At 58.8% G+C, this 57,190-nt stretch carries 49 protein-coding genes and 2 pseudogenes; 29 read left to right on the top strand and 22 right to left on the bottom strand.

Annotated elements, in window-relative coordinates:
- Window positions 1-188 precede the first annotated feature (188 nt).
- A complete protein-coding gene (gene rloA3, locus BN1125_RS17460; RefSeq protein WP_084202337.1) occupies window positions 189-683 on the top strand; it encodes a retropepsin-like aspartic peptidase RloA3 in 495 nt (164 codons plus the stop codon).
- Window positions 684-721: 38 nt separating this feature from the next.
- On the opposite strand, the gene BN1125_RS17455 is transcribed toward rloA3, so the two are convergent.
- The 7 genes from BN1125_RS17455 to BN1125_RS17425 form a co-directional block, all read right to left on the bottom strand.
- Window positions 722-2,158, bottom strand: a complete 1,437-nt coding sequence (locus BN1125_RS17455) for an ATP-binding protein (protein ID WP_042013857.1) — start codon at window positions 2,156-2,158, stop codon at window positions 722-724.
- Window positions 2,155-2,841, bottom strand: coding sequence for a response regulator (locus tag BN1125_RS17450; protein WP_042013856.1), 687 nt, complete (start codon window positions 2,839-2,841; stop codon window positions 2,155-2,157). The genes BN1125_RS17455 and BN1125_RS17450 overlap by 4 nt, the downstream gene beginning before the upstream one ends.
- Window positions 2,842-2,971: 130 nt before the next feature.
- Window positions 2,972-3,604 carry a tetratricopeptide repeat protein gene (locus tag BN1125_RS17445; RefSeq protein WP_042013853.1) on the bottom strand — a complete coding sequence of 211 codons (633 nt, stop codon included), beginning with the start codon at window positions 3,602-3,604 and terminating at the stop codon, window positions 2,972-2,974.
- Between the two features lies 1 nt (window position 3,605).
- Window positions 3,606-4,475 (bottom strand): SDR family oxidoreductase, encoded by an 870-nt coding sequence (locus tag BN1125_RS17440; protein ID WP_042013851.1) that lies wholly within the window; start codon window positions 4,473-4,475, stop codon window positions 3,606-3,608.
- 42 nt (window positions 4,476-4,517) lie between these two features.
- Window positions 4,518-5,171 (bottom strand): iron-containing redox enzyme family protein, encoded by a 654-nt coding sequence (locus BN1125_RS17435; RefSeq protein WP_042013850.1) that lies wholly within the window; start codon window positions 5,169-5,171, stop codon window positions 4,518-4,520.
- On the bottom strand, window positions 5,168-6,661 hold the full coding sequence (locus BN1125_RS17430; RefSeq protein WP_042013848.1) for an AMP-dependent synthetase/ligase: 1,494 nt from the start codon (window positions 6,659-6,661) through the stop codon (window positions 5,168-5,170). Before BN1125_RS17430 ends, BN1125_RS17435 begins: the two co-directional genes overlap by 4 nt.
- The gene (locus tag BN1125_RS17425; protein ID WP_042013846.1) at window positions 6,658-7,332 is read right to left on the bottom strand and encodes a thermostable hemolysin; all 675 of its coding nucleotides are present in this window, start codon (window positions 7,330-7,332) and stop codon (window positions 6,658-6,660) included. The genes BN1125_RS17430 and BN1125_RS17425 overlap by 4 nt, the downstream gene beginning before the upstream one ends.
- Window positions 7,333-7,476: 144 nt before the next feature.
- Between BN1125_RS17425 and BN1125_RS17420 the strand changes: the two genes are divergently transcribed.
- Together BN1125_RS17420 and BN1125_RS17415 are read left to right on the top strand one after the other, a co-directional pair.
- Window positions 7,477-8,118: a class I SAM-dependent methyltransferase gene (locus BN1125_RS17420; protein ID WP_042013845.1), complete on the top strand. Its 642-nt coding sequence runs from the start codon at window positions 7,477-7,479 to the stop codon at window positions 8,116-8,118.
- Window positions 8,119-8,196: 78 nt separating this feature from the next.
- Window positions 8,197-9,408, top strand: a complete 1,212-nt coding sequence (locus BN1125_RS17415; RefSeq protein WP_042013844.1) for a winged helix-turn-helix domain-containing protein — start codon at window positions 8,197-8,199, stop codon at window positions 9,406-9,408.
- A gap of 291 nt (window positions 9,409-9,699) precedes the next feature.
- Here BN1125_RS17415 and frdD read toward each other — a convergent pair whose 3' ends face one another.
- The 7 genes from frdD to mscM all read right to left on the bottom strand — a co-directional run bounded on the left by frdD (window position 9,700) and on the right by mscM (window position 19,517).
- On the bottom strand, window positions 9,700-10,056 hold the full coding sequence (frdD, locus tag BN1125_RS17410; RefSeq protein WP_042013841.1) for a fumarate reductase subunit FrdD: 357 nt from the start codon (window positions 10,054-10,056) through the stop codon (window positions 9,700-9,702).
- Window positions 10,057-10,066: 10 nt separating this feature from the next.
- Window positions 10,067-10,465 carry a fumarate reductase subunit C gene (locus tag BN1125_RS17405; protein WP_042013840.1) on the bottom strand — a complete coding sequence of 133 codons (399 nt, stop codon included), beginning with the start codon at window positions 10,463-10,465 and terminating at the stop codon, window positions 10,067-10,069.
- Between the two features lie 16 nt (window positions 10,466-10,481).
- Window positions 10,482-11,216: a succinate dehydrogenase/fumarate reductase iron-sulfur subunit gene (locus BN1125_RS17400; RefSeq protein ID WP_005347973.1), complete on the bottom strand. Its 735-nt coding sequence runs from the start codon at window positions 11,214-11,216 to the stop codon at window positions 10,482-10,484.
- Window positions 11,209-12,993 carry a fumarate reductase (quinol) flavoprotein subunit gene (gene frdA / locus BN1125_RS17395; protein WP_042013837.1) on the bottom strand — a complete coding sequence of 595 codons (1,785 nt, stop codon included), beginning with the start codon at window positions 12,991-12,993 and terminating at the stop codon, window positions 11,209-11,211. The genes BN1125_RS17400 and frdA overlap by 8 nt, the downstream gene beginning before the upstream one ends.
- 506 nt (window positions 12,994-13,499) lie before the next feature.
- Window positions 13,500-15,377, bottom strand: a complete 1,878-nt coding sequence (locus BN1125_RS17390) for a methyl-accepting chemotaxis protein (RefSeq protein WP_042013836.1) — start codon at window positions 15,375-15,377, stop codon at window positions 13,500-13,502.
- Window positions 15,378-15,530: 153 nt separating this feature from the next.
- Complete coding sequence (locus BN1125_RS17385; protein ID WP_042013835.1) at window positions 15,531-16,214, bottom strand: glycerophosphodiester phosphodiesterase; 684 nt, start codon at window positions 16,212-16,214, stop codon at window positions 15,531-15,533.
- A 24-nt stretch (window positions 16,215-16,238) separates the two neighbouring features.
- Window positions 16,239-19,517, bottom strand: coding sequence for a miniconductance mechanosensitive channel MscM (mscM, locus tag BN1125_RS17380; protein ID WP_042013833.1), 3,279 nt, complete (start codon window positions 19,515-19,517; stop codon window positions 16,239-16,241).
- 155 nt (window positions 19,518-19,672) lie between these two features.
- Between mscM and BN1125_RS17375 the strand changes: the two genes are divergently transcribed.
- On the top strand, window positions 19,673-21,028 hold the full coding sequence (locus BN1125_RS17375) for an MATE family efflux transporter (protein ID WP_042013832.1): 1,356 nt from the start codon (window positions 19,673-19,675) through the stop codon (window positions 21,026-21,028).
- 40 nt (window positions 21,029-21,068) lie between these two features.
- On the opposite strand, the gene BN1125_RS19925 is transcribed toward BN1125_RS17375, so the two are convergent.
- Window positions 21,069-21,554 carry a M23 family metallopeptidase gene (locus BN1125_RS19925; RefSeq protein ID WP_244268517.1) on the bottom strand — a complete coding sequence of 162 codons (486 nt, stop codon included), beginning with the start codon at window positions 21,552-21,554 and terminating at the stop codon, window positions 21,069-21,071.
- Between the two features lie 35 nt (window positions 21,555-21,589).
- Window positions 21,590-21,889, bottom strand: coding sequence for a hypothetical protein (locus BN1125_RS19920; protein WP_244268516.1), 300 nt, complete (start codon window positions 21,887-21,889; stop codon window positions 21,590-21,592).
- Between the two features lie 274 nt (window positions 21,890-22,163).
- Between BN1125_RS19920 and BN1125_RS17365 the strand changes: the two genes are divergently transcribed.
- Window positions 22,164-22,943, top strand: coding sequence for a BPSS1780 family membrane protein (locus tag BN1125_RS17365; RefSeq protein ID WP_042013830.1), 780 nt, complete (start codon window positions 22,164-22,166; stop codon window positions 22,941-22,943).
- A 74-nt stretch (window positions 22,944-23,017) separates the two neighbouring features.
- On the opposite strand, the pseudogene BN1125_RS19800 reads toward BN1125_RS17365, so the two are convergent.
- Window positions 23,018-23,268, bottom strand: a pseudogene (locus BN1125_RS19800) (helix-turn-helix domain-containing protein); the annotation flags it as partial.
- A gap of 124 nt (window positions 23,269-23,392) precedes the next feature.
- Here BN1125_RS19800 and BN1125_RS17360 point away from each other — a divergent pair.
- Window positions 23,393-24,253, top strand: coding sequence for a Vmh family MBL fold metallo-hydrolase (locus BN1125_RS17360; RefSeq protein WP_042013827.1), 861 nt, complete (start codon window positions 23,393-23,395; stop codon window positions 24,251-24,253).
- A 363-nt stretch (window positions 24,254-24,616) separates the two neighbouring features.
- Window positions 24,617-25,516, top strand: coding sequence for a DNA-binding transcriptional regulator OxyR (gene oxyR, locus BN1125_RS17350; RefSeq protein ID WP_042013825.1), 900 nt, complete (start codon window positions 24,617-24,619; stop codon window positions 25,514-25,516).
- A gap of 49 nt (window positions 25,517-25,565) precedes the next feature.
- On the opposite strand, the gene BN1125_RS17345 is transcribed toward oxyR, so the two are convergent.
- Window positions 25,566-28,037 carry a penicillin-binding protein 1A gene (locus tag BN1125_RS17345; protein ID WP_042013823.1) on the bottom strand — a complete coding sequence of 824 codons (2,472 nt, stop codon included), beginning with the start codon at window positions 28,035-28,037 and terminating at the stop codon, window positions 25,566-25,568.
- Window positions 28,038-28,334: 297 nt separating this feature from the next.
- On the opposite strand from BN1125_RS17345, the gene tapM reads away from it, so the two are divergent.
- From tapM to BN1125_RS17255, 18 genes are all read left to right on the top strand, one after another.
- Entirely contained in the window at window positions 28,335-29,396 is a 1,062-nt protein-coding gene (gene tapM / locus BN1125_RS17340; protein WP_042013822.1) for a PilM family type IVa pilus assembly protein TapM, read from the top strand.
- Window positions 29,384-29,962, top strand: coding sequence for a PilN family type IV pilus biogenesis protein TapN (tapN, locus tag BN1125_RS17335; protein WP_042013821.1), 579 nt, complete (start codon window positions 29,384-29,386; stop codon window positions 29,960-29,962). The genes tapM and tapN overlap by 13 nt, the downstream gene beginning before the upstream one ends.
- The gene (gene tapO, locus BN1125_RS17330; RefSeq protein ID WP_042013819.1) at window positions 29,959-30,558 is read left to right on the top strand and encodes a PilO family type IV pilus biogenesis protein TapO; all 600 of its coding nucleotides are present in this window, start codon (window positions 29,959-29,961) and stop codon (window positions 30,556-30,558) included. The genes tapN and tapO overlap by 4 nt, the downstream gene beginning before the upstream one ends.
- The gene (locus tag BN1125_RS17325) at window positions 30,555-31,088 is read left to right on the top strand and encodes a pilus assembly protein PilP (protein WP_042013817.1); all 534 of its coding nucleotides are present in this window, start codon (window positions 30,555-30,557) and stop codon (window positions 31,086-31,088) included. Before tapO ends, BN1125_RS17325 begins: the two co-directional genes overlap by 4 nt.
- 16 nt (window positions 31,089-31,104) lie before the next feature.
- A complete protein-coding gene (locus tag BN1125_RS17320; protein WP_042013815.1) occupies window positions 31,105-33,315 on the top strand; it encodes a type IV pilus secretin PilQ in 2,211 nt (736 codons plus the stop codon).
- Window positions 33,316-33,506: 191 nt separating this feature from the next.
- The gene (gene aroK / locus BN1125_RS17315; protein ID WP_042013812.1) at window positions 33,507-34,025 is read left to right on the top strand and encodes a shikimate kinase AroK; all 519 of its coding nucleotides are present in this window, start codon (window positions 33,507-33,509) and stop codon (window positions 34,023-34,025) included.
- 14 nt (window positions 34,026-34,039) lie between these two features.
- Window positions 34,040-35,122 (top strand): 3-dehydroquinate synthase, encoded by a 1,083-nt coding sequence (gene aroB / locus BN1125_RS17310; RefSeq protein ID WP_042013811.1) that lies wholly within the window; start codon window positions 34,040-34,042, stop codon window positions 35,120-35,122.
- Window positions 35,112-36,689, top strand: a complete 1,578-nt coding sequence (locus BN1125_RS17305) for an SPOR domain-containing protein (protein ID WP_042013810.1) — start codon at window positions 35,112-35,114, stop codon at window positions 36,687-36,689. Before aroB ends, BN1125_RS17305 begins: the two co-directional genes overlap by 11 nt.
- A 70-nt stretch (window positions 36,690-36,759) precedes the next feature.
- Window positions 36,760-37,632, top strand: a complete 873-nt coding sequence (locus BN1125_RS17300; RefSeq protein WP_042013808.1) for a Dam family site-specific DNA-(adenine-N6)-methyltransferase — start codon at window positions 36,760-36,762, stop codon at window positions 37,630-37,632.
- 189 nt (window positions 37,633-37,821) lie between these two features.
- A complete protein-coding gene (gene rpe / locus BN1125_RS17295) occupies window positions 37,822-38,496 on the top strand; it encodes a ribulose-phosphate 3-epimerase (protein WP_042013807.1) in 675 nt (224 codons plus the stop codon).
- Complete coding sequence (locus BN1125_RS17290; RefSeq protein WP_042013805.1) at window positions 38,483-39,151, top strand: phosphoglycolate phosphatase; 669 nt, start codon at window positions 38,483-38,485, stop codon at window positions 39,149-39,151. The genes rpe and BN1125_RS17290 overlap by 14 nt, the downstream gene beginning before the upstream one ends.
- Window positions 39,152-39,193: 42 nt before the next feature.
- A complete protein-coding gene (trpS, locus tag BN1125_RS17285; protein ID WP_042013804.1) occupies window positions 39,194-40,198 on the top strand; it encodes a tryptophan--tRNA ligase in 1,005 nt (334 codons plus the stop codon).
- Window positions 40,199-40,316: 118 nt separating this feature from the next.
- Window positions 40,317-40,532, top strand: a complete 216-nt coding sequence (locus tag BN1125_RS17280; RefSeq protein WP_042013803.1) for a hypothetical protein — start codon at window positions 40,317-40,319, stop codon at window positions 40,530-40,532.
- Window positions 40,533-40,552: 20 nt separating this feature from the next.
- Window positions 40,553-41,134 carry an aminodeoxychorismate synthase component II gene (locus BN1125_RS17275; RefSeq protein WP_042013802.1) on the top strand — a complete coding sequence of 194 codons (582 nt, stop codon included), beginning with the start codon at window positions 40,553-40,555 and terminating at the stop codon, window positions 41,132-41,134.
- A 278-nt stretch (window positions 41,135-41,412) separates the two neighbouring features.
- Complete coding sequence (locus BN1125_RS17270; protein WP_042013801.1) at window positions 41,413-42,630, top strand: aspartate aminotransferase family protein; 1,218 nt, start codon at window positions 41,413-41,415, stop codon at window positions 42,628-42,630.
- A gap of 75 nt (window positions 42,631-42,705) precedes the next feature.
- Entirely contained in the window at window positions 42,706-43,725 is a 1,020-nt protein-coding gene (astA, locus tag BN1125_RS17265) for an arginine N-succinyltransferase (RefSeq protein WP_042013799.1), read from the top strand.
- A 70-nt stretch (window positions 43,726-43,795) separates the two neighbouring features.
- On the top strand, window positions 43,796-45,265 hold the full coding sequence (gene astD / locus BN1125_RS17260) for a succinylglutamate-semialdehyde dehydrogenase (RefSeq protein ID WP_042013798.1): 1,470 nt from the start codon (window positions 43,796-43,798) through the stop codon (window positions 45,263-45,265).
- 64 nt (window positions 45,266-45,329) lie between these two features.
- Window positions 45,330-46,127, top strand: a complete 798-nt coding sequence (locus tag BN1125_RS17255) for a DUF1338 domain-containing protein (protein ID WP_042013796.1) — start codon at window positions 45,330-45,332, stop codon at window positions 46,125-46,127.
- Window positions 46,128-46,228: 101 nt separating this feature from the next.
- Here the strand turns inward: BN1125_RS17255 and BN1125_RS17250 are convergent, their stop codons facing one another.
- On the bottom strand, window positions 46,229-47,341 hold the full coding sequence (locus tag BN1125_RS17250; protein WP_042013795.1) for an anhydro-N-acetylmuramic acid kinase: 1,113 nt from the start codon (window positions 47,339-47,341) through the stop codon (window positions 46,229-46,231).
- 105 nt (window positions 47,342-47,446) lie between these two features.
- Complete coding sequence (locus tag BN1125_RS17245) at window positions 47,447-48,781, bottom strand: peptidoglycan DD-metalloendopeptidase family protein (RefSeq protein WP_042013794.1); 1,335 nt, start codon at window positions 48,779-48,781, stop codon at window positions 47,447-47,449.
- Between the two features lie 109 nt (window positions 48,782-48,890).
- Here BN1125_RS17245 and tyrS point away from each other — a divergent pair, with 109 nt between their 5' ends.
- Window positions 48,891-50,090 carry a tyrosine--tRNA ligase gene (gene tyrS / locus BN1125_RS17240; protein WP_042013793.1) on the top strand — a complete coding sequence of 400 codons (1,200 nt, stop codon included), beginning with the start codon at window positions 48,891-48,893 and terminating at the stop codon, window positions 50,088-50,090.
- A 171-nt stretch (window positions 50,091-50,261) separates the two neighbouring features.
- On the opposite strand, the gene BN1125_RS17235 is transcribed toward tyrS, so the two are convergent.
- Both BN1125_RS17235 and BN1125_RS17230 read right to left on the bottom strand, forming a co-directional pair.
- On the bottom strand, window positions 50,262-51,674 hold the full coding sequence (locus tag BN1125_RS17235) for an MATE family efflux transporter (RefSeq protein WP_042013791.1): 1,413 nt from the start codon (window positions 51,672-51,674) through the stop codon (window positions 50,262-50,264).
- Window positions 51,675-51,747: 73 nt separating this feature from the next.
- The gene (locus BN1125_RS17230; RefSeq protein ID WP_042013788.1) at window positions 51,748-52,686 is read right to left on the bottom strand and encodes a LysR family transcriptional regulator; all 939 of its coding nucleotides are present in this window, start codon (window positions 52,684-52,686) and stop codon (window positions 51,748-51,750) included.
- A 672-nt stretch (window positions 52,687-53,358) separates the two neighbouring features.
- Between BN1125_RS17230 and BN1125_RS18750 the strand changes: the two are divergent.
- From BN1125_RS18750 to cadC, 3 genes and pseudogenes are all read left to right on the top strand, one after another.
- Window positions 53,359-53,583: pseudogene (locus tag BN1125_RS18750) on the top strand (HAAAP family serine/threonine permease); the annotation flags it as partial.
- 175 nt (window positions 53,584-53,758) lie between these two features.
- Window positions 53,759-55,039 (top strand): L-methionine/branched-chain amino acid transporter, encoded by a 1,281-nt coding sequence (gene yjeH, locus BN1125_RS17220; protein ID WP_042013784.1) that lies wholly within the window; start codon window positions 53,759-53,761, stop codon window positions 55,037-55,039.
- A 393-nt stretch (window positions 55,040-55,432) separates the two neighbouring features.
- Window positions 55,433-56,986, top strand: a complete 1,554-nt coding sequence (gene cadC / locus BN1125_RS17215; protein ID WP_042013783.1) for a lysine decarboxylation/transport transcriptional activator CadC — start codon at window positions 55,433-55,435, stop codon at window positions 56,984-56,986.
- Window positions 56,987-57,190 lie beyond the last annotated feature (204 nt).

Raw genomic sequence — 57,190 nt, 5'->3', positions numbered from 1 at the left:
TCATACGGCATCGCTCTATGTCTTGCTCCCCTTCGATATTCCCGCCCGCTTGGGTCGCTCTTCAGCCACCCCTTGTCGTCTCACTCATGACCCGCCCAGCATTATCCAAATAGCTGAAATAAATCGGATTGACCACTGATGCGACTGTGGTAGATCTGGGCGCTGGATTGACAAGACAGGGCAGTAAAATGGGCAAGATGATGGTGGGGATAACCCTGATGCTGGCACTGTGTGGCAGTGCGCTGGCAGAGACCCCGACCAGCTATGGTTGGATCGAGAAGGGACTTATTTTGCCTACCGGCGTGGCGGTGAAGATGAAACTCGACACCGGTGCGCTCACCTCTTCCCTCGATGCACGCGCCATCACCAGATTCAAACGGGATGGCAAGCCCTGGGTGCGCTTCATGCTGGTGGTGACTGATGCCGACAGCGGAAAACTGGTCAAACAGCAGTTCGAACGGCGGGTCGAGCGCAGCGTGACGGTGCGCGGGGCGGGCGGTATGGAGCAGCGACCAACGGTGACCATGTCCATCTGTCTGGGGGACGAGGTGTATGAGGAGTGGTTTACCCTGCGGGATCGCAGCAAGATGATCTATCCGGTGCTGCTGGGCCGACGTCTGCTGGCCGAGCTGGGGCCGGTAGACTCCGGTCGAACCTTCACCGTACAGCCTGATTGTCATTGAAAACAAACAGCCCGCATCGCGGGCTGTTTGCTTATCGCTTATCTTGCCGGCGGGAGCGGGAGTAACACGCTCACCTCCAGCCCCCCTTCCGGCCGGTTGTGGATATCGAGATCGGCGCCGTGCAACTGGGCAATGCGCGAGACGATGGCCATGCCAAGGCCGACGCCATCCCCCTGTTGGGGATTGACCCGAAAGAAGCGTTCACACAGCCGGCTCAAGGCATTGGTGGGAATGCCGGGGCCGTTGTCGCTCACATCCACCCTCACCCTGTTGCCCTCCCGCTGAACCCGTACCTTGATCTCGCCTTCAGGCTGGGTGTAGCGCAGCGCATTGTCGATCAGGTTGCTGAACAGCAACTCGAGCAGGGTGACCTGCCCCATCACCCACTGCGGCAATTCACACTCCAGCGACAGCTGCTGATCTTTTTTGAGGGCGATGGGGGCGAGCGTCGCCAGGGTGCTTTGCAGCAGGTGACCCACTTCCAGCTCGGTCAATACCAGCCCCTGTTGGTTGTCGATACGAGCCTGGGTCAGCAGTTGGCGGATCAGCCGGTCACTGCGGTCGAGGGCTTGCAACATCTTGTGCAGGGACTGTTGGCGGCTGGCATCATCATCGGCTGCAAGGGCATTTTCACTGTGGATCCGCAGCACCGCCAGCGGGGTGCGCAGCTCGTGGGCCGCCTCGTTGGTGAACTGTTTCTCCCGCTCGATGGTCTCAGCCAGTGCCTGCATCAACCGGTTGATCTCGTTGGTGAGGGGGGTCAGCTCCTGAGCGCTTATCTTGAGGCTGAGCGGGCTCAGGTTGGCGGGGTGACGTTCGCTGATGGCTTGGGCCAGCTGGCGCAGGGGGGCCAGCCCGCGGGTGATGAGCCACCAGAGCAGGGCCAGCAGGAAGGGCAGGGTGATCAGTAGCGGCAGCATGGTGAGGGTGGCCATCTTGCTGGCCAGCTCGCTGCGCTCGTCGTCCCGTTCTGCCACCACCAGCCAGGTCTGCTCTTGCTGGTTGTAGAGGGTGAAGGTGCGCCACTGGTGGCGATCCTTCTCTACCGTGTTGAAACCTCGGGCCAGCTCAACCAGAGGTTGAGCCGGGGCACTGGGGGCTCGCAGCAACAGGGTGCCGCGGGCATCGAGCAGCTGGAAGTAGAGGTTGCGCTCGAACTCGTGGCCGTAGGGAGTGAGCTCCCTATCCTCGCCTGTCAGGTTGAGGCCGGAATCTTTTTGCCACTCATCGGGATTTTGCGCCTCCCACTCCTGATAGACGGTGCCGTTGGCGGGCAACTGCCCATGCTGGGCCATGTAGCGGGCCAGCAGCTGGTTGGTGATACGGGCCGACTGGGCGAGGCGGGCATCAAACAGCTCCTCCATCTCGTGGCTCGCCTCCATGTAGCCGATGAAGGCGCTGATGGTGAGACTCAGGCTCACCAGCGTCAGGATACCTGTGAGCAGAAAGCGGCGAATGGAGCGGGGACGTTTCATCGTGCAGGCGTCCGGCTTGGTTGTTCGATCTGGGGAATGATGTAGCCGACCCCACGAATATTGCGGATGAGGTCGCTGTAGAACTTCTTGCGCAGATGGTGGATATGCACCTCTACCGCGTTGCTTTCAGCCCCCTCGTCCCAGCCGTAGAGGCTCTGTTGCAGCTGATCGCGGCTCAATACCCGGCCGCTCTGGCTGATGAGCTCCTGCAGCAGCTTGTATTCATGGGGGGTGAGTTTGACCGCTTCCCCCTGATAGGTGACCTGCTGGGATTCGGGATAGATGAGGATATCGCCATACTCCAGCACCGCCTGAGCCTGCCCCTTGCTGCGGCGAACCAGGGCGCGCAGGCGGGCGTTGAGCTCCTGCAGGGCGAAGGGTTTTACCATGTAGTCGTCGGAGCCAGCATCGAGGCCGACCACCCGATCGTCCAGCGCATCGCGGGCGGTGAGGATCAGCACCGGCAGCTGGTGTCCTTCACGCCGCAACTTGCGCAACAGGCTAAGGCCGTCGATATCGGGCAGGTTGAGATCGAGGATCAGGGCGGCGAACTCGTCGATTTTGAGGGCTGTCAGGGCGGGCAACCCCTGTTGCAGCCAGTCTACCGTGTAGCCGCTATGGCGCAGAGCATCCTGCATACCATCCCCCAGCATCACATCATCTTCTACCAGCAGGATCCGCATTCTTTTCTCCCTGTTTGTTGGGGGCCGCGATGGGGCTCAGCGCCAGGGCTTGCCGTGGCATAAACAACCCTGCCCACCAGTATGCAAGCTGGTGGGCAGAGTTTAAATAGATCTTTGATCCATCAGGGATTTATAGCTTGGCTAGTTTTTCGCGGATCTCCATCCTGCGCCCTTCATCGGCCACTTCGCGGCCCGGGCGGGCCGGGGCGGTCAGCGCCTTGTCGAGGTAGGTTTTGGCCTCGGCCTTGCGACCCTGATCCAGCAGGAAGTCGCCATAGAAGAAGTTGGGATCGATGCCATCCGGATTGATGGCCAGCGCCTGCTTGAGCAGTTGCTCTGCCTTTTCGTCATCGCCAAAGCCGACCGGCCAGCCGGGCACCTGATAGTAGAGCGAGCCCAGACTGGTGTAGGCAGAGCCGTCCAGCGCTTTGGGATCCTGCTTTAGCGCGAGCTCCAGCGTGGCCTTGGCCTCTTTCACCAGACCCAGTGCCCCCAGCCCCCCTTTGGCCCCCGCCCAGGTGCTCTTGACGATGGCAGACCAGATCAGCAGATCGGCGCGAAAAGGCTCCTTGGCGCTGGCCGTTTCGGCCCGGGTGCTCAGGGTTTCGAGGCAACTCTCTTTCGCCTTGCCGGTCTGTTGATACTGGCAGACCGCCCACTGCTGCTGGATGGGCGCGAGGGCATCATCCGCGGCCATGACTGAGGTGGATCCCAGCAGGATGGCGATGGCACAAGAGGTCACGGATTGACGGAAAAAGTTCATATTAATGCTCCTTCTTGGTCGGGATCGGGCGGGACAAGTCTGGTTGTGGCGCACTGTTGGCGCTGGTATCAGCCGTCCCTGGCTGAAGGTGACGGGCATAACGCTTGATGATCGGCAGTTTTCTGGCCAGCGCCTTGTCGACGATGCCCGGCAGCAGGGCGTTGAGCCGCACAAACAGCTTTTCCGGCCAGCCGAGCCAGCTGCGGCGGGTTTCGTTGCACAGGGCGATGACGGCCTCTTCGGCCACCTCCTGCGGGCTGTCGGTCTGGGTGCCGAGCGCCGCATTCATCTCGTAGGCTGCCTCGGAGTTGAGCTTGGTACGGGTGGCGCGGGGGGCAAAATGCAGCACCTTGATGCCGCTCCCCTCCAGCTCCCGTCCCAGCGCCTCGCTAAAGCCGCGCATGGCAAATTTGCTGGCGCAGTAGACGCTGTAACCGGGGTAGCCGATGCTGCCCAAGCTCGACCCCATGTTCATGATGATCCCCGGCTTGCGCAATCTGGGCAGTAGTACCCGGGTGAGCTGGATCGGTGCCTCGATATTGAGCAGCAGCTGGCGCTCCACTTGTTCGAAGCTCTGATCTTCCAGCCAGGCAAACTGGTTGCAGCCAGCGTTGTTGATCAGGATGTCGAGCCCGTTCTCCAGCGCCGGGTGTTGCAACAGCTTGGCCCGCTCTTGCGAAGAGCCGAGGTCGGCGAGCACCACCTGATGGCGCTCGGGATGCGGCAGTGACTTGCACAGCCGCTCCAGCGCCGGGCCGCGACGACCGTGCAGCAGCAGGTGGGCCCCCCGGGCCGCCAGCTCCTGCGCCAGCTCTTCACCTATGCCACCGCTGGCGCCGGTGAGCAGCACGAGTTTCCCTTCAAGGTTCATGGTGTGGGTTCCCTTTTGGCTGTCTGCTGATCCGTTGCCGACTTACGGTGTGGCGGTGAGGTTGTAGAGCATCTCGCCATAGAGACGGTAGACCACCTTGGCCCCGTGGATGATGGCCGCCTGATCCGCCGGACTTTCGACCCGATCCATCAGGGATTCAAAGAACTTGAGGTGTTCCTGATCCAGCGTGCCATGGGAGCTGAGATAGCTCATCGCCTGCGGGGGCAGTCCGAGGCCGCTTTTCAGCTGGTCGGCCACAGTCAGGGCGATGGCGACGCTGGTGCCTTCCAGTACCTGCACCATGCCGAAGAAGCCCATGGGGTTACCGCGCTGGATCTGATCGTAGAGGAAGGCCACCATCAGCTCGATGGGCAGCCCGGGCTGGCCGTGGCGCACCGCCTCGGCATCACCGCCACAGGCGCGAATGTCGTTTAAAATCCATTCTTGGTGGCCATACTCCTCGTCGATGTACTCGGCAAGGGCGCCACGCACCCATTCGTACTCCTGACCCAGCTTGCCGCCGGTTGCCATCAGCAGCGGGACTGTGTGGCGCACGTGGTAGTAAGCCTGCGCCAGAAAGGCGAGATAGGTGTCACGGCTGATGTCGCCACGGCGGCACGCTTCGATGATGGGGGCGTTGAACAGATGTTCACGCTCACTGGCAGTGGCTTGTTGCAGAGTCTGATAGAAGCTCATGACGATTCTCCAGTAAGGCATTGGCTGATTTGCCGGGAAAAGTGTTGGTAAATCTCGTTGCGACGGGGACGCCCGTTGGCGGTCAGCAGGCAGGGATGTTGATCCAGCGCTATCGGCAACCAGTGGTGCAGCCGGGCATAATCGGGCAGCCGCTGGTTCAGACCTGCGATCTGGCGTGGCAGATCCGCCTCTTTCCCCGGCAGGGGCTGGATCAGCGCCACGTTGGCGGGCTGACCATCGCCAAAGACCACGATGCGGGCGATGGCGGGGCAGAGCTGGGCCTCGGCTTCCACCCACTCCGGTGAGAAGTTGCGGCCAAAGGCAGTGATCTGGACATTCTTCTTGCGCCCGGTGATATGGAGGTAGCCCTCTTCATCGAGGTGACCCAGATCCCCCGTGGCAATCAGCTCGGGCTTTGACTCATTGCTACCCAGATACCCCAGCATGGCGCTGCCGCGCACCATGACTTCGCCATCCTCGGCGATGGTGACCTGACAGTGGGGCAGGGGGCAGCCCACGCTGCCGGGCTTGTCAGCATCCGGACTGTTGAGCGCCACCACGGAGCCGCACTCCGACAGTCCATATCCCTCATACACCGGCAGGCCGAGCTGACGGGCATGTTTGACTAGGTCTGGGGCCACCTTGCCGCCACCGACGGCAACAAAGCGCAGGCTCTTGAGCTGTTGGGCCAGCGTCGGGGTGCTGGTGCAGAGCGCCAGCAGCAGGCGCAGCAGTTCGGGCACCAGCACCAGACTGTGGGTCGGCCAGCGCAGCAGCGCTTCCCCCAGCATGGCTGGATTGAGCGAACTGGAGCCGGTGAAACCTAGCTCACCGAGGGACGGAATGCGGCTGCAGGCGCCGGTCAGCAGCGGCACATAGAGGCCGGTGATGTTCTCAAGCAGGGTGGCTAGCGGCAGCAGGGTCAGGTGTTTTTCCACCTTGGCTGGCGCGACCCGCTCGGCCAGCGCATGGCTCACCGCCATCATCTGGGTCAGTGACAGGCAGACCCCTTTGGGCTGACCCGTGGTGCCGGAGGTGTAGGTGATCTTGGCGGTGCCCTGTGGCAATGCCGGGAGGTTTTCCGGTTTGCAGCGCCAGAGCGGCACAGTCTGTTCAACCGGTTGTTCAATATGAGCGCCGGTGAAAAGCGTCAGCGGTTCGGCGGCCAGCCATCCCTGATGATAAGGGCCTACCAGTGCATCGGCGCCGCTGCTCTCCAGCAGCCAGGCCTGCTGGGCCTGACTGAAGAAGTGGGGCACCGGGATGACCACGATACCGGCGTGAGTGCAGGCCAGATCGATCAGTGCCCAGGGCAGACCGTTGTCCAGCTGCAGCGCCAGACGGCTGATGTCGAGCTGTTGCAACTGGCTGGCCAGCCGCTGGATTTGTTGCCACAGGGTCTGGTAATCGAGGCGCTGTTGGCTGCTTTGCAGCGCCGGTTGCAGCGGCTTTTCACGGGCATATTTGGCGATGGCGTCGAACAAGCTCATTGGGCGCACCTTTTTTGATTGATCAGGTTGTTACTGCTCTCGCTGACATCAGCAAACAGGGTCGGCATGGGGGCCAGCAGATTGAGCAGCAGGCTGCTCTGGGCCAGCACCTCGCGCCCCTGATTGATGTTGCCCACCATCACCTTGGGTTGGCAGCGGTAGTACTCACCCCAGGCATCTGCGTCGGCACCCACCTGATGGGCCTGTGCGGGGGCCAGCTCTACCGGATTGAGTTGCAGACGGGCAAAACTGTTGCGAAGCCGGGCAGTGCCGGTAAAGACCACATAGTCGAGGGCGTTTTCACACAGCAGACGACACAGGGCCGCGAACATCAGGCGGGCATTGCCCGGTTCGCTGCAGGCCAGATTGCCCACTTCGATAATGCGGTTGCGTGCCGGATGAACCCCGAGCCGGGTGTTGATGGCGGCCTCGATGGGTTGCTCAAGATACTGCTCCAGATAGAGGGGCCCCTCACTGGCATGATTGAGACCACAGGCGCCGACCAATGCCCCATCGGCCCGATAGAGCCCCAGCAGGCAGGGGAGAAAATGGGGAATGCGGGCATTGAACTCCCGGGTGTAGGCGGCCTGGATATAGGTTTGCAGCGCCATGACCTGCTGTGGGGACTCGGCCAGCATCAACTGGTAGGGGGCCTGGATCTCGATGGTCATGGGTGACTCCTTCTCTTGCGATGGGGTGAGAGTAAAAGCCCAAACTTAAGAAACCCTTAAGGAGCAAAAAAAGTTGTCAGCGATGCGGTGGGCAGGCAATCTGCGCTGCTGTTATCCAACAGGACGCACCCAAGAGGAACCGCCATGTCATCCACCGTCTGCTGCCCCCTGTGCGCCAGCCCCCGAGCTTACCCCCTGCCGGTGGCAGGCAAGCGCTATCATCGCTGCCTCGCGTGCGAGCTGGTCTGGCTGGACGAGGCGGATCATCTGGATGAGGCGGCCGAAAAGGCGGTTTATGACGGTCACGACAATCGGGTGGATGATCCCTGCTACCGTGCCTTTCTGATGCGGGCCTTTGGCGAGGTGTTGAACCGGGTGCCAACCCCGGCCTGCGGCCTCGATTTTGGCTGCGGCCCGGGCCCGGCGCTGGTGGCGATGGGGCGCGAGGCGGGTTATGACATGGTTGGATATGACAAGTTCTATGCCAACGATCCCGGGTTGCTGACGCGCCAGTACGACTTCATCACCAGTACCGAGGTGATCGAACATATCGCCGAGCCGCGCGCCGTTCTGGATCAGTTATGGGCCTGCCTCAAACCGGGCGGCGTGCTGGTGTTGCAGACCCAGCGGGTGCTCAGTGACGAGCGTTTCAAAAACTGGCGCTATCGCCACGACCCGACCCACATCGTCTTCTTTGCCGAGGCGTCGTTTCAGGTGCTGGCTGCCAGCCGGCAGGCCGAGCTCAGCTTCCCCCACGCCGATGTGGCGGTCATTATCAAACCTTAAATAGCTTCTATTTATTGACCATGTTTGGCATGCAGCTCGCCTGATTGCTGACACTCTGACACCAAGGAGCGGTTGTTGATGTCGATGACCCATTTGTCACTGCAAGATGCCCGTCATCTGCAGCTGGCGGCGCAGGGGCTGCTCGTCCCCCGTCGCAGCAAGGCGACCCCGGCTGATCTGCTGGCGACCATCCGTCGCATGGCGCTGTTGCAGATCGATACCATCTCGGTGGTAGCCCGCAGTCCCTATCTGGTGCTATTCAGCCGGCTTGGCCAGTACGAACCGCGCTGGCTGGAGCAGTTGCTGGCCGATGGCGCGATCTTCGAGTATTGGGCCCACGAGGCCTGCTTTGTGCCCCGTGAGGATTACCGATTGTTGCGCCACCGGATGCTCGACCCCGCCGCCATGGGCTGGAAGTTTTCGGCCAACTGGCTCGCCACCCATCAGCAGGAGATTGGCCAGCTCATCGAGCGCATTCGTCAGCATGGCCCGGTGCGGGCGGCCGACTTTGAACGTACAACCGGCAAGGGGAACGGTTGGTGGGACTGGAAACCGGAGAAGCGTCATCTGGAGGTGTTGTTTACCACCGGTCAACTGATGGTGCGGGAGCGGCGCAACTTTCAGCGAGTCTATGACTTGGCCGAACGTGTCATCCCCGAGTGGGATGACCTGCGGGATCTGCCGAGCGTTGAAGAGGCGCAGCGGGATAGGGTGCGTGCCAGTTGCCGGGCGCTGGGGCTGGTCAAGGCTGGCTGGGTAGCAGACTACTACCGGCTGCGGCGCGGCAAATACGACGCCCAGCTCCATCAGCTGGCGGACGAGGGGGAACTGCTGCCGGTACGGGTGGAGGGGTGGCAGCACGACGCTTTTGTGCACGCCTCGCTGGCCGATGAGCTGGTGCAGGCCAAGGAGGGCCGTCTCAAGGCAACCTATACCACAGCCTTGTCGCCGTTTGACCCGCTGGTGTGGGATCGCAAACGGGCCAGTGAACTATTCAACTTCGACTATCGCATCGAGTGCTATACCCCGGCCCCCAAGCGCCAGTACGGCTACTTCGTGCTGCCCTTGCTCCATCGCGGCAAGCTGGTGGGCAGAATGGATGCCAAGGCCCATCGCCAGCAGGGGATCTTCGAGATCAAGAGCCTCTATCTGGAAGCTGAGGTGAGAGTGACCCGCACGCTTGCACAGGATCTGGTGAAAGCCCTGCAAAAGCTGGCTGACTGGCACCAGACCCCGCAGCTCCGTTATGGTGCCATTCCGGCCAATTTGTTGGCGTTATGGCAAGGGTAATGGCTCCCTTGAGTTGGAAAATTTACGGGGATGAGCAAGCCTTTTTTCAGTGTTGCAGTGCAAGTGACGTACAGCGACCCCATCAACCCATGAGGTGCATCCCACTACAAATGGAGGCATTGGTTTGTCGGTTGCTGGTAGCCATTCTTGGTAAGCTGGAGTCGGCTATGTTAAGACCTCCGCCAATACCCGAGAGGTTCATGCACTTGAACTGCGTGGATGAAGGCCAGAGTTAAATCGAAAATAAAAAACCGGGCGCAAGGCCCGGTTTGGTCAATCAGTCAGATGTGATTACTGGAGTACCAGCACCATCAGCAGACCGACGGTAATGGCGGATACCAGGAAAGCAAAGCCATAGAATACATAGTGGTGCAGCTTGGTGGTGTGGATCCCCAGATCATGCAGACCGTGGTAGATGCGGTGCATGCCGTGCCAGATGGGCAGGGCGATGATGGCCAGCAGGATGCAGGCACCCCACCAGGAACTGGCGAACGCGTGCACGCGCTCAAAGCTCATGGTCTCAACGTCCATGATACCCATGGGTACCAGCAGACCGGTGATGAGGACCATGACCGGCAGCAGCATGGCAACGACCATGCCACCCGCACCAAACAGACCCCAGTAAATTGGCTCGTCAGAACGTCTCATTGTTTTCTCCTCAGGCCACGATGATCAGGACAAGCAGGGATACCACTGCCAGCGCCACATACTGGGCGATGACGATCGGTTTCTCCGGCACCAGCTCTTCACCACGGAAGATACGCATGGCTTTCGGCGCCAGTGCGAACCAGGTCTTGGCGTGGAACAGGCAGGCAGCCAGGGCAATCACGTGGAACAGGATGGCGATCGGGCTCTGCAGGGACTCCAGCCAGCCGTTGAACGCTTCCTGACCCTGTACCAGGCGCATCAGGCCCCACATCAGCACAACGGCGTAGATGGAGACGAAGATACTGGTGCCTTCGCGGATCATGTAACCGGTGTAGAAGGCGTTCTTCAGCCACCAGTCTTTCTTCATTTCGCGGACGTAAGGCTTACGTTTGCTATTGGTGTTGTTCATGGTATCAATCCTGCTCTCAATCTGGCTTGAACATGGCGATCATGTAGTCCTTGGCACTCTCTACCTTGCCAAGCTGGATGGCCGCTGCCGGATCGACGCCCTTCGGGCACACTTCGGAGCAGTAGCCCACGAAGGTACAGCCCCAGACGCCTTCGTCCTGGCTGATGATGCGCATACGCTCTTTGGCGCCGGCATCACGGTTGTCGACGTTGTAGCGATAGGCCAGCGCCAGTGCCGCCGGGCCGGTGAACTTCTTGTTGATGCCGTACTGCGGGCAGGCCGCGTAGCAGAGACCACAGTTGATGCACTGGGAGAACTGCTTGTACTTTGCCATCTCTGCCGGCGTCTGGATGTACTCGCCATCGCACAGGTTGCGCGGTTCGCTCGGGATGATGTAGGGCTTGATGCTCTCCAGCTTCTCGATGAAATCGGACATGTCGACCACCAGGTCGCGCTCGATCGGGAAGTTGTTGAGCGGCTCTATGGTCATCTTGCCCGGCAGGTAGTCGCGCAGGAACGCCTTGCAACCCAGCTTGGGTACGCCGTTGACCATCATGCCGCAGGAGCCGCAGATTGCCATCCGGCAGGACCAGCGGAAGCTCAGGGTAGAGTCCAGGTGATCCTTGATATACTGCAGCGCGTCCAGCAGAGACATCTCTCTCTGATAGGGCACCTGGAAGGTCTGCATCCAGGGTTCGTTATCCTGCTCCGGACGGTAGCGCAGGATTTCAATTTCAATCATCTCAGCCATTCTTCTTAGCCTCGTCTTGTTTCTCACCCTCGGAGCCGTACACGCGTTTTGCCGGCTGGGACTTAGTGATCTTCACATCGGAGTAATCGATGGAGGGCGTTTCGCCATTTTTGTAGAACGAGAGCGTGTGCTTGAGGAAGTTCACGTCATCACGCTCTTCGTAACCATCCAGACGCTGGTGGGAACCGCGGGACTCTTTACGATTGATAGCGGAGTGCGCCATGGCTTCGGCAACGTCCAGCAAGTAGCCCAGCTCGATGGCATACAGCAGGTCGGTGTTGAAGACAGAGGACTTGTCGTTGATTTTGATCTTCTTGTAACGGGCTTTGAGCTCGTTGATCTTGTCGATGGTGCCCTGCATCAGCTCTTCGGTACGGTAGATACCGACACCGGCTTCCATGGACATGCCCAGCTCATTGCGGATGTCGGCCGGGTTTTCGGTACCATCTGTGTCCATCAGGGAGAGGTGCTGCTTGATGAGCGCCTCGGCCTTGGCGGCCAGCGCTTCGGTGTTGCCATGCTGCTGAGTCTTGGCAAATTCACCAGCCTGCTCACCGGCCAGCTTGCCGAATACCACGATCTCGGACAGGGAGTTGGAACCCAGGCGGTTGGCGCCGTGCAGACCTACAGAGGCACACTCGCCAGCGGCGTAGAGGCCCGGCATACGGGTTGCACAGAGGTGGTTGGTCTCGATACCACCCATGGTGTAGTGGGCAGTCGGACGTACCGGAATGGGCTCTTTGGCCGGATCCACGTTGACGTAGGCTTTGGCCAGTTCGCAGATGAACGGCAGACGCTCTTTCAGGTACTTCTCGCCGAGGTGACGCAGGTCGAGGTGAACCACATCGCCCATCGGGCCCTGGATCACGCGGCCTTTCTGCTGCTCTTGCCAGAATGCCTGGGAAACGCGGTCACGCGGACCCAGCTCCATGTATTTGCTCTTCGGCTGGCCGATCGGGGTTTCCGGGCCCAAGCCGTAGTCTTGCAGGTAACGGTAGCCATCCTTGTTGAGCAGGACGCCGCCTTCACCACGACAACCTTCGGTCATCAGGATGCCGGTACCCGGCAGACCGGTCGGGTGATATTGGACGAACTCCATATCACGCAGCGGTACGCCGTGACGGTAGGCCAGCGCCATGCCGTCGCCGGTGACGATGCCACCGTTGGTGTTGTATCGATAGACACGACCCGCGCCGCCAGTGGCCACGATCACCGATTTGGCCTGGATGAAGCGGCTGACGCCGTTCTGGATATCAAAGGTCAGTACGCCCTGGACACGGCCGTCGTCCACGATCAGATCGAGGCAGAAATGCTCATCGAAGCGCTTGATGCTCGGGTATTTGACGGAGGTCTGGAATAGGGTGTGCAGAATATGGAAACCGGACTTGTCGGCTGCGAACCAGGTACGGGGAACCTTCATGCCACCAAACGGACGCACGTTGGCTTTGCCATCCGGCTTGCGGCTCCAGGGGCAACCCCAGTGTTCCAGCTGGATCATCTCTTTGGTCGCGTTGTTGACGAAGTAATCGACAACGTCCTGCTCACACAGCCAGTCACCACCGGAAACGGTGTCGTTGAAGTGGTTTTCGAGGGAGTCGTCGTCACGGACGACTCCGGCGGCGCCACCTTCGGCGGCGACCGTGTGACTACGCATCGGATAGACCTTGGAAATCAGGGCGATATCCAGGTCTGGCTGTGATTCGGCTATAGCGATAGCGGCGCGCAGGCCGGTGCCGCCAGCACCGATGATGGCCACATCGGTCTTGATAATATCCACATCTGCCTCCTTAGGGATAGATTTGCTGGGCACGATTTTGCTCTATGAAAAAAATTCAGGTTTGATGCAAGTCAAACTGCTTGGTTTTATTCCATTTTTATTGGTCATTTTTCTATAAAACACCCAAATCCCTGGATGAAAATGTCGTTATTATCGCCATTTTTGGTGTTGTTGAGCGGTCAAACACCTTGCTACGTGTACTTTAACGTCCAGATTATACGTAGTTTTCTTTCAATAAAATGCGAATTACCTCTCTTTTTAGGTATTTCCGAAAAAAATTTTAAGTTTTTTATTGTAATTTTTTAATGATAATTATTGGCATTTATAAGTTTGGATTAGAATAAGTAATTCGATTTGAAGTGTGCTGCTTGCGGGGGATCGAAAAGTCCAGATGGACTATGAGGTTTTCAAGGTAGGTAACAGGTAGGCTAATGTTAGATTAGCCACTGAAAATTAAGCGCTACTTAGAAAAGAGAAGGGGCCTGTACGGCCCCTTTTGCTCATGCTCAAATGCGGAACATACCGACCTGATTGCTCAACTCGCCCGAAATATTTTTAAGTTGTTCAGAGAGATGGCGTGAGCTGCCTGCATCCACCGCCAGTTCATCTGACACATCTTTTACCGCCTGAATGTTGCGGCTCACCTCGTCGGTGACGGCACGTTGCTCTTCAGCCGCGCTGGAGATCTGGGTTGCCATGTCGGAGATCTGGTTGATCGAGGTGGTGATCTGCTCCAGCGCCTGGGTGGCGTTGTTGGCATCATCCACGCTGTTTTGGGCCAGTTGCTGCCCTTCATGCATGGTGCTGACCGCTCCCTGGGTATTGCGTTGCAGGGTTTCGATCATGTTGCGGATCTCGACGGTGGAGCTGTGGGTGCGCTGTGACAAGACGCGCACCTCATCGGCAACCACCGCAAAGCCACGGCCCTGTTCACCGGCCCGAGCAGCCTCAATGGCGGCGTTGAGCGCCAGCAGGTTGGTCTGCTCGGCGATGCCCTGAATGGTGGAGAGGATGGTGTTGATCTCCTGAGCGTTCTTCTCCAGCTCCTGAATGATGTTAGAGGCCTGTTCCACCTGAGTGGCGAGGTCAGTAATGGAGCGCTGGTTGCGGGCGATCACCTGCTTGCCGTGCTCACAGCTGCTGGAGGAGGAGCGGGCGGCTTCTGCAGTTTGTTCGGCGTTGCTGGCGACTTCGACGGCGGTGGCTGACATTTCGTGCACCGCAGTGGCGATCTGGGAGATCTCGTTTTGCTGGCGTGCCAGCCCCTGGTTGGCCTTCTCCGCCATGCTGTGGGATGACTTGGCCTGCTGGTTGAGTTGGCCGGAGGAGTTGGAGATATCCTGCACCATCACATGGATCCGTTCGATGAAGGTGTTGACGTGTTTGGCAACTGCGCCCACCTCATCGTCACGTTCGATCTTGATGCGGCGGGTCAAATCGCCGTTGCCACGGGAGAGATCGGCAATCGCCTCGCCCAAGGTTTTCAGAGGAGCCAGCGAGCCGTTGATGGCGATATAGGAGAAGCCAGCCACGATCAGTATGGTGATAAGCCCCTGAATGAGGGAGGAGGTAACCATGCTGCGTACCGACTGGTAGGCGATCTCCTCATCCACCATCATGCCGTAATACCAGTTGGTATTGGGGATGGCATTAAAGTCAAAGACCTCTTTTTTGCCACTGATCACCAGCTCGTTGATCGCACCGTCATGGGCAACCTGATTGATGTAGGCCGCTGTCAGTTCCGGTGCCAGTGCGGTGGCGGATTTCAAGCTCAGGGAGGCATCGGGGTGTGCGATGATGGTGCCATTACTGTCCACCAGTATGGCGTAGGAGCCTTCGGTGGTGACCGCCAGAATGTCCGAGATCAGCGAGCTGATGGAGACGTCCCCGGCGATGACTCCCTGATTGTTGCCACGCTGGAACGGCTCGGCAATAGTGACAATAAGCTGGCCGGTGGAGATGTCGGCATAGGGGGCTGTGATGACCAGTTTGCCCGCAGCCATTGCATCCTTGTACCAGGGGCGTTGACGAGGGTCATAACCGGCAGGCAGATCGGTCGGTTTGCTCTGGATCATCTTGCCGTCTGTTGTGCCAGCATAGACCAGGTCGAAGCCACCGGCATTCATGGACTGGGCCAGATGGCTGATGGGCTCATCTTCTTTGGTGAATGCTTCCTTGGTGGTGCTGACTATGTTGATCCGCGAGTCGACCCAGCGGGAGATTCCTTTGACGTTGGCCATGGAGCTTTCGTCGATGATGTTCCAGACCAGTCGCTGGGTCTCGCTGCGCAGTTGCGAGGTGTTGTACCAGACTTGCAGGCAGGTGATCACCAGAATGATGATCCCGATAGCCAGAACAAGCTTGTTTTTAATGGATAAGTTCATAGTTACATCCTTGTGAGCGTCAGTCTGAAGTGTGTGGAAACTGATTATTGTTATGTGCCTCTGTATATCGGCCGAAGTAGAACTTTTTCTATCCTGGTTAGCTATTTAAATTAGTGCCTAAATCAGTGGTTATCTATACGCGTATCGCCCCCCTCACTTCGCCAGAAAATGATCCGGTCGGTTGGTGAAGATTCCATCGACCCCTATGCTGGCCAGCTTTTTATAGTCGTCAGGATAATCCACGGTATAAACCAGCACCCTGAGGCCACGACTGTGGGCATCTTCAACCAGCTGCCGATCAACAAAATCCACGTCGCAATTGAGTGACCAGGCTCCCAGCTCTGCGGCGAACCGTGCCTGCTCGAGCGGCAGGCTGGCCGTCAGGGCGCCGAGCCGGATATCTGGCCTGATGGTGGCAAATTTGGCCAGTTCCCGATGATGAAATGAGGAAACCACCCACTGTTCGGTGGTAAAGCCAAGCTCTGTCTCTGCCTTTCGGGTCAGGGCTGCCACCGCGTCGGCAGTATCGACGCCCTTGAGCTCGATATGCAGCTCGCAGCGTCCGGCAATGAGCTCCATCACCTGCCACAGGGTCGGGATCACCTCGCCCTCACCGGCATCGAGCTGCTCCAGATAGGTGCGCGATTGCTCGGTTAACGCTCCCTTGCCGTTGGTGCAGCGCTCCAGCCGCCGGTCGTGAAAGACCCATAACTCGCCATCGGCCGCCTGCACGTCGATCTCGATGGCTGGCGCTCCCAGCTCCAGCGCTTTGGCCATCGCCTTGAGGGTGTTTTCCGGTGCCAGGCCGCTGGCGCCCCGGTGGGCAATAATCTGCATGTTCTGCTCCTTTTACCTCGCGGGTCAGCCCCGGCTCAGGTGAATGTCGATCTGTTGATGGGGCAGGGTGAGCCCCTGTTGTTGCATCTTCTCCAGCACTAGCGAGTGAACCTCGTGGGTGATGGGCATCCGGTGATCCATATTGTTGACGTAGAGGCGGATCTCGTAGATCAGTGCCGAGTCGGTGAATTCGGTCAGGAATACCTCCGGGGTGGGGGTCTCCAGCACCAGGGTCGACGCCTGAATCGACTCTTCCAGGATCCGTTGCACCTGTTTCGGATCCCGGGTCAGGCCGATCCGGATCCGCAGTTTGACCCGGGTGATGGCATCGGAGAGCGACCAGTTGATGAACTGTTCGGTGATGAAGGCCTTGTTGGGGACGATGATCTCCTTGCGATCCCAATCCACGATAGTCGTGGCCCGGGTTTTGATCTTGGTGACGGTCCCGGTCAGATCGCGGATGGTGACGGTGTCGCCGAGCCGGATCGGCTTTTCGAACAGGATGATGAGGCCGGAGACGAAGTTGGCGAAGATCTCCTGCAAACCGAAACCGAGCCCCACCGAGAGGGCAGCGACCAGCCACTGGGTCTTCGACCAGTCGATGCCGAGCATGGAGAAGCCGGTGAGAGCCCCGATCAGGATCACCAGATACTTGCTGCTGGTGGTGAGGGCAAAGCCGGTGCCGGGGGAGAGGCTCAGGTACTGCAGCAGGGTGAGCTCCATCAGCCCCGGCAGATTGCGGGCGGTGACCACGGTCAGAATGAAGACGAAGGCAGTCATCATCAGGTCTTGCAAGGTGATGGCGGAGAGCTGCTCGATGCCGCCGATCTTGCTGCTCACCTGCCACACCTCGATAGTGCTGAGAAAGCTGAAGGCGGAGTTGAGATCCGACCATTGCACCACCACCAGCATGGTGAAGCCCAGCATCAGCAGGGTGCGTACCAGCCCCAGTGACTGGGCACTGATGGTATCGAGATCCAGCTCGTTCTCTTCCACCACATCGGGGATCTCCGAGCTCAGCTCCTCCTGATGCTCGTCACGGTCTCGCTGGGCCAGGATCTCGGCCCGCTTGCTCTTGGCCCGTTCGAAGGCGAGACGACGGCGCTGGATCAGCATCCAGCGTCTTGCTAGGTAGTAGATGAGCAAGCAGCCGAGCCCCATCAGCAGGCTCAGCTCCAGCTGGCGCAGCAGGGTGCGCGACGTATAGAGGTAGCCAAACAGGGCGCCAATCACCGCCAGTAGCGGCGCCAGCATCAGGCTGTTCCAGATGAAGTGGTGCAGCAGGTGGGGCTTGGTCATGTCACTCTGGCCCCAGGTGAGCGGCAACCGCTCCCGGTTGAGGCGGGCGAAGAAGAGCAGCAGCCAGAGTGCACCGATCATGAAGGCCATCCTGCCGAGGGAGTCGTAGAAGGCGTGATCCTGATAGCTGTTGGCCATCCCCTGTACGAAGAAGCTCGGGATCAGCACCAGCAACAGGGTGCGAAACTGACCCCAGATCTTTTGGACCTGTTCGCGGGGCCAGCGGAAGTGGAGGATCAGGATCCCCCGATCCAGCGTCAGGTGACGGGCCATCACCAGCGCCAGCAGCAGAAACCATATTTCGCCAAGTCCACGCCCGATGGCGACGGCGAACGGGTATTGCCAGGCCCCTTCGAGCAGGCCGCGCACCATCAGTACCATGGCGGGCAGCGGCAGGGATGCGATCAGGGAGCGCAGCAACAGGCGGCTGGTGAGGCTGAATTTATCCTGGGTCACCTTGCCGATCCGCGGTGCTATGTAGTCGCTAAACAGGCTCAAATAGCGGGTCAGTTTGATCCAGCTCCAGATCAGTACCAGCAGACCAAGGCCTGCTAGGGTGAGTGTGAGGGGGCTGTTTTCGGCGATGGCATAGGGCAGTTGCAGCCAGTTGTTCGGGTTGAAGGCCAGGGTCAGCGCGGCGGGAATACCGAGCATCACCTGTGGGGTAAAGGGGCGCACATCCGGCAGCCAGAACAGGTGGCTGGCGCTGAGATCACGGATTTCGTCGATCTTGCTGTTTTGGCGGCTATAGAGCAGTTTCAGCCTGGTCTGTTCCTGAATCAGGGTGTCTGATGCATCGTTGAGTCGGGTCAGCAGTTGCCGACGGGCTTTGAGCAGGTTGTCGAGCACCGACAATTGCGGGCGATCCAGCGTGACTTCCTCTTCGGCCATCAGCTTGTCGCGCAACTGGCGGGTATCCTTGAGCCCATCCTGCTCGCTCTCGTAATGATACTTGGCCATGCGGGCATTGACGATCTCCGACTCCAGCTTGTCGAGGGGGAAGTAGGCTGGCAGGTCGGAGAGTTTACTGCGCAAGTTTTCGCCATAAGCCGTACTGATCTGCAGCCACTCCAGTTGCTCCCGCACCGAGTTGACCAGATCGTTGAGCTCGAACAAGTTCTTGTCGATGTTGCGCTGCTCGTCCTGCACCCGCTCAATCTGATCCTCCAGCGTGCCGAGCTGGATGGAGAGCGCCTGGTTCTTTTGCTGCTGCTCCAGCAGCAGCGGCATGTCGTTGGTCAGTTGCTTGCGCAGCCGCTCGCTCTCTTTGAGTGCCAGCTCGGTCTTCTCCCGCCGTAACTGGTTTTGCTGTGCCAGCAGGCTGGCTTGCCACTCATCCTCATCGGCGATGGCCAGATTGAGCTGTTGCAGTTTCAGCTTGCCAAGATCGTTGCGCTGCTGGGCGGAAAGCTGCTCCAGCTCCAGCATCTGGATCCGGTCTGAGAGGCTCTGCTCCTTCATTCTGGTCACCAGTTGCTGGGACTCCTGCAGCCGATCCGATTCGCTGCTGAAGCTAAGCCGATCCAGCTGGTTGCGGGTCAGTTGCAACTGTTTACGCAGATCATCTACCCGCAGGTGATACTCCTGACCGGTGCTCTCCAGTTGATTGAGGCTGTCCATTACCCCCTGGCGCTCCTTGCGCAGGTTGAGTTGACGGTTGCTGCTCAGGCCAATGGCCTGGCGAAGCGCCTCCTCCTTGAGCGTGTCGAGCTGCGGACGAGATAGCGGCTGATAGTTGTGCAGGCTCTCCTTGAGCCGTGCCGACTCCTTGGGATAATCGATAAGGATCTGCTGGTAGGCTTTGCTCTGTTCCCGATAGCGCTGCGCTTCTCTGGCATATTGCAGGGCTTGCTGGTAGCTCTCCCGCAGTTTCTGGTTCTCTGGGGTGTCACTCTTGGGTACGCTCTGCAGCAAGGCTTCGGTTTGGATAATGTCATCATCAGCTTGTGCCGTGGGAAGCAGGAGCAGAAAGAGCAGCAGAAAAGTGAGCAGGCGTTGCAACATGAGGCTCGTTTCCGTTCAGAAAGTGTGGTCCTAGCCTAAAGCAGGGTCGGGAGCTGGGTAAAGCAGTCTATATTAATGATTCGTAACACAAATAGCAGGAAGTCGTGCGGTCCTTTCGCTATTATCCTTGGCGCTTTTCCTGCACTGGGCCACATATGTCAGCCGTTGATCTGGGCACAGCCCCGCTATCTCGCCTTTTCTGGCGTTACGTTACGCCGACCGTGGCCGCCATGCTGGTCACCGGCATCTATGTCACCATAGACGGTATCTTTGTCGGTCATATTCTGGGTCAGGACGGGCTGGCTGGCCTGATGCTCGCTTATCCGATTTGTGCCGTGCTCTATGCAGTCGGAGCCTTGATCGGCATGGGCGCATCGGCCCTGGTCTCCTTTCATCTGGGGCGCGGCGAGCAGCAGAAGGCCCGCCATATTGTCGGCAATGGGCTGGTGATGGTGTTGATGGCTGCGATGCTGCTTGCCTACGTCGGGATCCGTCACGGTAACACCATGTTGGCCTGGATGGGGGCCGAAGGGGAGATTTTCAGCGCCGGTCTGGCCTACCTGCACTGGTATGCCTGGCTCGGCGGTTTTGCCATTCTCTCCATGGCCTTCACCGCCCTGCTGCGCAATGACGGGCGCCCCGGACTCACCACCTGGATCCTGGTGGGGGGCGGTGTACTCAACGTGCTGCTCGACTATCTGCTGATGGCCGTCATTCCCTGGGGACTGGCAGGCGCGGCCATCGCCACCATGCTCTCCCAGGCAGTGACGGGCCTCGCCTGCCTGTGGCACTTCTTCACACCGCGCAGCACGCTGCGGATTGGGTGGGATACTCTGCGTCCCGATCTGCGGCTGATGGGAGAGACGCTGCGCCTCGGTGTGTCGAGCTTTCTGATGTATTTATACCTCTCGGTGGTGCTGGCACTGCACAACAAGGCGCTGCTGGCCGTAGGCTCCTCCCTGCATGTGGCTGCCTACGGCGTGATCAGTTATACCGAGGCTTTCTTCTATCTCATCTTCGAGGGGATCGCCATGGGCGTTCAGCCCATCGCCAGCTTCAATGCGGGGGCGGGCAACTGGCAGCGGGTGTTGCGGGTACGCAATCTGGCGCTGATCTTGACGGTCGCCATCGCGCTGTGCGGTATGGTGCCGCTCTATCTCTGGCCGGAGGCGGCGGTCTATCTGTTTGCCGGCGACAACGCGGCCCTCTTGCCGGTGGCGAGCCTCGGGATCTGGCTCTACTTCTGGGGTCTGCCGATGGAGGGGTTGCTGCTGGTCGGGGCCACCTATTTTCAGGCCATCAACCGGGCCCGCATCGCCTCCCTGCTCACCGGTGGCAAGCTGGTATTGATCGGCGGTTTCCTGTGGGGGTTCTCGACCCTGTGGGGCGTGCCCGGGGTGTGGCTGGCGTTGCCTAGCTGCAGTTTATTGCTGGTGCTAGTGATGTGGCGGGCAATGCATCGGGAATCTGCAGCCCACACGCAGGCCGGAGAGGCAAAGAGACGTGGATGACAGATCGCAGAGAGGTAGCCATCGGCTGCCTCTCTTGTTATCAGGGGCAGCCGGTTCCGGGTTTGAAGGCACCGATAAAGATGGTGGGATCGACCCGGGTATCGTTCAGGCTGACGTTCCAGTGCATATGGGGGCCGGTAGCGCGACCGGTCGAACCGACTCGCCCGACAATGCCGCCACGCGGCAGGCCCTGACCCGGCTTCACATCGATTTTCGACTTGTGGCAGAACATGCTGATGAGCCCCTGACCGTGGTCGACGAAGACGGTATTGCCGTTGAAGAAGTCGTTGCCAATCAGGATCACCTTACCCGCGGCAGGGGACTTGATCGGGGTAGCTGCGCCCACGGCGAAGTCGAGTCCGCAGTGGGGGTTGTGCTCCTCGCCATTGAAGAAGCGGCGCAGGCCAAACGGGCTGGAGAGGGGGTCATTGACCGGTTTGTCAAACAGCAGGTTGCTCGGCTGGTTGGGGCTGAAGGTCTGGTAGGCGCGGGTCTGCTCCGCCAGCTCGCGGTTGATGCGGGTCATATCCTCGGCGAGCGGATTGACCTGACGGCTGTTCTTCAGCCTGATGTGCTGTTCGCGGTAGTGCTTGCGGTGACGGTGAAGTTGAGAGTACGGCCATCACCTGTGGTCAGTTGCTGGGTTCCGGGCGAGCTCTTGAGTGAAACGCCAACGATGGCGATCCACTGGTTGTCTTCACGCACCACCAGCACGGGCTTGTCGTTATAGCGGGCCGTGGGCGCAGCGGCTGAGGCACCAAGAGAGATCACCGCAACCCAACCCGGCACCGGATGGTTGAGCAGGCGACGGATAAGCCCCGCGGCCCGCGCCGACTGGCTGGCCAGTAACAATAACGACAACAAACAGCTCTCATGACGATACCACTCGATAGTTAAACGCCCTGGATGGCGGGATGACACTCGATTACCCGGTGCTGTGACGCTCGGAGGAGGGGACGGATTGTGCCTCGTTATGGTCGGGGCAACCAGATGCGCGGAGTAGTGCAGGCATCTTTTGTGTATCGCTGCGTCAGGTTTTATGTCGTGGTCGGGCTGCTTCGCCATTGAGTCACCCTCGCCCTGGCTCTAGAATCGGCTTCCGGCACTGATGCCAGTAATACTCCGAGGAGATGATATGAGCGGATTACCCCCTTTGCGCACAACGCCAGCACGGCACAAAACAGGTCGTGGCTGGGTCTGGGTTCGCTGCGGGTTCGATATCTTCAACAAGGGGATGGGGATCAGTGTCGCCATGGTGCTGGTCTGGTTTCTGGTGGGCATGCTGCTGGATCAACTGCCCGCGGGTAGCCTTATTTCCCAACTCCTGTACATGGTGTGGGGCGCGGGTTGGGTGGCGGTCGCTGCACGAGGATATCGGGGGGCCCCCCTGCAGTTCGCCGATCTCTTCGCCGGTTTTCGCCACAAGTTGACCCCGTTGATGCTCGGCGGTCTGCTGGTGTTGCTGCTGTTTAGTCTGGTTGGCCTCGTCTGTCTCGGTCTGCTCTCCATGTGGGGGCTGCTCTCTGTGCTGGCTCAGGATCCCGAGAGCATGGTGGTCTCTGCGACCCAGTTGCAGCAACTGCTGCTGGTGCTGTTGGTGGGGATGGTGCTGCTCATTCCGGTACTGATGGCGGTGACCTTTGCGCCTGCTCTGATCTATTTCCATGATGTCAGCATCATCCAGGCGGTGCGCCTGAGCTTCTTCGGTTGCTGGCGCAATATGTGGCCCTTCTTCTGGTGGGGGCTGCTCTCTGCCATGTTGCTGTTGTTTGGTGCAGCGCTGCTGCTGGTGGGTCTGCTGGTGGTCATCCCGGCGCTTAACTACTCCATCTATGTGGCTTATCGGGATATTTTTCTGGACGAGCGCGCAAAGCAGGAAGCGCCAAATTCAGCACCATTCGGATTTGAAGCCTGATCCACTGTTCAACATGACAAGGGGTCTCACAGCGGCGGTTTCTTGAGCATCCATCGTTGTGAGCAAGCGACAGTCTTGGGAGCCCCCTTCATGGTGAGCAGCTCCCTCTTTTCTCCGAGCGTCAGCATGGTGCAAGCGCGGTTTGGTGCCTCCTCCTCGTCCCGATCAGGGTGATTGGGGCGATGCAGCAGGCGGGCCCCGAGCCAGCTCGGCCAGATAGGGCGATACCATGGCGCGTGACATACCCTGTTTTTCCCTGGTGCCGCACAGGTTCCCCTGTCCGAATACGCTGACGAAGACCGCGCAATGCGGTCAGTTGATCCATCTATGACTCTCAATATGTTCGATTTGCGCAACAGTGATGCGACTTTTAGGTTGTATTTGAACATTTGATGTTTCAATACACTCTGTCCATCAAATGCCCCCGCATACTTAACGAGGAAGAGATGATGAACAATACCCTGATCCGCAACCTGACGCTGGCTACTACCCTGCTGAGCGGTGCCGCGCTGGCCGCCCCCTTGAGCGTGACCGTTTACAACCCCGGTGAGAAGGCGATCTTCCCGGTCTCCTCCTCACTGGTGACCGGTGACAAGGAGGCGATCCTGATCGATGCCCAGTTCGACGTACAAAATGGCCAGGCACTGGTCGACCTGATCAAGAAGAGCGGCAAGAAGCTGACCACTGTTTATATCAGTGGCGGTGACCCGGATTTCTACTTCGGTCTGGAGCCAGTCATGGCGGCGTTCCCGGATGTCAACGTACTGGCTGACCAGCATGTGGTTGACCATATCAACCAGACCAAGGATGCCAAGCTGAGCTACTGGGGGCCGATCCTGGGCAAGGGGGCACCGAAGAGTCTGATTGTGCCGCAAGTGATGACGGCCAGCCACCTGACGCTGGATGGTGAGCAGATAGAGATCAAAGAGATGAACACCCCCAATGCCTATCTCTGGGCTCCTTCCATCAAGACCGCGTTTGGTGGTGTGCCGGTTTACCACGGGGTGCATGTCTGGATGGCGGACAGCCAGACCAAAGCGGCCCGCAGCAACTGGATCAAGGCGCTGGACAACCTGCTGGCCCTGAAACCCGAACGCGTGGTACCGGGCCACTTCCTGGGGACTGCGCCCAAAGGCACTGCTGCTGTGACTTTTACCCGTGACTATGTACAGCGTTTCGAGCAGGAGCTGGCCAAGGCGAACAACTCCGGTGAGCTGATCGAGGCTTTGAAGAAGGGCTATCCGGCGCTGCCGGTTGACGATGGTCTGGCCATCGGTGCCAGGGTTAATACCGGCGAGATGAAGTGGTAAGCCACTGAGTCAGCTTCCCTTGTATTTTTACCGGGCCCTGGGCCCGGATTTTTATCCAGGATGGAAGTGAGAATGAAGGCGAGCGAACAACCAACAACCCTCCATGATGTCTATGGTCCGCTCTGTGGTTGAGGCTACGGAGTCGCCCCCCCAGTTGCAGGGGCCGCAACGATAGTCGGACTCAACAAGGATGCACAGGAGGTCAGTGAGCATACGCTGACTTTTGGCAGGGCCAAGCAGGAATATGAGCTGGCTGCCCAGAAATATATGCGGGGGATCCTGGCCAGTGCGAGCGGATGACTTGTCCCGCCGGGCGACATTGTGCATGCTGATGGCCCATTTTCCTTGCAGGACTCTTGCTGTATGAATCTTCGCGATCTCGAATATCTGGTGGCGCTGGATGAGGAAAAACATTTTCGCAAGGCGGCCGAGCGCTGCTTTATCAGCCAGCCGACGCTGAGCGGTCAGTTGCGCAAGCTGGAGGATGAGCTCGGGGTCATTCTGATCGAACGAACCTCGCGCAAGGTGCTGTTTACCCCGGCTGGCGATGCCATGGCCCATCAGGCGCGTCGGGTGCTCAAGGAGGTGCGCGAGCTCAAGAGCATTGGCCAACACTTCTCCGAGCCGATGTCCGGAGAGATCCATATCGGTTTTATTCCGACAGTGGGCCCCTACCTGTTGCCCCGCATTATCCAGAGCCTGCGGGAACGCTTTCCCCAGCTGGAGTTTTACCTCTATGAGGAGCAGACCCAAACCCTGCTCAAACGGCTGGAAGAGGGGGAGCTGGATTGCGTCATTCTGGCCCAGATGCCGGGGATGGAGGGGTTTGGTTCAATCCAACTCTATCACGAGCCGATGTGGCTGGCGGTGCCTTGCCATTACTCCGAGGCACAGGCCAGGCAGGTACCGCTCGGCAATCTCAAGGGCAAGAAATTGCTGATGCTGGCCGACGGGCACTGCTTGCGGGATCAGGCGATGGGGTTCTGTTTCGCTGGCGGGATCGGTGAGGATCAACGCTTCAAGGGCACCAGTCTCGAGACCCTGCGCAACATGGTGGCAGCCGGTAGCGGCATGACCCTGGTGCCCAAGCTGGCCGTACCTGTTGATCATGATGAGGGAGGGGTGAGTTATCGACCGGTGGTTGATCCGGTGCCGGGACGCACCATCTCGCTGCTCTATCGCCACTACTCGGTGCGTCGCCCCTGTTTCAACGAGCTGGCTGCCTCGATAGCTACACTGATGAGCACTCAGTTGGCCCAATAAAAAAACCGGCAGCCTTGGCTGCCGGTTTTGTTTTTGTCACGCGGATGGCTTAGAAGATATCGTCGGTAGAGACAGGTCCTTCCACATCGGGGTTGTTACCCCCGTAGACCTGATTGCCGTCTGAACTCGGTGCTGCGTAGCGGGTCGGTTCGGTACCTTCCTTGAAGTATTCATCGGTGCCGCCTCCGGTCGCCAGCAGGCCAGTTTCGCTATCAATCCTCACCGTCATTATCCCCTCGGGAACCGGCATCTTGTGCTCCGGTAGCTTTTTGAGGGCAACTTTCATGAAGTCGATCCAGATAGGCTGCGCGGCGCCACCACCAAACTCGGCACGGCCAAGGCCACGCTGGTGGTTGTCAAAACCGATCCAAGAGGTGGCGACGATGTCCGGGGTATAGCCGGAGAACCAGGCATCCCGCGATTCGTTGGTGGTACCGGTTTTACCGGAGATGTCGTGACGTTTCAGGTCGCGGGCGGCACGCCAGCCGGTACCACGCCAGCCGTTGCCACCCCAGATGGCTGTGCTCAGGGTGTCGGTGATCAGGAATGCGCTCTGGGCACTGATGGTATGCGGGGCGATGGTTGGCGCGAGAGGGGTCTGCGTGCCATCTTGTGCGGCTCCATCAACAGTTGGCTCCGGCAGTGTGCTCTGCTCGGGCGCAGCCTGCTGTTCGCAGGTGGTGCAAGCAATAGCAGGATTGGCCTGATAGAGGGTGTGCTCCAGGCTGTCGGTCACTTTGTCGATGAAGTATGGGGTCACCAGGAAGCCACCGTTGGCCAGAACCGAGTAACCACGCACTACCTCGAGGGGGGTGAATTCGGCAGCGCCCAGCGCCAGCGACTCATGGGGCGAGATGAAGTCGCGGGGGAAGCCAAAGCGGGTCAGACCGTCGATATAGGTATCCAGACCGATGGCGCGCATTAGTCTAACCGACATCACGTTCTTGGACTTGGCCAGACCCAGACGCAGCGGGGTGGGGCCATCATAAACGGCCGGGGAGTTCTTGGGCTGCCACATGGGCCCTTTTGACGGATCCCACTGGTTGATCGGCGCATCGTTGATGAGCGACGCCAGGGTATAGCCGTGCTCCAGCGCGGTCGCATAGAGGAAAGGCTTGATGTTGGAACCGATCTGGCGACGCGCCTGATCAACCCGATTGAATTTGGATAGCTCGAAGCTGAAACCACCGACCAGCGCTTCCAGCGCGCCATTTTTCGGGTTCATGGCGACCAGCGCGGCGTTGACGTCCGGGATTTGGGCCAACAGCAGCTCTTCACCCTCTTCCCGCACCCAGATCTGGGCACCAACTTTCAGCACATCGCGCGCCGATTTGGGAGCATAGCTCTGACGGTCGTCGGTAATAAATGAGCGAGCCCATTTGATTCCATTCCAGCCCAGCTCTGCTTCCTTGCCATTTTTTAGCACCAGCGTGGCGCTGCGATCATCGAGCTTGGTCACGACCGCCGCCATCAGTGGATCATAAGTGGGTTGCTTGCCAAGGTGAGCCACGATCTGCTCGTAATCCCAAGCTGTCTCGCCACTCTTCCACAACTGAGCCATCGGGCCACGATAGCCGTGGCGCATGTCGTAGGCAAAAACGCCATCCAGCAGCGCCTGTCTGGCAGCCTGCTGACGTTCGGCAGAGACGGTGGTGTAGACGTGCAGGCCCATGGTGTAGGCATCTTCACCGAACTGTTCGACCATCTTCTGGCGAACCATTTCCCCCAGATAGGGGGCGTGCAGGGTCACTTCGGCACCGTGGTAACGGGCCTTGATCGGCATCTTGGAGGCTTCGTCAAACTGGGCTTGGGTGATCTTGCCAGTCTCCAGCATCCGGCCCAGCACGACATTGCGGCGAGCAAAGGCGCGCTCGGGAGAGCGGATGGGGTTGAGCATGGAGGGGGCTTTAGGCAGACCGGCAATAATGGCGATCTCGTCCAGTCCCAGATCCTTGACCTCTTTGCCAAAATAAACCTGAGCCGCAGCACCGATCCCGAAGGAGCGATAACCGAGGGGGATCTTGTTAAGGTACAGTTCGAGGATCTCGTCTTTTGAGAGATTCTGCTCGATCCGCCAGGCCAGGAAGACCTCTTTGATCTTGCGGATGATGGTTTTCTCATTGCTCAGGAAGAAGTTGCGGGCAACCTGCTGGGTAATGGTACTGGCACCCTGACGGGCATGGCCTGAGACAGCCCAGACGGATGCGGCGCGAATGATACCGATGGGGTCAATCCCTGGGTGCTCGTAGAAGCGGGCATCTTCGGTTGCCAGGACGGCATCGATCATTGGCTGGGGGATTTCATCCAGACGCAACGGAATGCGACGGATTTCGCCATATTGGGCGATCAATTCCCCGTCCCGGCTGTAGACCCGCATCGGGGTTGCCAGTTTGACATCACGCAGTGCGGTGACATCGGGCAGTTGGGGTTTGATATAAAAGTAGATACCGATGAGGCTGGCAACACCCAGCACTGCACCCAGCATCATGACAATAAACAGGCGAACGAGCCATTTCAGCATGGAAGAACTACCAATCGTCTTAAATTTAGCCAACGGGCGCAGAGTATAGCCCTTTTGCCATCAGGAATTCGAGGTTTTCCTGTGGCACGTCACCCATCGGCAGGAGGCGAGAGGTTAGCACCACGGTGATCAATAACCAAGGCACCTCCTTTATCCCAAGAAAGCGAGGTGGGTCACTTTTCGATATAAACTTTATGACATTGATAGTTAGAGTATTTAGGATGGTTCAAGTTCTCATCTGATAGAGTGTCCTACACTCAATTCAGGCATAAAACCCAATAACGCATGGATGTGTATATGTTTGGGCTATTTAACAAGGGATCCCTCCTCCCCCTGGTGGGCATTGATTTCGGTAGCCAGACCATCAAGGCAGTGACGCTCAGTGGCCGTCCCGGCAAGTTGCATATTGAGTCTGCTACAGAGGTTGCTACCCCGAAAGGAACACTGGTTGACTATCAATTGCAGGATATTGAACGAGTCAGCCCATCTTTGAAAAGCCTAAAGCGCCTTATCTCTGGCCATAGCGACAATGCAGCGACGGCCGTGACCGGTTCCAATGTGATCACCAAGGTAATCCAGATTGATGCTCGCCTCGGTGACAAAGACCTTGAGAATCAGGTGCAGCTGGAGGCCGAGCAGATCATTCCCTTCCCCCTCGATGAAGTGAGCCTCGATTTTGAGGTGCTGGGTACCAGCGCCAGTGAAGATCGTCAGGATGTTCTGCTGAGCGCAGCCCGCACCGAGAGCGTGAACGGTCGGGTCAGTGCCCTCGCAGAGGCTGGCATTGTCGTCAAGGTAGTCGATGTGGGCGCCCATGCACTGGGCCGTGCCGTGGTGGCCTGTCTGCCCGAATTGCAGGAGAGTGAACGGCCAATCGGGGTGATCGACATTGGTGCCAGTGCCATGACCTTTGCTGCCTTGGTCAAGGGGGAGGTGATCTACTCCCGCTTGCAGAACTTCGGTGGCGATCAGTACAGCCAGGCGCTCTCCTCCTTTTATGGCATGACGCTGGATGAAGCTGAGCAGGCTAAAACCAAAGGTACCTTGCCAGTTGACCATGAGCTGGATGTGCTGATGCCCCACATCAATTTGTTGTTACAACAGGTGCGTCGCAATATCCAGCTGTTTTGCAGCTCGTCAGGCTATCGAGACATCGCAAAACTGGTGCTGACGGGGGGAGGCAGTCTGCTACCCGGTTTGTTGGTGCAGGTAAAAGAAGAGGCCAATTGCGAGGTGTTTCATCCGGATTTGTTCGCCCTGTTTGGCAAACCGAAAGGGGAGACGGATCTGGTACATGGCGCTAAATATATGACGGCATTCGGGTTGGCTCTGAGGAGTTTTACACCATGTCAAATATAAACCTTCTCCCCTGGCGTGAGGCCCGGGCTCAGCGGCAAAAGAAACAGTTCGGTGCCCTGCTTGGACTTTTTGTGTTGGCCACTGTTGCACTGAGTCTCTTTGCCAACTGGCTGGTCGAGCGTCAGATTGCCGCCCAGCAGCAGCGTAATCAGCGACTGGTTCAGGAGATGACGTTCCTGGATGCTCAACTGGGAGAAATCCGGCTGCTCAAAGAGCGTCGCAAGGAGCTGATCGATCGGATGCAACTCATCGAACATCTGCAAATGCGTCGGAATGTGCCCGTTCGCCTCTTCAACCAGCTCCCCTCTCTGGTACCCAATGGGGTTTACCTCAATACCCTCTCATTGCAGAACAATATTATCGATGTCAATGGCAAGACGGAAGCCTATGGTCGAGTGGCCAGCATGATGCGTCGAATCGATGGCTCCGGCTGGCTGGGGCAGTCGAAAATAAGCACCATTTTTGCAGCGGAGGTCGCGCCGGTATCGTTGAGCCAATTCACGATGATGTTCCTGATCGCCAATGATACCGCGGCAGCCGAGAATATGGCCAAGGAGGGTAAATGAACCTTCAGCAACTCAACGAGCTTGATCTGAATGACATTGCGAGCTGGCCAAAATGGGCAAAAGCGGTCTTTATCTTGCTGTGCTGTGTGTTGACCGGTGGCGCTATTTATTACTACGTGATTGCCAATTCATTGAGCAATCTGAGCACAGAGAGCGCCAGAGAGACGGAGCTGAAAGGCCAGTTTGAAAGCAAGGCGATGCTGGCAGCCAATCTGGAGGCCTACAAGGCGCAAATGATCCAGCTAGAGCAGCTGGTCGATACCCAGCTCAAGCAGTTGCCCAATACCCATGAGGTTGCCGGTTTGTTGGATGATATCAGCTTTATTGCCACCGATAATGGCTTGAAACTGAATCGAATCAACTGGGAGCCAGAGGTCAAGCTCGAATTTTCTACCGAATTACCTATGCGAATTGAGGTGGTGGGTAATTATCATCAGATAGGCAAGTTTACGGCAGATATGGCGGCCCTGCCTCGCATCGTGATCCTCGACTCCTTTACCTTGGGTCAGAGCAAGGATGCGGGAGACCTGATTTCGATGTCGATGCTGGCCAAAACCTATAAGTACAACGGTAAAACAGTGGAGCAGAAACAATGAGACGCGTCTGCTGGTTGTTACCTGCCATCTTGCTGGCGGCGTGTGGTGGTCAGGAGGAGATGGATACCTATATTGCCCAAACCAAGGCAAGACCCCCTGTACCTATTGAACCTTTACCCCAGTTGAAGCCATTCTCCCCCATGCGCTATCAACAACAGGATCTGCGCAGCCCCTTCATGATGCCACAGCCAGAAGCAAGTGCCGGGCAAGCGCACAATGCCAAGGTGAAGCCTGATTGCGCACAAGTGATGATGGACAGAGAAAAAGAGGTGCTGGAAAACTACTCCCTCGCCAGCTTGTCAATGCACGGATCCTTGGGCAGAGCTGGGCAGTTGTGGGCCTTGATCAGTACACCCGATGGAAAATCAATACGGGTCGGGCTCAACCAGTATATGGGGCTCGATCAGGGTAGAGTCATCAAGATTACTCCTACGGCAGTGGATTTGCTGGAAACCATTCCGGACGGGAAGGGGTGCTGGGTAACAAGAGAAACCCAGTTGGCGATGGCCAATATGCAAGAAAAACAATAATCAGGGACGAACAGCAATGAGAACAACCATAGACAGTGTAACAAAAGTGGCTTTGCTGTTTTGCGCCAGTGCTTTTGGTCAGGCGTGGGCAATAGCAACCTTGCAAGAGATAAAAGTTAATCCATTGCTGGCAGACCAGCTGCAAGTGGAACTCAGCTTTAGCGAGCCTGTGAGCGGCTTTACCGATCGTCTATCTTATCAACCTAACCAGCTTCTGTTGCATGTACCCGGTGCAGTGGGCGCGCTCAAGGTGAACCCGCTGCCTATTCAGCGCCAGGGGGTAGACAATATCAAGGTGGAAGGAAAGGGGGCAGGTCTTGATATCAAGATCGCGCTCGATCAGCTGGCGCCCTACCAGGTGCAGCAACAGGGTAACAAGTTGCTGGTTTCCCTAGGTGAGGGGGCCTCAGCTGCCCATATAAGTGGCGAAAGCGCCCTGATTGCACCTGCCGCAACAGCCCCCTCGGCAATGGTGACCACTCCGGCCCCCTCGGCGCTGCTCAATGCTCAGGTCGTTGCCAAGTCCATGCCTGTTGCGCCTGTGTCCCCCCCTGTTGCAACACCTACGGCCAGCAAACCGCTGCTCGGCAGCTATCAGAACAGCGGAAGCGGTGCCTATTTCAACTCGGTGACCGGGGTGGATTTCCGTCGTGGCAAGGATGGTCAGGGGGAGTTTCTGGTCACGCTGGACAACAGCTCAGCCGCCGTCGATGTCAGCAGCCGTGGCCAGACCGTCGTGGCCAAGTTCCACGGTACTCGGGTGCCGGATGGTTTGCTAAACCTTATCAATGTGCAGGATTTTGCGACACCCGTCTCTCAGGTTGAGGTCTCCCGGCAGGGGAGCGATACCCTGTTTGAGTTGTCGATCAACGGTCAGTTTGATTACCGTTATGATCAGGCAGACAAGCTCTTTATTATCGAAGTGAAAAAGCGGATGGCGGCCACGGCAGCCAAGCAGTATCAGGGCAAGCCCATCTCATTGAACTTCCAGGATATTCCTGTTCGTACCGTGTTGCAGCTGATAGCCGATTTCAACAATCTCAATCTGGTGACCACAGACTCTGTCGCGGGTAATCTGACTCTGCGGTTGGATGGCGTGCCTTGGGAGCAGGCGCTCGACATCATTTTGAAAGTGCGCGGTCTGGATAAGCGGCTCGATAACAACATCCTGCTGGTAGCTCCGGCTGAAGAGATTGCGGCCAGGGAGAAACAGCAGCTGGAGAGCCGCAATCAGGTGGCAGATCTGGCGCCGCTGTATACCGAATATTTGCAGATCAACTATGCCAAGGCCACCGAAGTGGCGGCTCTGCTCTCATCCGAGAGCACCAAGTTGCTGTCGCCGCGCGGCGCGGTGAGTGTGGATGAGCGAACCAACGTGCTGGTGGTCAAGGACACGGCAGAGGTCATCAGCAGCATCAAGCGGATGCTGGATATTCTCGATATCCCGGTCAAGCAGGTGGTGATTGAGGCGCGGATGGTCACTATCGATGACGGGTTTGATGAAGCACTCGGGGTGCGGTGGGGGGTGACCAAGAACGACGGTCACGGCAACAGTACCTCGGGCACCATTGAGGGCAATGACGGCTCCGGTAACAACAATGGCGGTTCGGCAATTACCAGACCCGCTGCAGATGATCGGCTAAACGTCAACCTGCCGGTGACCAATGCGGCCGGTACTTTGGCCTTCCAGGTTGCCCGTCTGGCTGATGGCACCTTGCTGGATCTCGAGTTGTCGGCGCTGGAAAAAGAGAGCAAGGCCGAGATTATCGCCAGTCCGCGTGTGACCACGGCGAACCAGAAACCGGCGTTGATCGAGCAGGGTACCGAGATCCCCTATGTGGAGTCCTCTTCCAGTGGGGCTACTTCGGTCACCTTTAAAAAGGCGGTACTGAGCCTGAAGGTTACCCCGCAGATCACCCCTGATAATCGGGTGATTCTCGACCTGACCGTGACCCAGGATACCAAGGGGGAAACGGTACCGACCGGCACCGGAGATGCTGTCTCCATCAATGCCCAGTCCATCACCACTCAGGTGCTGGTGAACAATGGCGAGACGCTGGTGCTGGGTGGCATCTATCAGCAGACCATCAAAAGCGATGTGACCAAGGTGCCGCTGCTGGGGGATATCCCTGGATTGGGGGCCCTGTTTCGCAAGACCACCAGCGAGAACAAAAAGCGGGAATTGCTGATTTTCGTGACACCCAAGATAGTCACCGACGCCTTCTGAATGCTTTACATGTGAGGATAAAACACATATAACCTTACGCCCCAATGAGGCTGGGGCGTAAGGGCTGCGGTTGCCAGTCCCGATATCTATTGAGATAATCCCCCTCCTGATCCATCGCAAGATAAGGTTCATAGGTACCCCGATCCAGTATTTATCGGGGTCGTACAGTTTGTAATTACTAACGAAAAGACATGGCTGAGAAACGCAATATTTTCCTGATAGGTCCCATGGGTGCGGGCAAGAGCACCATAGGTAGACATCTGGCAGAACAACTGCATATGGAGTTTTTCGACTCAGATCATGAGATTGAGCGCCGCAGTGGTGCTGATATCGGCTGGGTGTTCGATGTTGAAGGCGAAGAGGGTTTCCGGATTCGCGAAGAGAAGGTGATCGGCGAATTGTCAGAGCAGCAGGGTATCGTGCTGGCGACGGGTGGCGGTGCCATCAAGAGTCGCGAAACCCGCAACAAGTTATCTGCTCGTGGCATCGTGGTCTACCTCGAAACCACTATTGAAAAGCAGCTGGCGCGCACACAGCGAGACAAACGCCGCCCTCTGCTACAGACCGAAGAACCGGCACGCGAAGTACTGGAACGCTTGGCACAAGAGCGCAATGCCCTGTATGAGGAGGTTGCCGACTTTGTTGTGCAGACCGATGACCAGAGCGCAAAAATCGTTGCCAATCAAATTGTAAAGCTGATCGGTATGTAATCTAGAGGACGTCCATGGAACGGTTGAAGGTCGAACTGGGTGAACGCAGCTATCCCATCGAGATAGCTGCCGGGTTGTTGCAGCGCCCCGAGGCGCTGGTATCGACCATCAAGGGCAAGCGGGTAATGATAGTGACCAACACGGTCGTTGCTCCGCTCTATCTTGAACGGGTAACCGCCCTGCTGTCGGGTTTTCAGGTTGAACACCTGATCCTGCCTGACGGCGAGGCATACAAGAACCTGGCTACCTTTGAGCGGATCATGTCTGCTCTGCTTGAAACCAACCATGGGCGCGATACGACATTGATCGCTCTGGGGGGCGGCGTGATTGGGGATCTGGTGGGCTTTGCGGCAGCAAGTTTTCAACGTGGCATTCCTTTTATTCAGATCCCGACCACCCTGCTCTCCCAGGTTGACTCCTCTGTCGGCGGTAAAACTGCGGTCAACCACCCCCTCGGCAAGAACATGATTGGGGCTTTTTATCAGCCCAAACAGGTTGTTATCGATACCGAATGTCTGAGTACCTTGCCTGCCCGCGAATTTGCCGCCGGGATGGCCGAGGTGATCAAGTACGGCATCATTTGGGATGCTGATTTCTTCAGCTGGCTGGAGCAGAACATGGTACGTCTGCAACAGCTGGAACCTGCCGCGCTGGCCTACGCCATCAAACGCTGCTGCGAGATCAAGGCCGATGTGGTCGGTCAGGATGAGACCGAACACGGTGTGCGGGCACTGCTCAATCTGGGTCACACTTTTGGTCATGCCATCGAGGCCGAGCAGGGGTATGGCAACTGGCTGCACGGTGAAGCGGTATCTGCCGGCACCATGCTGGCTGCCTGGACTGCGCAGGCTCGTGGCGATATGACTGCTGCGGACGTAGCCAGGGTTCGCGCCCTGCTGCTGGCCGCCAATTTACCCATTCATGCCCCTGCCGAGATGGATTTTGCCGCCTTTATTCGCCATATGCGTCGTGACAAGAAGGTGCTGGAAGGCAAATTGCGTCTGGTGTTGCCGGTTGGCATCGGTCATGCGCAAGTGGTGGGGGATGTGTCCGATGCCGAGTTGCTGGCGGTGATCGAGTCTGGTCGTGACGAATAAACTGCTAAAACTCCCTTCCCAGCGGCAGCTGGTTGACCGGCTGCTGCACCTGATCGAATTCAATCACCCCTTTGTTTTTCTCTCCGGCAAACCCGGTTGTGGGCGCGGCACCCTGTGCGAATCCCTGCTTGGCGCGTTGCCGGAAAAAGTGCGGGTGGTGAGCCTGATCGGCACGCCTGCCATGAAGATGGTGGACGTGCGCCAGCTATTGCTGCCACAGGTGGTGGCGCGGCCGCTGTTCAATCCGCAGGATGCGCTGGCAGAGAGCTTCTTTCGCATGCTGGAGGGGAGCAAGCCTGCCACCTTGCTGCTGATGATAGAGCGGGCCGACCAGTTACCGGCCGAACTGCTGGGAGAGTTATGGACGATCATTCGTCATAACGATACCCTGGCGGCGCCCCATCAGCTGGCCATTATCGTCTCGGGCAGCGACGTCTGGTGTCGTACGCAACGACCGCAGTTGAAAGGGCGCGCCATGCCAGCCCTTGAGCTGGAAGTGCCACCCCTGAGCCCGCCCGAGCAGCGAATCTTCTTGTATGAAAAAGCCAAAGTGCTCAAGATCCCGGCGACCGTCTTGCCCAAGCCGCAAGTGGAGGAGATCCTGAAGACGGCGAATGGACATCCGGCCACCATCATGCAGTTACTGGAGGATATCATGACCGACAGAAGGCCCAAGAAGCGCCAGGCGGAGTTGCCCGTCAAGAAGATTGCCACCGCCATCGCGCTGGTCGCTGGCGGTCTGCTGGCGCTGAGCTACCTGCTGCCTGCGCTGTTTGACAGTGACAACAACGTGGTGTCGCAAGACACGGCGCAGAGTACGGCATTGCCAATTCCGGTTAGGGGAGATCCTCTGACCGTCGATGGTTCACAGGCCGAAACCGATGCGCAAGGCATGCAAAACAGCCCGTCAGCCAGCAATCCCAACGATGTGGTGAAGGATTGGCAGCCGGAAGCGAAAGCACTGCCCAAATCGGTGGAGAGTGAAACAGTGACCACCGAATCGACCAATTACGAAGGGCGCCGGGTGGTGATCTCCGACGAGGTCGTGCAAAAGCTGATGACAGAACCCAAGGTGAGCGGTGCACTGCCTACTGACGTGGTGGACGAGCTGACCGGCAAGAACACGAGTGGCATAGCCCCCAGTGGTGCAATCGCAACCACTGCGCCAGCCAGTACCGCCAAGGCACAGAGCCCGGTAACAACTGCAACGCCAGCGGCCACCGCTAAAACCGCCAGCAGCGAGCCGGTTGCCGCGCCTGCACCCAAGGTGGCCCTGACTCCGGTCGCCACCTTGAACAAGAAGCCGCGCAACCACTACAGCGTTCAGCTGATGGGGGCGAGCAACACCAAGGCGGTGGATCAGTTTGTCGCCGAGCATGGTCTGGCTGGCAAGGTCTGGGTCTATCAGACCCAATTCCGTGGCAGTCCTTGGTATGTGGTGCTGCAAGGGGATTATGCCGGTCTGTCTCAGGCCAAGAGTGCGATTCGCCAGCTTTCGCCAGCCTTGCTCAAAGGCCAGCCCTGGCCCAAGTCGTTTGCCCAGGTGCAAAAAGAGCTGAAGCAATAGCCTTGATAGCGGATAAGGGGGTAGAATCGTCCCCCTTTTTGGGTCTTGCCTTCTTACACACCGGATTTCCATGAAAAAAACACGCGCTTTTTTAAAATGGGCCGGGGGAAAATACTCCCTGGTTGAAGAGATTGCCGAGCGCCTGCCGGCCGGGCGTGTGTTGCTGGAGCCCTTCGTCGGGGCCGGGTCGGTGTTTCTCAACACCGACTACGACGCCTATGTGCTCAACGACATCAATCCGGATCTCATTAGTCTCTACAATCATCTCAAACTGACGCCGGATAACTTTATCGACGAGGCGCGCAAGCTGTTTGTGGCCGAACACAACCACAAGGCGGCCTATTACCGGCTGCGCACCCAGTTCAATCAGACCGAGACCACGTTCGAGAGGGCACTCTTGTTCCTGTTCCTCAACCGTCACGGTTTCAACGGGCTGTGCCGCTACAACAAGAAGGGCGGCTTCAACGTGCCGTTCGGTTCTTACAAGAAGCCCTATTTCCCGGAAAAAGAGCTGTGGGCCTTTGCCGAAAAGGCGCAGAAGGCGACCTTTATCTGCGAGAGCTATGCCGATGCCATCCAGCGTGCCGAAGAGGATTGGGTCATCTACTGTGATCCCCCCTATGCACCGCTCTCCACGACAGCCAGCTTTACCAGCTATGCCTCCGGTGGTTTTACCCTGGATGATCAGGCGATCCTGGCGCGACTGGCTCGTCACACAGCCGCTCACAAAGGGGTGCCCGTGCTGATCAGCAACCATGATATCGAGCTGACTCGTGAGCTCTATCGCGGAGCCCGCCTCGACGAGCTCCTGGTCAAGCGCACCATCAGCCGCAACGGCGGCACCCGCAACAAGGTGGCCGAGTTGCTGGCGCTCTATCCCCCCGGCATCGAGCCGGAGCAGGGTTACTACCCCTGCGACAGCGAACTGCTGCCACTGGCCTAACAGACAATGCGGCGCCCAAGGGCGCCGTTTTGTATGGGCGAGCATGCGATCATGTCGATAGGCCAAAACCAGGGTGGCTGGGGGAGGGGCGGCGATTGCCCCATTTCCCCCGCATTCGAGTCGTTTTCGCCCGCCTTTTACGTTAAAATTGCGCCGTTTTTTCTCCCTGGCTGCCAATGGATGATGCTGATGAAAGACTTTCTGATTGCCCCCTCTATCCTCTCTGCCGATTTTGCCCGTCTGGGTGACGATGTCGCCAAGGTACTGGCTGCCGGTGCCGACGTGGTTCACTTCGACGTGATGGATAACCACTATGTCCCCAACCTGACCATTGGCCCCATGGTCTGTCAGGCGCTGCGTGACTATGGTATCGAGGCCCCCATCGACGTGCACCTGATGGTCAAGCCGGTGGATCGCATCATTCCTGATTTTGCCAAGGCCGGAGCTTCCCTCATCACCTTCCATCCGGAAGCGTCCGATCATGTGGACCGCTCCTTGGGCCTCATCAAGGAGATGGGCTGCCAGGCGGGGCTGGTGCTCAATCCGGCTACGTCGCTCTCCTGCCTCGAGTATGTGATGGACAAGCTGGACGTGATCCTGCTGATGTCGGTCAACCCGGGCTTCGGTGGCCAGAGCTTCATCCCCGGCACCCTCGACAAGCTGCGTCAGGTGCGTCGTTTGATCAACGAGAGCGGCCGCGATATCCGTCTCGAGATCGATGGCGGGGTGAAGGTCGACAACATTCGTGAAATCGCCGATGCGGGCGCCGACATGTTTGTGGCCGGCTCTGCCATTTTCAGCCAGCCTGACTACAAGGCAGTGATCGACCAGATGCGTGCGGAGCTTAGCTATGTCACACGTTGAGCGCGCATTTGATCTGGTGCTGTTCGATCTGGACGGCACCCTGATTGACAGTGCTGCCCAACTGGCGCTGGCGGTCAATCTGACCCTGGCCGAGCTGGATCTGGCGCAGGCCGATGAAGCCGTGATCCGTACCTGGGTCGGCAACGGGGCCGATAAGCTGATCCAGCGGGCCCTTGCCTACTGCGAGGCTGACCCCGAGCTCTTTGCCAGGGCCCGTCCGATCTTTTTCCAGCACTACAACGCCTGTTTGCTGCAGGGGCTGGCGATGTATGACGGGGTGGCGCAGAGTCTGCGTCGCCTGCAAACCCAAGGCTACAAACAGGCGATCGTCACCAACAAGCCGAGCGATTTTGTGGCACCCATCCTCGATGCTCTTGGCATCAGCGATTGCTTCGCGCTCTGGCTCGGCGGCAACTGCGTGCCGGTCAAGAAGCCGAGCCCGGAGCCTTTGCTGCACGCCTGCCAGGAGTTGGGGGTGAGCCCGGCTCGCGCCCTGATGGTGGGTGACTCCGAAAATGATGTGCTGGCTGCCAAGGCGGCCGGCATGAAGGTGGTGGGTCTGACCTACGGTTACAACTATGGCCGCCCCATTGCCGACTCCCGGCCTGACTGGGTGTTCGACCACTTTTCCCAGCTCGATGCGCTGTTGAGCTAACTGCGCGGCCGGGCTGGCAGAATAACAAGGATTACTACTCTGATGACCAAACCAATCGTATTGAGCGGAGCACAACCCTCCGGCCAACTGACCATCGGCAACTACATGGGGGCCCTGCGTCAGTGGGTCAACATGCAGGATGAGTACGACTGCCTCTACTGCATCGTCGACCTGCACGCCATCACCACCCGTCAGGACCCGGCTGCCCTGCGCAAGGCCTGTCTGGATGCGGCCGCCCTCTATCTGGCGGTCGGTATCGATCCCAAGAAGAGTACCGTCTTCATCCAGTCTCATGTGCCGCAGCACGCCGAGCTGGGCTGGATCCTCAACTGCTACACCCAGATGGGTGAGCTGTCGCGAATGACCCAGTTCAAGGACAAATCTGCCCGTTTCGAGAACAACGTCAACGTCGGCCTGTTCGGTTATCCGGTGCTGATGGCAGCCGATATCCTTCTCTATCAGGCCAATCAGGTGCCGGTGGGCAACGACCAGAAGCAGCATTTGGAGCTGACCCGCGATATCTGCACCCGTTTCAACAACCTCTACGGCGAGGTGTTTACCCTGCCGGAGCCCTTCATTCCGACCGAAGGGGCGCGGGTGATGAGCCTGCAGGACCCGACCAAGAAGATGTCCAAGTCGGATGACAACGAGGCCAACTTCATCGGCCTGCTGGAAGATCCCAAGCAGATCGTCAAGAAGATCAAGCGTGCGGTGACCGACTCCGATGATCCGGCCGTGGTGCGTTTCGATCCGGAAAACAAGCCAGGGGTCTCCAACCTGCTGACCCTGATGTCCGGCGTGACCGGTCGTTCCATCCCCGAGCTGGAACAGCACTTCGCAGGCAAGATGTATGGTCACCTCAAGACCGAGACCGCCGAAGCCGTGGTTGCGCTGCTGGAACCGATCCAGGCCCGTTTCCACGCGTTGCGTCAGGATGAGGCCCATCTGATTGCGATTCTGGCCGAAGGAGCACAAAAGGCGCGCGAAAGAGCTGAAAAAACCCTGACCAGCGTATATGATGTAGTCGGCTTCGTTCCGCGAGCCTGACATACTGGGAAGGTGTAGTAGAAGAGAGCTGGGTATTTGCCTGGCTTTCTTTATTTTCTGCCCGACTATTTTGTTTAATTTATTTATTTCAACGTGGGTAATATCCCCAAGAGAAAGCATGTCTGTTCAACCAACAATTTCTGCTGAAGAGCTGAGTGACAAAGGTCACTGGCTGCGTAAATTTCGCAAGGCGAAAAACCTCAATACCCTGCAATTGATGGTCTCCAATGCCATCGACAAACACCATAAAACCCCAGCCATCGCTGCCGCCATCTACTTGGCCGAATGTCAGCGCGAACGGGAAATGGAGCAGGGTCGTTTTCTCGATCGTTAATATTTGCTGCCGGTTATCTCATGTTGCTGTTAATTGATAACTACGACTCCTTTACTTGGAACCTGGTGCAATATTTCGGCGCCTTGGGACAAGAGGTTGTGGTCAAGCGCAATGATGAACTGACGCTTGATGCCATAGCGCAGCTTTCCCCCCGTTTTCTGGTGATCTCTCCCGGCCCCTGTACGCCCAATGAGGCGGGGATCTCTCTCGACGCCATTAGCCATTTCGCTGGCAAGCTGCCCATTCTCGGCGTCTGCCTCGGCCATCAGTCGCTGGCGCAAGCCTTCGGTGCCCGCGTGGTGCGTGCCCGTCAGGTGATGCACGGCAAAACCTCGCTCATTCGTCATCGGGATGAGGGGGTATTCAAGGGACTCAACAATCCGCTGCGGGTGACCCGTTACCACTCGCTGGTGGTGGAGCGCGACACGCTGCCCGATTGTTTCGAGATCACCGCCTGGAGCGAACATGCCGATGGCTCGTTTGACGAGATCATGGGGCTACGTCACAAGACCCTCGCGATCGAGGGAGTTCAGTTCCATCCGGAGAGTATTTTGAGCGAGCAGGGCCATCAGTTGCTGGCCAACTTTCTGGCGCGTTCATAAAAAATTTGTGATCGCCTTCTCAAGTTCGAGAGAAGGCAAAAAAAATTTCCCTGACACTTTATTCACCCCCTCTCCTGCCCAAATTATCTCTTGCCAAGCCCCCCTGAGTCGTTATGCAATGCGGTTGCCTAAAATCTCAAGAGCAATCGAACATTGTTCCTTATAGGCCGTCTTGTTACAGACTTTTTACTTTATTTCTGTGATAATCCCGTCAAGTTTACACGGATTTAACTTTTGGGCGGTGGATTATTCTGTCGCTGAATCTGAAGGAGAGCTATATGTCAGAGTTGTTGGCAGTGACACGTGAAGTGTTTGATGAAGTGATGGTTCCCAACTATGCGCCCGCCAAGATCATTCCGGTGCGTGGTGAAGGGTCACGTGTCTGGGATCAGGAAGGGCGCGAGTATATCGACTTCGCCGGTGGCATTGCGGTCAACGGCCTGGGTCACTGCCATCCCAAGCTGGTCGAGGCCCTGAAAACCCAAGGCGAGAAGCTGTGGCATCTCTCCAACGTGATGACCAACGAGCCGGCCCTGCGTCTGGCCAAGAAGCTGGTCGCCGCCACTTTCGCCGAGAAGGTCTATTTCTGCAACTCCGGTGCCGAAGCCAACGAAGCCGCCCTCAAGCTGGCCCGTCGCTACGCCATCGAGAAGTTTGGTGCTCACAAGACCCAGATCATCGCCTTCAATCAGGGCTTCCACGGTCGTACCTTCTTTACCGTCAGCGTCGGTGGCCAGGCAGTCTACTCCGATGGGTTCGGTCCCAAGCCCGGTGACATCACTCATGTTCCCTACAATGATCTGGCGGCGCTGGCCGAAGTGATCTCCGACAACACCTGCGCCGTGGTGATGGAGCCGCTGCAGGGCGAGGGTGGCATCATTCGTCCCACCGATGAGTTTGCCAAAGGGGTGCGCGCGCTGTGTGACCAGCACAATGCCCTGCTGATCTATGACGAAGTGCAATCCGGCGTCGGCCGTACCGGCGATCTGTTTGCCTACATGGGTCTGGGCGTTACGCCGGACATCCTCACCAGCGCCAAGGCACTGGGCGGCGGCTTCCCCATCGGCGCCATGTTGACCACCACCGAGATTGCCTCCCACCTGAAAGTGGGCACGCACGGCTCCACCTACGGCGGTAATCCGCTGGCCTGTGCGGTTGCCGAGGCAGTGATCGATGTGATCAATACCCCCGAAGTGCTGAGCGGCATCAAGCAGCGTGAGCAGCTGTTCCGCGCAGGGATCGAGGCTATCAACGCCAAGTACCACTGCTTTAGCGAAGTGCGTGGCAAGGGGCTGTTGCTGGGCGTCGTGCTCAACGATGACTACAAGGGGCGCTCCCGCGATTTCCTGCTGGCTTCCATCGATCAGGGGTTGATGGCGCTGGTTGCCGGCACCAACGTGGTACGTTTTGCGCCGTCCCTGGTGATTCCGGAAGCGGATATCAAGGAAGGGCTGGCTCGTTTCGAGAAAGCGGTTGCCCAGGTGGTTAACGCCTGATCCTAATTGAGGTGGGGAACCCGCCCGGCAGGAGCCGGGCCCCCACCTGTCGTCAATGAAAGGGAGTTGTCATTTATGTTGGTTATCCGTCCCATCGAGCAGAAAGATTTTGCCGGTCTCAAGACCTGTGCCATCGAATCCGGCACCGGCATGACCTCGTTGCCCGTCAACGATGAACTGCTGCAGCGCAAGATAGACGCCTCAACCCAGACCTTTTCGGACAAACCCGCGGGTAAGGGTGACTGCCTCTACTTTTTCGTGGCTGAGGATCTGGAGACCGGCGAGATGGTGGGTACCTGTGCCATCGATGCTGCCGTCGGCCTGTCCCAGCCGTTTTACAACTATCACATCGGCAAGGTGGTGCACTCTTCCCCCAAGCTCGGTATCTACAACGTCGTTGAAACCCTCACCCTCTCCAACGACTACACCGGCAACTCCGAGCTCTGCACCCTGTTCTTGCGCGAATGTGCCCGCGAGGGGCTCAACGGCCGTCTGCTCTCCAAGCACCGCTTTCTGTTTATGGCCGAACACCCCGAGCTGTTTGACGAAACCGTCTTTGCCGAGATGCGCGGCGTCTCAGATGGCGATGGCCACAGCCCCTTCTACGAGTGGCTGCAAAAGCATTTCTTTTCGATGGATTTCCCTACCGTCGACTATCTGACCGGTATCGGCAAGAAGCGCTTCATCGCCGAGCTGATGCCCAAGTACCCCATCTACGTCAATTTGCTGAGCAACGAGGCGCGGGCCGTCATCGGCAAGACCCATGAAAAGACCCGTCCGGCCATCAAGATGCTGCAGGACGAGGGATTCGTGAACCGTGGCTACGTCGACATCTTCGATGCAGGCCCGGCGGTGGAGTGCGAGCTGAAGAATATCCGCAGCGTGCGCCGCAGCAAGAAGCTGCGGGTGCTGGTGGGCGAACCCATCGGTGGCAAGACCCACCTTATCTGCAACAGCCGTTTCGAACAGTACCGTGCCTGCTACGGCAATATCCGGGTCGATCTCGACAAGCACGAAGCCATCATCCCGCCCAAGATGGCGGCAGCGCTCAAGGTGCAGGATGGCGACATGGTGCGAGCCGTCGATCTCGACTGAGCCTGCTGACAGCAATACCGAATATCAAACAGGCAGCCTCGGCTGCCTGCACACCACAGGGAGTGAATGGATGAGTCATTTAGTGCAGTTTATCGACGGCCAGTGGCTGGCTGGTGAAGGCAAGCCGTTAGAGTCACGGGATCCGGCCAAAAACGAGGTGATCTGGCAAGGAGAGGCTGCCAGCCCGGTTCAGGTGGATGCCGCCGTCAAGGCAGCCCGCACCGCCTTTTACCATTGGTCCGATCTGGGTCTCAAAGCCCGTCTGGATATTGTGCATCGCTATGCCGACCTGCTCGGCGAGCAGAAAGAGGCGCTGGCGCTGACCATTGCCCGCGAGACCGGCAAACCGCTGTGGGAGACCCGCACCGAAGTGGCCGCCATGCAGGGCAAGATCGCCATCTCCATCCGTGCCCATGACGAGCGCACCGGCACGGTCGAGAATCTTATGCCGGGTGCCAAGGCGTTTGTCCGTCACAAGCCTCACGGTGTGGTCGCCGTGTTTGGCCCCTACAACTTTCCGGGCCACCTGCCCAACGGCCATATCGTACCTGCGCTGATCGCCGGCAATACCGTGGTATTCAAACCCTCCGAGCTGACTCCCATGGTCGCCGAGGCCATGGTCAAGGTGTGGCAGGAGGCAGGGTTGCCCAAGGGGGTGCTCAATCTGGTGCAAGGGGAGGTCGAGACCGGCAAGGCGCTGGCGGGCAATCCCGATATCGACGGCCTCTTCTTTACCGGCTCCTCCCGTACCGGTCATTTCCTCCATCAGCAGTTTGCCGGTCAGCCGGGCAAAATTCTGGCCTTGGAGATGGGGGGTAACAACCCGCTGATCGTGAAAGACGTGAGCGACATCGACGGTGCCGTCCATGCCATCGTCCAGTCGTCGTTCATCACTTCAGGTCAGCGCTGCACCTGCTCCCGCCGCCTGTTTGTCGAGCGCGGTGAGCGGGGCGATGCCCTGGTCAAGCGCCTGGTGGAGGTGGTCGGCCAGATCAAGGTTGATCTCTATGACGCTGCCGAGCAGCCCTTTATGGGCGCCATGATCAGTGAGAAGGCAGCGCTCGGCATGGTCGAAGCCCAGGCCAATCTGCTGCAATTGGGTGGTGAGAGCCTGCTGACCCTCAAGCACCTGGAAGCGGGCACCGGCTTTGTCTCTCCGGGCATTATCGATGTGACCCAGGTCGCCGCGCTGCCCGATGAAGAGTACTTCGGCCCGCTGCTGCAGCTCATTCGCTACGACGACTTCGATGCCGCCATCGACCAGGGCAACGCCACCAGCTTCGGCCTCTCGGCCGGTCTGCTGAGTGACAGCGAGGCGGATTGGCAGCACTTCTTCAAGCGGATCCGTGCCGGCATCGTCAACTGGAACAAGCCCATCACCGGCGCCTCCAGTGCTGCGCCGTTCGGTGGCATCGGCGCCTCCGGCAACCACAGGGCGAGCGCCTACTACGCCGCCGACTATTGTGCGTATCCGGTAGCCTCCGTCGAAGACAGCAAGGCGAGCATGCCGGATCAGCTGTCTCCCGGCCTGACTTTCTGACAATAACGAAAAAGGGGCACCCTTTGGGTGCCCTTGTCTGTACCCGCAATCAAAGGAAAGAGAGATGCAAAAGGATATCGATACCCTGTTCAGTCATCTGTGGGACAACTACATCAAGGTGACGCCGAGCGCCCTCAAGGTGCACGCCCTGTTGGGTGGTGGCGAACCCATCATCAACGACCACGTGGCGTTTCGCACCTACAACCTGCCCAAGCTGGGGCTGGAGAAGCTGGCGGCCCACTTCCTGGCGCTCGGCTACGAGCAGAAGGGCGAGTATGTGTTCAAGGCCAAGAAGCTCTACGCCAAGCACTTCGAGCACAAGGATCCCGACGCTCCCAAGGTGTTCATCAGCGAGCTGAAGGTCGAAGAGCTCTCCGAAGGCGCGCAGGCCATCATCCACAAGCTGGCGGATCAGGTGCCCGATCATCTGACCGATACCCCGGCATTTATCTACACCGGTGCCCCCTGGCAGGTATCCTATGCCGACTACCAGACCCTGCTGGCCGAGAGCGAGTATGCGGCCTGGATGGCGGCATGGGGCTATCGTGCTAACCACTTCACGGTCAATATCAACAAGTTGAAGGATTTTGACACCATCCATCAGGTCAACGCGGCGCTGAAGGCGGCGGGGTTCGTCCTCAACAGCGTGGGGGGTGAGGTGAAAGGGGACCCGCAGGTGATGCTGGAGCAATCTTCCACCATGGCCGACAAAGCAGAGGTGCCATTCAGCGATGGGGTTCGTACCATCCCGAGCTGCTTCTACGAATTCGCCCTGCGCTATCCGCAGGCCGACGGCGTACTCTATCCGGGCTTTGTCGAAGCCTCGGCAGACAAGATTTTCGAGTCCACCAATGCCATGTAACAACCGATGTTGGCCAGCGTGCCGATGTCCATGATGTGACATGACGACAGCCCCAGATCGGGGCTGTCGTCATTTGAGTGTCTGGTGTGTACGGGGGATAGCTAGGGGGCTGGGTAGAGAGCCCCCAGCACGGCCGGGCGGCTGGCGCCGGTCACGGCTGGCAGGTTACCGGGCTGACGGTGGATAAAGCGCTGGGCCAGCCAGGCAAAGGCAGCCCCTTCTACCCAGTCCGGCGCGATACCCAACTCGTCGGTGGTGGTGATGCGCCACCTGGGCAAGCACGTCGCAAGTTCCGCCAGCAGCGGGGCGTTATGGGCCCCACCGCCACAGATAAACAGCTCGGGTCGGGTTTGCCCCTCATTCGGTGCGGGCAGCTGGCGGGCAATGCTGTGGCAGGTGAGCGCCTGCAGGGTGCGCTGCACATCCACGGGAGCATAGGCACAGCCTGCCAGCTCGCCATCGAGCCAGTCGAGGGTGAACATCTCCCGTCCGGTGCTCTTGGGGGCGGGAGCTGCGAAGTAGGGGTGAGCTAGCAGCTTGTCCAGCAGGGGCGGGACAGTGTGACCACTGGTAGCCCATTTGCCCCCGGCGTCATAGTTGCCCCCGTGCGACAGATGGCGGCGATACCAGCCATCGAGCAGGGTGTTGGCGGGACCGGTATCAAAACCATAGACCCCGTCGGCTTGGCCCGGCAGTACCGAGATATTGGCGATGCCACCGAGGTTCAGCACCACCCGCAAGGCGCCAGGCTTGGCAAACAGTACTTGATGGAAGGCGGGCACCAGCGGCGCTCCCTGACCACCGAGGGCCATATCCATGGTGCGAAAATCGGCGATCACGTCGATGCCGGTCAGCGCCGCCAGTAGGGCGGCGTTGCCGATCTGCAGGGTAAAGCCGAGCTGTGGGCGATGGCGGATGGTCTGACCGTGGCTGCCGATGGCGCGAATATCTTTTGGCTCAAGCTCCGCCTTGGCCAGCAGCGCCTGGGTCGCGGCGGCAAACTCTCGCGCCACCAGATTATCGGCCACTCCCATGCGGTCGATTTCGTTGTCACCCAGAGTGCAAAGGGTGTGCAGTTCGCAAGCAGCCTGCGCTGGCCAGGGGTGGCAGAGCGCCGCCTCGACCTTGAGGCGCTCCCCGTCGATGACCACCAGCACTGCGTCGATACCGTCCATGCTGGTGCCTGACATCAATCCGATATAACGCTCGGCCATGAACTTTCCTCACCCTTCTTGTTTACGGGAACACGCCTCTGCTTGGGAGAGTGGCTGATCTCCCTTTGTCAGGTCTGTTGTATGAAACACCAAACTCGCTGTGGCTCAATGACCACGGCTCTCCCGCTTGTTCTGGGCCAATTGCAGCTCCGGGCTGTCGAGTTTGGCCAGTTGCGGCATCGCCAGTTTTTTGAAGTTGGCCAGCTCGCGCCCGGTGAGAGTCTCTGCCTGGGGCAGGGTGAGGGTGCGCGGGTTTTTGTGCACGCCGCCTACCACGAATTCATAGTGCAGGTGCGGGCCGGTGACGCGGCCTGTGCCCCCCAGTGTGCCGATGGTCTGCCCCTGCTTCACCCGCTGCCCCTTGTTGACGGTGCGCTTGGTGAGGTGCAGGTACTTGGTCACGTAGTTGCCGGCGTGCTTGATGAAGACATAGTTGCCGTTGAACTGATTGTAGCCGGCGGCCACCACGCTGCCGGAGCCTGCAGCCATGATGGGGGTCCCCACAGGTGCCACATAGTCGATGCCGTTGTGGGGACGGATCTTGCCGGTCACTGGATGGAGACGGCGTGGGTTGAAATTGGAGCTGATGTATTTGAAATTGACCGGCGCGCGCAGGAAGCTCTTGCGCATCGCCTTGCCCTGGGGCGTGTAGTAGTTGCCATCCTCATGGAGAACGGCGCGGTAGATCTCACCCTGGTTGATGAATTCGGCGGCTAGGATATCGCCGGAGGCGACCCGCTCGTCGTCGCGGAATTTCTCCTCATAGACCACCCGGAAGCTGTCCCCTGGCTGCAAGTCCTGGGCAAAGTCGATGTCCCAGCCGAAGATGGCGGCGAGATCCATGATCTGATCTTCGGTCATCCCCGCGTCCACCGCAGCGCCCCAGAAGCTGGAGCGGATCTCCCCCTTGCTGACCAGCTCTCGAGTATCGAGGGCCATCTTGACGTTGCGGGCCACGAAGGTGTCATCCTGACGGCTCACCTTGAGGGCCTGCTCCAGGCTGTGGGGGTAATAGAGGCTGTGCAGCTCGCCGTTGTCGGTGAGTTTGAAGGTGAGCTCCTGCCCCGGTCGCAGCATTCGCAGGGGATTGCTGCCCTCGAGCTGGCCGATCAGGTGCAGATCCGTGGTGCTGAGGCCAATGCGCTGGAAGATCACCCCCATGTTGTCGCCGCGGCGTACCTTTACCTGCTTGGTGATGTAGCGCGGTTTGGGCGGGGTGGCCGGTTGCACGTCATCGGCGGTGATGTCGGCCGGGGGCAGATTGTCGTCGCTGTTCTCTTCCTGTTGTCGCAGGGCAATCTCGTTGCCGTTTTCATCGACCCGGGTGGCCACCGCCTGTTCGCTTGGCCAGGCTGCCAGCATCATCATCATGATGCTCAAGATCAGCACCATCTTGCGGTGCCAGTGGGGGAGTGTGTTGAAGGCGTGCCAAATAACCATGAGAAGCAGATGAAGTCGGGCAGAATGGCCGGATTTTACAGCCTTTCCAATTGGCCCGCCATTCCAGTAATATGTTTGGCCCTGTGGAATCGTGATGGAGAGTCAAAAAATGTCCCAGCTCGAGGTGGCGCTAGCCGAGATCAAGCGCGGAGCGGAAGAAATTCTGGTTGAAGAAGAACTGGTTGCCAAGTTGAAGGAAGGGCGCCCGCTGCGCATCAAGTTGGGCATGGACCCGACTGCCCCCGATATTCACCTGGGTCATACCGTGATCCTCAACAAGCTGAAGACCTTCCAGGATCTGGGCCACGAGATCATCTTGCTGATCGGCGATTTCACTGCCATGGTGGGCGACCCCTCCGGCAAGAATAGCACCCGTCCGCCGCTCTCCGAAGAGGCTATCAAGCACAACGCCCTCACCTATGCAGAGCAGGCGTTCAAGATCCTCGACCCGGCCAAGACCCGCATCGAGTACAACTCGACCTGGCTGGGCGAGTTGGGTGCGACCGGCATGATCAAGCTGGCGGCCAAGCAGACCGTGGCCCGCATGATGGAGCGTGACGACTTCAAAAAGCGCTACACCGGCGGCCAATCCATCGCGATCCACGAATTCCTCTACCCGCTGCTGCAAGGCTATGACTCGGTTGCGCTGAAGGCGGACGTTGAGCTCGGCGGTACCGATCAGAAGTTCAACCTGCTGATGGGCCGCGAGTTGCAAAAAGATGCCGGCATGGCGACCCAGTGCGTGCTGATGATGCCGCTGCTGGTGGGTCTGGATGGCGTCAAGAAGATGTCCAAGTCCGCTGCCAACTACATCGGGGTGCACGATGCCCCGGGCGAGATGTTCGGCAAGATCATGTCCATCACCGACGATCTGATGTGGAACTACTACGAGCTGCTCTCCTTCCGTCCGCTGGCTGAGATCGAGGAGTTCAAGGCAGGCATCGCCGCCGGTACCCTCAACCCGCGCGATGTGAAGATCTGGCTGGCCAAAGAGATCATCACCCGCTACCACGACGCAGCGGCGGCCGAAGCGGCTCACGAAGATTTCACCCAGCGCTTCTCCAAGAACGCCATTCCGGACGAGATGCCGGAAGTCGAACTGGCGCTGGAAGGGGAAGGGCTGGCCATTGCCAACCTGCTGAAAGAGGCCGATCTGGTGGCCACTACTTCCGAAGCACTGCGGATGATCAAGCAGGGCGCGGTCAAGGTGGATGGCGAGAAGCTGGAAGATGGCAAGGCATTGATTGGTGCCGGTACCGCCGTCTATCAGGTTGGCAAGCGCAAGTTTGCCCGCGTGACGGTCAAATAAGCCCTGATTGCTCAGTATGCGGTGACTGGTCATCCGCGCTGATGCGTTGAATAAGAGAAGCCTCCTTTGTGGAGGCTTCTCTGTATTTGCGATGTGTACGGGCTGCACAAATAGCAAAAACCGGCACCAGGGGATGCCGGTTTTTTTATTGCTACCGCGGGGCCTGTGACCTTAACGGGCCAGTTGGACGGCGGCGCGAGTACGGGCGGGTTGCGGGTGGTGCTTGGTTTTTGGCGCGCAGGTTACTTTCAGGCGCAGCCACTCGCGCCACAGCAGCCAGCAGAGCGGCGGGGTGAGCAGCAGCACGGTGGCGGGCTGGGCCATCAGCACCCCGTCTTTGCCCCACAGCAGCGGCAGCAGGAAGATGAACGGCAGCAGCAACACCGTCTTGGCAATCGAGATGATCAGCGCCTGGCGGGTGCGCGCCATGGATTGCAGCAGCACGATGCCGAACATAATGATCCCCTCCAGCGGAATGGCACCCAGGTTGAGCAGCAGGCTGCTGACCGCGGCATCGATGAGTTCGGGATCCTCCCTGCCGGTATAGAGCATGGCCACTTGCCGGGGCAGCAGCTGGATGATGAGCCACACCAACATGCCGTAGAGAAAGGTGAACTTGAGGCCCATCTCCATCAGATACTTGAGGTTGCGATGACGCCTGGCCCCCGCCGCCTTGCTGATGAGGGGCTGGATGCCAAAGGCAAGCCCTTGCAGGACCACGATAAAGACCGCTTCGGTGTAACCGGCCACGGTAAAGCCCGCCAGATCTTTCACGTTGCCATGCACCATCAGCTGGCTGTTGTGCAGCATCAGCAGCAGGCCGAGGTTGAACTGGGCAATCAGGCTCGGCAGACCGGTAAAGAGCAGGTGCGGCATGGCGGGGAGGTTGGGCACCAGATCCCGCCAGCCCAGCCGCAAACGGGCATAGGGGGTAAAGAAGTAGCCAAGGCCGATGAGGCTCACCATCCCCTCCGCCATCAGGGTGGCCTGGGCGGTGCCGGTCAGGCCGAGCTCCAGTTTGGCCACCATCACATAGTTGAGAATGATGTTGAGCACGGCGCCGCCGCTCACCAGCACCATGGCCAGTTTCGGGCGGCCATCGTTGCGCAGCAGATAGGGCGCCGCCAGATTGCTGGCCAGCAGCAGGGTACCGCCGCCAATCCAGGTGAGATAGTCACTGGCCTGTTTCCAGGTATCGCTGCCCTGTTCGATCCCCAGCCCGAGCAGGATATCGGTGTGGGTGTAATAGAGCAGCACCGGTGCAATGATCCCGAGACCTGCCAGCAGCCAGAGGGCGTTGACCAGCGCCTGACGGGCCAACGTGTCGTTTTTCGCCCCCTGCTGGAAGGAGATGGCGGTGGCCGCTCCCATGCTGATCATGGCGGCCAGACCGATCAGCACCATGATGACTGGATAGACCAGGTTGATCCCGGCGAGGCCGGCGGCGCCGACATAGTGGCCGACGAAGATGCCGTCGATGAGGTAGTAGGCCCCCGAGACCAGCATGGCGAGGATGGAAGGAAGGGCGTAAGCCCAAAAGCGACGGGTCATGGCCCGTTGCCGCAGTGTTAAATAGGCAGACATATCTGTTCTCTCGGGGAGTCCGATTATCGAACAGCTAGTCTAAATTAATACTTATTTGGTGATAATAAGGGTTTCACTTGATGAATTGCTGAGTATTACTCACCAATCCAGGGTTTTGGTAGTGAGCCTTGAGCATGTCGATCAGGATGCGCAGCCCGCTGCCCAGCTGGTGACGACTGGGATAAAAGAGATAGAAACCGGCAAAGGTGGGGCACCAAGGCTCTAGCACGGTGAGCAGTTTCCCTTCCGCGACCTTTTGGCTCACCTCCTCTTCCAGACAGTAGGCAAGACCCAGTCCCGCCTCGGCGGCACCCAGATAGAGGGCCGGGGTGCTGGTGGTGAGTGGCCCGGTCACTTCGATCTCCAGCATGGTGCCATCGGCGGCAAAGGCCCAGCGATAGTGGTGGTGCGGGGTGAGGCGATAGCCGATGCAGGCGTGGCGACAGAGCTCGCTCGGGTGCGCGGGGGCGCCGTGTTCGGCCAGGTAGTCAGGGGAGCCGACCACCAGATAGCGCTGGGGCGGGCCGAGGGGGATGCCGATCATCTCCTTGGGTAGCAGATCGCCATAAAAGAGCGCGGCATCGTAACCATCTTCAATCAGCCGGGGCATCAGCTCCTGCTCCACCACCTCCACCTGCATTCTCGGGTAACGCCGCAGATAGTCGATAAGCACGGGCGCCAGCAAACTGTCGATGGCGCCACGCGGGGCGCAGATCTTGAGTCGCCCCACCGGCTCATCGCTGTTGCGGGCCAGCTCGCTGAGCGCCTCTTCCAACGTATTGAGGGTGGGCAGCAGCTGCTTGAGCAGTCGCTGGCCCGCTTCTGTCGGCACCACGGCACGGGTGCTGCGGTTGAGCAGTCGCACCCCCAGACGGGTTTCCAGTCCCTTCAGGCTGTGGCTCAGGGCGGAAGCGGAGACCCCGAGTTCGAGGGCGGCCTTGCTGAAACTGTGGTGACGGGCGACGGCGGCGAAGACGGCCAGTTCGGCGAGATCGGTACGGGTAATGGTCATCATCAATTAACAAAAGGGCGTGAGTCACAAGGGTACGCCAAGGCCGAGCTACACACAATCGACTCGAAAATGGACAAATGTTGCGTAAATGTGGTCATTTTAAACCCCTTGAATTTAGTCGTGCATAATTTAATTGTTAAAAAAAACGCATAGTAAGGCGCTTTTAGTGTGATCTAGGTCGTTTGGGGGGGGGATGAATCAGACTTTTGTTGATAAAATCAAAAAAATACCGTGATTAATGGGGCGTTTAATTAAAGCCAGCCCATCAAGAGTGGCGCACATTAATCGGTTGTTAAGTGTTGCGGGCGTCGACCCTCAGGGGCGCAATCTCGCACAATTGTCTGTTGCAAGCTTGTTGTCACAAGGAGTGATGACCAGGTTGCCGGGGGGCGAGAGGTTAATGACAAGGACGGACAGCAGGCGTTCCAGGGAGAGGGAACCGGGCCAAGGGCCCGAACAAACAAGAATCCCATTTTGCCTAGATGACAGGATCAATGTATGTCTGTCATGAATATTGCGGCTGATGGTCGTTTAGCCAGCAACACTTACCGCGCCATCAACAAGGCCGATCTGGTCTGGATGCTGGGTCTGTACGGTACCGCGATCGGTGCCGGTGTGCTCTTCCTGCCAATCAACGCCGGTGTAGGTGGCCTGTGGCCGCTGGTTGCCATGTTGATCCTGACCACCTGGGCCATCGCTACCATCAACCCGAGTATCCTCGGCATGATCGAAGACCTGGGTGGCCCGATCATCGCCATGCTGCTGTTCCTGATGCCGATGTACGCCATCACCAAGGTGCCGGCCATGCGCAAATACGCTGGCAACCTTAGCAACGGCTTCGAGACCATCATTAGCCTTATCGCCATGTCCGGTATTATCTACAAGCTGATTGCCTGATAACTCCGGTCATTCTGTTGAATGAAAACGCCGCCTCGCAAGAGGCGGCGTTTTCATTGCCTGCTCAACAGCGGCAGACTTGCATAAATCCGGGCATATTCTCTGCACTCTGCTTAACAAAGGGGTGGGGGAGGCCTAACATGGCGAGATGTTTTTTTAGTCAGGACAAAAGGATATGTCTGGGTTGAAAAAGGACCTCGGGCTCTGGCAGGGGATGGGGCTACTCGCCACCTCACTGCTTGGCACCGGGATTTTCGTGGTACCGGCGACCGCCGCGTCGCTGGCGGGGGGCGCCTCTCTGTGGGCCTGGCTGCTGCTGATTGCGCTGGTGCTGCCCATCGCCTTTACCTTTGCCCGCCTCGGCCGCCGCTATCCCCACGCGGGCGGGGCGCCCCACCTGATTGGCCTCGCCTTTGGCAATGGCGCCGAGCGCTTCTCGGCATTTCTGTTTCTGGCGGTGCTGCCGGTAGGTCTGCCCGCCGCCCTGATGATCGCCGCCGGTTTCTGGCACGCCCTGTTTGAGATGGGGGAGTGGACCCTCTGGGCCATCCAGCTGCTCACCCTGCTCGGGGTCTTTCTGCTGGGGCTGCGCGGGGCGCGATCCTCCGGCAACCTGCAACTGCTGATTGCGCTCGCCATTTTGGGGCTCACCCTGCTTATCTGGTTCAAGGGAGAGATGAGCTGGCGCGATGCGGCCAGGCCGCTGCCGACGACGGACGAGTGGCCCCCTATGGCCACCGCGCTGGCGGTGATGTTCTGGTGTTTCGTCGGGCTGGAAGCTTTCGCCCACATGGGGGAGGAGTTCAAGCGGCCACAGCGGGATTACCCTATCGCTCTGCTGGGCGGCGTGCTGCTGGCGGGGCTTATCTACTGGGTGCACTCGCTGGTGGTGCTCAAATATGGCCTCTACGGCGATGAGGCGAAAAACGCCACCGCCATCCCCTCCCTGCTGGCGCTGCTGTTCGGCCCCACCGCCAAGTGGCTGGTGGCGGTGCTCGGTTATCTCTCCTGTTTTGCCAGCATCAATATCTATATTCAGGGCTTTGCCCGGCTGATCTGGAGCATGGCGCGGGAAGGCAAGCTGCCCCCCTCGCTGGCCGTGCTCACCGCGCGCGGGGCGCCGCTACGGGCGCTCGGTCTGGTGCTCGCCATCTGCCTGCTCTGCATCACCCTCATCATCTGGCTGCGACTGCCGCTTGATGAGCTGATCCGCTACGCCAACGGCAACTTCGTGCTGGTCTACCTGCTCTGCATGGCGGCGGGCTGGCGTCTGCTCGGTGGGGTGGGCAAGGGGCTGGCGGGGATAAGCGTACTGCTCTGCGCCCTGGTACTGGTGGCGCTCGCCTCCCAGGTGCTCTATGCGGTGGTGCTGAGTCTCGGCTACGGCGGCTTCTCGTTGTGGCGGCATCATCTGCGTCGCAGTCGTCAGCAGGATGCGTGCCCGCTGGCGAAATGAGGTCTCCCCGATTGCCGAAAAAATGAGAAAGCCCTGATGTTCAGGGCTTTTTTGATTTAGATATGCAAGGTGTTCATATGAACACAGTCCGGCACGTGATTTACTGAAAAGCGCAGGGTCGGATCAACTCAATAGCGATTTATCGCCAAAAAAAGTGGGATCCAGCTCCCATTTTGCTTAAAGTGCTGCTTTCCGATCCCGATGGTCGGAATACCCGCAAGGATGCCCTTCAGACGTAAACAAGATGGCCTGGCCAGACTGACTCACAGAGATTTCATTGCTTCGGTTCTCTTTTTATCTGCCACCTGTGGTGATAGCGCCTTGTTCCGTTCAGTCAGTCCGGGTTTTGCGTCACTCTCATCGTGCATTGTCTCCATCTGCAGCGAGTGAATCATGAGCGAATCGGTTTTTGAGATCCACGACTGGACCCTGAGCGTTGACGACAACATGTTGTGTCGCCCCGACCGCGAGGTCTACCTCGAACCCCGGCTGGTCAACCTGTTGCGGTTTCTGGCCCGCAATGCCGGTACCGTGTTTGGCCGCGATGCCCTGATCAACGAGGTGTGGGACGGCGCAGAAGTGACCGATCAGGTGGTGACCCAATCCATCTTCGAACTGCGCAAGATCCTCAAGGATGGTCGCACCGACGCGACCGAGTATATCGTTACCGTGCCCAAGCGCGGCTACAAGCTGGTGGCGCCGGTGCGGCCTCTGCAAGTTGTGTCTGTGGTGATGGCGGATGAGCAGCCGGTGGCCGCGGTCAATACCGCTCTCTCCGACAACCCGACTCTCTCCGATCTGAGCCCGCCCGTGGCTGAGCAGGATGATGATGAACAGCCCAATGTCGCCCCTTTTCCCGCCGGGCCCCTGACCCGCGCCATCTCCACCCATGCTAAGGATGCTCGCAGCCGCTGGAAGATGGTGAGTTTTGATATCTTCGTTGCCATCGTGTTGATCGCCATTGTCAGCATGCTCAGCTACCAGCACACCAGTCCCCAGGTGCACGCCATGCTAGATCCCAATCTGCTGGTGTTCCGCTTCCACTCCGGCATGGATGACAACAACGAGAACGTGCGCCTCGCCGATGGCATCACCCGCGCCCTGATGGGGGAGGTGGCGGTAGCCACGCCGCTGCGGGTGCAGTACGGCGCCACCACTCTGACGGGGGGCATCATGCCCGGCAAGGAGCTGAGCGTACGGGTTACCCGCCAGTCGCGGGGGACCGATCTCGACTTGGAATACCGCAATATCAACACCAACCGGGTGCTGTTCAGCCATCAATACCAGCTCAGTCGCCACAGTGTGCATAGGGTGTTGCAGGCCAGCAGTCAGGATTTGCTGCGCGCTCTCGATCAGCCGGATGCCGAGCCTGGCATGGGCTGGCCCACCGACGATGCCTCGCTGATGGCACTGATGGAGGCCCACTACTACACCAACAGCCGGGATCCGGTCGCCCTCAAGCGTGGCATCGATCTGCTGGAGCAGGCGCTGATTGCCCATCCGGATCAGCCGCTGCTGCTGGCGGAGCGTTATCTGGCGGGCGAGGCGCTGGCGACCCTGGCGGGCAAATCCGAGAGTGAGCGGCTACAGGGGATCGGCACCCATCTCGCCCGCGTGGTGCAAAACAGCGGCGCCCTGCCAGCCCGGGTGTGGGAGGCCCTGACCCTGCAGGCGATCCTCAACGGCCAGCAACAGCAGGCCGACTATCTGCTGGAGCAGGCGGCGAGCCGTGGCCGCTCGGTGCTCTACTACATACTGCAGGGCAAGCTGGCGGAGCTGGATGGTCGCCCCGAGGCGGCGGGAGATGCCTACAGTCAGGCTTTCCTGATGGAGGCGACCGAGCAGACCTATCTGCTCTGCCAGCAGCTCGGTTTCTACAGCAATATGGAGACCCTCACCCCGGCCCTGTTCAATGCGTTGGGTCAGAGCAAGGTGAAGCTGTTCTAACCCAACTGCACGGATCTGCGACTGGTCGGCCCCCTGCTGACCCCCGCACAGGCTGCCTTCGGGTGGCCTGTGCTGTTTCTGCCAGGCGGCATCACATCTATTTCGGATCTATCCGGATGCCTCATCGTCGCTGCCCGCGTTAACGTTCGCGATCGCCCTCGCCCGTGATCACCCGTATCGCTGCTGCCGCACATGCCGCACATG

This window comes from Aeromonas fluvialis (assembly GCF_000819885.1).
Lineage (GTDB): Bacteria > Pseudomonadota > Gammaproteobacteria > Enterobacterales > Aeromonadaceae > Aeromonas > Aeromonas fluvialis.
This window is presented reverse-complemented; position numbering and strand designations above follow the sequence as displayed.

Excerpts from the sequence above, each read along its gene's own strand:
- rloA3 (WP_084202337.1), top strand. The coding sequence starts at position 189 with ATGGGCAAGATGATGGTGGGGATAACCCTGATGCTGGCACTGTGTGGC.
- BN1125_RS17455 (WP_042013857.1), bottom strand. The coding sequence starts at position 2,158 with ATGAAACGTCCCCGCTCCATTCGCCGCTTTCTGCTCACAGGTATCCTG.
- BN1125_RS17450 (WP_042013856.1), bottom strand. The coding sequence starts at position 2,841 with ATGCGGATCCTGCTGGTAGAAGATGATGTGATGCTGGGGGATGGTATG.
- BN1125_RS17445 (WP_042013853.1), bottom strand. The coding sequence starts at position 3,604 with ATGAACTTTTTCCGTCAATCCGTGACCTCTTGTGCCATCGCCATCCTG.
- BN1125_RS17440 (WP_042013851.1), bottom strand. The coding sequence starts at position 4,475 with ATGAACCTTGAAGGGAAACTCGTGCTGCTCACCGGCGCCAGCGGTGGC.
- BN1125_RS17435 (WP_042013850.1), bottom strand. The coding sequence starts at position 5,171 with ATGAGCTTCTATCAGACTCTGCAACAAGCCACTGCCAGTGAGCGTGAA.
- BN1125_RS17430 (WP_042013848.1), bottom strand. The coding sequence starts at position 6,661 with ATGAGCTTGTTCGACGCCATCGCCAAATATGCCCGTGAAAAGCCGCTG.
- BN1125_RS17425 (WP_042013846.1), bottom strand. The coding sequence starts at position 7,332 with ATGACCATCGAGATCCAGGCCCCCTACCAGTTGATGCTGGCCGAGTCC.
- BN1125_RS17420 (WP_042013845.1), top strand. The coding sequence starts at position 7,477 with ATGTCATCCACCGTCTGCTGCCCCCTGTGCGCCAGCCCCCGAGCTTAC.
- BN1125_RS17415 (WP_042013844.1), top strand. The coding sequence starts at position 8,197 with ATGTCGATGACCCATTTGTCACTGCAAGATGCCCGTCATCTGCAGCTG.
- frdD (WP_042013841.1), bottom strand. The coding sequence starts at position 10,056 with ATGAGACGTTCTGACGAGCCAATTTACTGGGGTCTGTTTGGTGCGGGT.
- BN1125_RS17405 (WP_042013840.1), bottom strand. The coding sequence starts at position 10,465 with ATGAACAACACCAATAGCAAACGTAAGCCTTACGTCCGCGAAATGAAG.
- BN1125_RS17400 (WP_005347973.1), bottom strand. The coding sequence starts at position 11,216 with ATGGCTGAGATGATTGAAATTGAAATCCTGCGCTACCGTCCGGAGCAG.
- BN1125_RS17390 (WP_042013836.1), bottom strand. The coding sequence starts at position 15,377 with ATGAACTTATCCATTAAAAACAAGCTTGTTCTGGCTATCGGGATCATC.
- BN1125_RS17385 (WP_042013835.1), bottom strand. The coding sequence starts at position 16,214 with ATGCAGATTATTGCCCACCGGGGCGCCAGCGGCCTGGCACCGGAAAAC.
- mscM (WP_042013833.1), bottom strand. The coding sequence starts at position 19,517 with ATGTTGCAACGCCTGCTCACTTTTCTGCTGCTCTTTCTGCTCCTGCTT.
- BN1125_RS17375 (WP_042013832.1), top strand. The coding sequence starts at position 19,673 with ATGTCAGCCGTTGATCTGGGCACAGCCCCGCTATCTCGCCTTTTCTGG.
- BN1125_RS19925 (WP_244268517.1), bottom strand. The coding sequence starts at position 21,554 with ATGACCCGCATCAACCGCGAGCTGGCGGAGCAGACCCGCGCCTACCAG.
- BN1125_RS17365 (WP_042013830.1), top strand. The coding sequence starts at position 22,164 with ATGAGCGGATTACCCCCTTTGCGCACAACGCCAGCACGGCACAAAACA.
- BN1125_RS17360 (WP_042013827.1), top strand. The coding sequence starts at position 23,393 with ATGAACAATACCCTGATCCGCAACCTGACGCTGGCTACTACCCTGCTG.
- oxyR (WP_042013825.1), top strand. The coding sequence starts at position 24,617 with ATGAATCTTCGCGATCTCGAATATCTGGTGGCGCTGGATGAGGAAAAA.
- BN1125_RS17345 (WP_042013823.1), bottom strand. The coding sequence starts at position 28,037 with ATGCTGAAATGGCTCGTTCGCCTGTTTATTGTCATGATGCTGGGTGCA.
- tapM (WP_042013822.1), top strand. The coding sequence starts at position 28,335 with ATGTTTGGGCTATTTAACAAGGGATCCCTCCTCCCCCTGGTGGGCATT.
- tapN (WP_042013821.1), top strand. The coding sequence starts at position 29,384 with ATGTCAAATATAAACCTTCTCCCCTGGCGTGAGGCCCGGGCTCAGCGG.
- tapO (WP_042013819.1), top strand. The coding sequence starts at position 29,959 with ATGAACCTTCAGCAACTCAACGAGCTTGATCTGAATGACATTGCGAGC.
- BN1125_RS17325 (WP_042013817.1), top strand. The coding sequence starts at position 30,555 with ATGAGACGCGTCTGCTGGTTGTTACCTGCCATCTTGCTGGCGGCGTGT.
- BN1125_RS17320 (WP_042013815.1), top strand. The coding sequence starts at position 31,105 with ATGAGAACAACCATAGACAGTGTAACAAAAGTGGCTTTGCTGTTTTGC.
- aroK (WP_042013812.1), top strand. The coding sequence starts at position 33,507 with ATGGCTGAGAAACGCAATATTTTCCTGATAGGTCCCATGGGTGCGGGC.
- aroB (WP_042013811.1), top strand. The coding sequence starts at position 34,040 with ATGGAACGGTTGAAGGTCGAACTGGGTGAACGCAGCTATCCCATCGAG.
- BN1125_RS17300 (WP_042013808.1), top strand. The coding sequence starts at position 36,760 with ATGAAAAAAACACGCGCTTTTTTAAAATGGGCCGGGGGAAAATACTCC.
- rpe (WP_042013807.1), top strand. The coding sequence starts at position 37,822 with ATGAAAGACTTTCTGATTGCCCCCTCTATCCTCTCTGCCGATTTTGCC.
- BN1125_RS17290 (WP_042013805.1), top strand. The coding sequence starts at position 38,483 with ATGTCACACGTTGAGCGCGCATTTGATCTGGTGCTGTTCGATCTGGAC.
- trpS (WP_042013804.1), top strand. The coding sequence starts at position 39,194 with ATGACCAAACCAATCGTATTGAGCGGAGCACAACCCTCCGGCCAACTG.
- BN1125_RS17280 (WP_042013803.1), top strand. The coding sequence starts at position 40,317 with ATGTCTGTTCAACCAACAATTTCTGCTGAAGAGCTGAGTGACAAAGGT.
- BN1125_RS17275 (WP_042013802.1), top strand. The coding sequence starts at position 40,553 with ATGTTGCTGTTAATTGATAACTACGACTCCTTTACTTGGAACCTGGTG.
- BN1125_RS17270 (WP_042013801.1), top strand. The coding sequence starts at position 41,413 with ATGTCAGAGTTGTTGGCAGTGACACGTGAAGTGTTTGATGAAGTGATG.
- astA (WP_042013799.1), top strand. The coding sequence starts at position 42,706 with ATGTTGGTTATCCGTCCCATCGAGCAGAAAGATTTTGCCGGTCTCAAG.
- astD (WP_042013798.1), top strand. The coding sequence starts at position 43,796 with ATGAGTCATTTAGTGCAGTTTATCGACGGCCAGTGGCTGGCTGGTGAA.
- BN1125_RS17255 (WP_042013796.1), top strand. The coding sequence starts at position 45,330 with ATGCAAAAGGATATCGATACCCTGTTCAGTCATCTGTGGGACAACTAC.
- BN1125_RS17250 (WP_042013795.1), bottom strand. The coding sequence starts at position 47,341 with ATGGCCGAGCGTTATATCGGATTGATGTCAGGCACCAGCATGGACGGT.
- BN1125_RS17245 (WP_042013794.1), bottom strand. The coding sequence starts at position 48,781 with ATGGTTATTTGGCACGCCTTCAACACACTCCCCCACTGGCACCGCAAG.
- tyrS (WP_042013793.1), top strand. The coding sequence starts at position 48,891 with ATGTCCCAGCTCGAGGTGGCGCTAGCCGAGATCAAGCGCGGAGCGGAA.
- BN1125_RS17235 (WP_042013791.1), bottom strand. The coding sequence starts at position 51,674 with ATGTCTGCCTATTTAACACTGCGGCAACGGGCCATGACCCGTCGCTTT.
- BN1125_RS17230 (WP_042013788.1), bottom strand. The coding sequence starts at position 52,686 with ATGACCATTACCCGTACCGATCTCGCCGAACTGGCCGTCTTCGCCGCC.
- yjeH (WP_042013784.1), top strand. The coding sequence starts at position 53,759 with ATGTCTGGGTTGAAAAAGGACCTCGGGCTCTGGCAGGGGATGGGGCTA.
- cadC (WP_042013783.1), top strand. The coding sequence starts at position 55,433 with ATGAGCGAATCGGTTTTTGAGATCCACGACTGGACCCTGAGCGTTGAC.